Below are 57,671 nucleotides of genomic sequence, written 5' to 3'. Positions count from 1 at the left end.
CAGCTGCTGCTGCGGATGCTAAAACAGCAGGCCAGCCAGGAAAATACCTTCTTGCTTTACAAAATACAACCCAACAGCCTCTGTTACAGAACCTGAAAAACAGAGCTACCAGAGAAAAGCTATTTAAAGCTTCATGGACAAGAGCTGAAAAAGGGGATGCTAACGATACAAGAGAAACCATTGAAAAACTGGCTAAAACCAGGCTGAAGAAAGCTCAGATTCTTGGGAAAAAGAATTTTGCAGAATGGAAGCTTCAGGATCAGATGGCAAAAACACCTGAAGCAGCTACTAAGCTGATGAACCAGGTTGCTACGCCAGCCGTAGAAACAGCAAGACGTGAAGCTAAAGATATCCAGGATCTTATTGATCAGCAAAAAGGAGGGTTCAAGCTGGAACCTTGGGACTGGAATTTTTATGCTGAGCAGGTAAGAAAAGCAAAATTTGATCTTGATGAAAGCGAAATTAAACCTTATTTCGAAATCACAACTGTTTTAGAAAAAGGGGTTTTCTTCGCAGCTGAAAAATTCTACGGATTAACTTTCAAAAAAAGAACTGATCTTCCTGTTTATCATCCTGACGTGGTAACTTATGAGGTTTTCGACCATGATGGAAAATCTATCGCCATCTACTACCTGGATTTCTATACAAGAGATTCTAAAAATGGAGGTGCATGGATGAGTAACTTCGTAGAACAGTCTTATCTGATGGGAACGAAACCGGTAATCGTAAACTGTTACAATTATCAGAAACCTGCTCCTGGAAAGCCTTCATTAATCAGCTTTGATGATGTTTCAACAATTTTCCATGAATTTGGCCACTCTATCCACGGAATGTTTGCAAGCCAGAAATATCCTTCTCTTTCAGGAACAAACGTACCGAGAGACTTTGTAGAGTTTCCTTCTCAAATCAATGAGCATTGGGCACTGGATCCAACGGTAATAAAGAACTATGCGGTTCATTATGAAACAAAACAGCCGATTCCTCAGGCTTTAGTAGATAAAATTAAAAAAGCGGCTACCTTCAACCAGGGTTATATGACTACGGAATTAATTTCTGCAGCGGCCTTGGATATGGATTGGCATACGGTAACCAATGAAAGCCAGCTCATCCCTGTTTTAGATTTTGAAAAACAATCTTTAACCAACCACGGATTCACTTTAGCCACAGTTCCGCCAAGATACCATACGCCTTATTTTGCCCACATCTGGGGTGGTGGATATTCAGCAGGATATTATGCTTACCTATGGTCTGAAACATTAGATAATGATGCATGGGAATGGATCAGCAACAACGGTGGATTAACCAGAGAAAACGGTGACCGTTTCAGGAAATATATTCTTTCTGTAGGAAATTCTGTAGACCTTAACCAGGCATTCAGAGATTTCACAGGACACGATCCGGATATCAAACCTTTATTAAGAAACAGAGGGTTTATTAAATAAGATAATTGAAGCATTCTTTTAAGAGTGCTTCTTTTTTTGATTGAAATTGTATTCCTTATTTTTGTGGCTTAAAATTTAAGAAAGATGAATTGTCCCTGCTGTTCAGGAAAATCCTACGAAGAATGCTGCAAGCCTTACCATACCGGAGAAAAACATGCTCCTACTGCAGAAGCATTAATGCGCTCCCGGTTTTCTGCCTTTGCTATCCCAAATGGTGACTACTTAATGGAAACTACGCTTCCGGGAAAACGAAAATACCACAACAAACAGGACTTACAGGAATGGGGAGAAATTAATGAATGGACAAAACTTGAAATTATACAGACTCCTGCTGTAAACCATGTAGAATTTAAAGCATATTATACAGATCAGGATGGTCATCCGCAAATCCATCATGAGTTTTCTGTTTTCCAGAAAATGCATGAACGCTGGTATTATGTTTCAGGTGAATTTTTAGATTAAAAATATGAAGAAGAATCCTATTTACACATTGCTGCTTACATTTTGCAGTTTTGGAACCTTGTTAACGGATTCAGATTTGTATGGCAAAGATTGAAGGTAAATAGTTCCTGACATTGATTGATATTACGGAGTTTAACGCAGAATAAGCACAACTTCACTATTTTTACTTACAAAAAGTACCCCACAGAGCTTTCTGTGGGGTACTTTTTTATCTAAGCGTGGGAAAAATCCAACTTAAAAAAATGTCCGAAAAATCGGACATTTATATTATTTCTTAGTGAGCGTCAGTCCCATCAATTCCATGAGCGTGACCGTGTGATAATTCTTCTTCTGTTGCAGGACGAGTGTTTAATACTTCTACCTGGAAATCTAACACTTTACCAGCCATTGGGTGGTTAAGGTCTGCTACTACAGCTTCAGGAGTTACTTCTACTACAAAAGCCTGGAAATTATTCCCCTGGTTATCTGATAAAGGCAAAATTGCTCCAATTGGAGGAGTTCCTGATTCTTTGAACATTTCAATTGGTAATTGAGCAATAGCATCAGGCTGTCTTTCTCCATAAGCTTCTTCAGGCTGAATTACAAAAGCAGCTTTGTCACCAGCTTTCAAACCTAGGATATTTTCTTCAAATTTTGGAATCATCATTCCAACACCGTACAAAAATGTAAGTGGATTTTCTGCTGTTGTTTCTTCTACCAAAACTTTGCTTCCATCTGCTTCGATTGTGTGAAGTATATACTTTACAGCTACAACGTGATTGTTTTCGATTGTCATATTTTCTTTTTTTGTCGTGAATTTCTCTCACGATTAATCATACAAATATACTCTTTTTGAAATGATTCTATGAGTTGGGAAGCCGGGAGAAGGAAGAAGGTAGCTATGAGGGGCATAAGAGCACCGTCTCTATTTTTGAATCCTTCTTCTAAAATGTCTTCATGAATACAAAAAATGACAGAAGTATCAAGCCAGCAATAACCTTGAGCTTCACTCTTCCTGCTTTTTACTTCTTCTTTCCTGCTTCGTCTCTTTTTTTCTGTCTTAAAACATACAGATATAAACTTTCAACCTTCGCCCTTGCCCAATCTGTTTTTCTTAAAAACTTCAATGATGAATTGATACTGGGATTATCTGTAAAACATCTGATGTTAATTTGTTTTCCCAATTCTTCAAACCCCTGATAATATTCTACCAACTCTTCAAGAATAGCATCAAGTCTTTTTCCGTGTAAAGGATCTTTTGATTTTTCTTCCATAACGCAGTAAAATTAAGACATTTTATCAGACATGGCCATTAAAAATTGTTTCCCCACTTAATCTTTAGTATTTTTGATGTAGCAATTGCCTACCCGTAAAATTATCCACCACTAACCAGTATGAGCAAAAACAACGAAGCAAACAGGAAAAAAATAAAAAGAAAATTGATCAGAAAAAACGTAAAATACAAAATGCAGAAGCTGAAAGAAAAGCACGTTTAAAACAGATTGTAGAGGATTTCAAAGCAAAAGAAGACAATCATCAACTGTAAAATCATTCCCAGCCAATACCCTGGCTTTTTAAAAGAACATTAGTTGTGAAACTGAAAAATTATTGGAGTTCTTTCTGATTATATATTCCTTGATACGTTTAAGGAAAACCGTATTTTTAGAAATACAGCCGCATTTATCTTTGGGTATTTCCTTTAAACAATGATAACCTTTTTATGAAAATTTTACACACCGCCGACTGGCATTTAGGAAAAAAACTGGACCGCTTTTCACGACTGGAAGAGCAGGTTTCAGCAATGGAAGAAATTATCACGATTGCTGATGAGGAAAAGGCAGATCTTGTTCTTATTGCCGGTGATCTCTTTGATAATTTTAACCCTGCTGTAGAAGCCGTTGAGCTTTTTTATAAAACCTTAAAACGTTTATCTTTAAACGGAAAACGCCCTGTAATTGCTATTTCCGGGAATCATGATTCTCCTAATCTAATCAATGCACCGGATCCTTTAGCCAGAGAATGCGGAATTATTTTAATAGGACACCCAAAAGCAGAAATTATTCCTTTTGCAACAGATCACTTTAAAATTTTAAATTCAAAAGAAGGCTTTATAGAAATGAAGATCAGCAGTGTTGATTTTCCTGTAAGACTATTGCATACTCCTTATGCCAATGAAATCCGTCTGAAGGAATATTTAGGCGAGAATAAAGAGGAAGAGATCAATAATGTCCTTTCCAGAACGTGGAAAGAACTTGCAGACCTGTTCTGTGATGAAAACGGAGTCAACCTGCTGACTGCTCATTTGTATATGAATAAAAGAGGTGCTGAGATCCTGGAAGAACCTGAAGGAGAAAAACCCATCAAAATCGGAAATGCTGATCTTATTTATTCTGATAGTATTCCGGAACAGATTCAGTATACGGCTTTGGGTCACTTACATGGCTTTCAGAATATCGGAACAAAGGATAAGCCGGTTATTTATTCCTCTTCTCCCCTATGCTATAGCTTTAGTGAGGCTGGGCAGAAAAAATATGTTTCGATTATTGAAGCTGAACCTGGTAAACCCGTTTCTTATGAAAAAAAGGCATTGAAGAGCGGAAGGGCTTTAGTAAGAAAAACCTTTACATCCGTAGAAGAAACCATTCAGTGGCTGAAGGACAATCCCAATACATTTATTGAACTGACATTAGAAAGTGAAACTTTTTTAACGGCTGATGAGCGCAGATTGATCTATCAGTCTCATACAGGAATTGTCTATTTGATCCCTAAATTTAAAACCAGCGGATCTGGTGAAGAAATAAGTCATGAAATTAATTTAAACCAGGATATAGAAACGCTGTTCAAGGATTATTTTAAATCTAAAAACGGAGGCCAGGAAGCTAATGAAGAACTGATGAAATTGTTTAACGAAATTTTAAATACCTAAGCTATGATCCCTATTCAGTTAACCGTTGAAGGTTTATATTCTTACCGGGAACGTCAGACCATAGATTTCAGAAATCTTACGGAGGCGGGCTTATTTGGTATTTTTGGAGCGGTGGGTTCCGGAAAATCCTCAGTGCTTGAAGCCATTTCGTTTGCTTTATACGGCGAAACGGAACGGCTTAATATGCGTGACAAAAGAGCCTATAACATGATGAATTTAAAATCAAACACTTCCTATATTGAATTTGATTTTATTAATTATGAAAATAAACTGTTCCGGGCTACCAGAGATTTCAGACGGAATTCTAAAAAATTTGAAGATGTAAAACCTTATTCCGTAGTGTTCTATGAGAATATTGACGGGAAATGGATTCCTTTGGATCATTCTAATGCAGAACAGATTATTGGTTTAAGTTATTCCAATTTTAAAAGAACGATCATTATCCCTCAGGGGCAGTTTAAAGAGTTTCTTGAATTAGGGGCTGCGGACAGAACCAACATGATGAAGGAGATCTTCAGCCTTCAGCGTTATGACCTGCAAAATAATGTTTCAGTTTTAAATGCCAGAAACAGATCTGAACTGGATCAGCTTGAGGGACAGTTGAAAGGTTTTGAGGAGATTAATGAAGAAAAAATTCAGTTACAGAAAAACCTTTTGGAAGAGGAACAGAAAAAGCTTGCCCAGGCTAATGAAAAGTTTGAAAAGGTTTCCCAGGTTTATCAACAGTTGAAAAATTTAAAAACAGATTTTGAAAGTTTAAAACAAAACCGGGAAAAATTCAATACCCTTTCTGAACAAAAGCCACAGATGGATGCTTTAGAAGCTCAATCTGAATTATATGAACGTACTTTCAGGACTTTTAATCCATTAATTACTGAAAAAAAAAGGCTTTCCAAAAGTGTCGTTGAAAAAGGGAATGAGAAAGAAAGGCAGATCAAAGCTGTACAGGAAACGGAAACTGTTTTTAATCATATAAAGGAGCAGCTTGCTGTTTTGGAACCCAAGTTTAAGGCATTGGATCAGTCCAGGATACAGGAAAACGATCTAAATTTTATTGTACAGATCCTGAAGTTTTACAAGGAGATTGAAACGCTTAACGAAAGAACTCAAAAAGGTTCAGAAAAGGTAGCAGAAGTAGAAGCTCAAAGGGAAATCATTCAAAAGAAGATTACTGAACTTTCTAAAAATATTGAGGTTTTAAAAAGTCAAAAGCTTGACGCTTCTTTACTATCCGATGTGGGAAATTGGTTTATTCAACAGAAGAACTTCAAAAAATCACAGCAGGAACAACTTGAAAAAACTCAAAAGCATCAGAAACAGATTGAATTGATTGCTGAAGAGTTACAACCTTTTGCTCTCCAGGAAAACTTTAAAGCTGATTTCACAAATAAAAAAGAAGCTCTCGAAGCTCAAAAAAAAGAACTTTCCCAAAAGCTGGACCATCTGAAAATTCAGAAAGAACTTTCCCGTTTTGCCAGTGAACTCCATGATGGTGAAGCCTGTCCGCTTTGTGGATCTCAGGAACATCCGCATATTGTGGAATTTCATGACGTAAATACAGAACTGCAGGATATTCAGGAGAAAATTAAAGCAATTGAACAGGAAGCCCACCAGCTTCAGCAACAGGAAACTGCTGTTGAGAAAATTCTGGACAGAAAGAAAATCTTTGAAGAACAGCTGATCTCTGAACAGAAGGTCCTTCAACAAATTCAAAAGGATTTGGACAGCCACGTTCAACAATTTACATGGAAACAATTCTTTCCGGATCAGGAGGAGGATTTTGAGAAAAAAAGATCGGATTCTTTTGCTGTGGAGAAAAAGATTGAAGAAACGGACAAAATGATCAGCCTGGAACGTGAAAACCTGGACAAGGAAAGTAAGGTGCTGGACAAATATAAAAATGCTTTGGAAATGTTCAAGCTGGAAGAGGCTACAAAGCAGAAAGAGATCAATATCAGCCGTTCCAACCTTAAAATTCTGATGTGGGAGCCTTATGCACAAAAGTCCGTAGAGGAAATTGAAGAGGCTTATCAGAAATTAGCACAATCCAATGCAGAAACGGAGCAACTGTATCAAAAAGCTTCTCAACAGGAAAAAGATCTTGCTCCTAAGCTTGCAGAACAGAAAGCAATTGTAAGTCAGACAGAAAAACAGATTGCAGTACTTGAAAAAGAAATTTCAGAAAACCAGCAGACTATTGATAAGGCTTTAAAAGAGCATAATTTTACGGTCTTTAATGAAGTCGAAAATATCCTGCTACAGGAAATCAATATACAGGAAATCCGGGCTAAAATCCAGCAATTCAGAATTAATTTTGAAACCCTGAAGAAAGTAATTGAAGGACTGGAATTAAAACTTAAAAATCTTTCCTTTGATGATGAACAGTTTTCAATGGCTGAAAAACAGTTTGAAGAAGCTCATACTGAATTAAAGCAAATCAACGATGCCGTTGTCACCATGAATGCCGAAAGAGAAAGGTTAGAAAAAGAATACAGGAAAAAAGAAGACCTTCTGAAGGAGTTAACCAAGCTTCAGAAACGTTCCGAAAACCTGAAATTAATGATGAATCTGTTTAAAGGTGCCGGTTTCGTACAATATGTTTCTTCTATTTATCTGAGGCAGCTATGCGATCATGCCAATATCCGCTTCCATAAAATGACCAGAAACCAATTGAGCTTACAATTGAATGAAAATAATGATTTTGAAATCATTGATTATCTTAACGAAGGCAGAAGCAGAAGTGTGAAAACCTTGTCGGGCGGGCAGGCATTCCAGGTATCTTTAAGTCTGGCTTTGGCCCTGGCAGAAAGTGTACAGTCCAATGCTCAGGCGGATAAAAACTTCTTCTTTATTGATGAGGGCTTCGGGACCCAGGATACGGAATCTGTAAATATTGTATTTGAAACACTGACTAACCTGATGAAGGAAAACAGAATTGTAGGAATTATTTCCCATGTAGAAGAGCTTAAAGAAAAGATTCCTACGGCACTTAACATTATTAAAGATGAGGAAAGAGGAAGCTTAATTCAGATCATTTAACTTTAATTTTAAAATCACAAAAGTCACAAAAGTATTTAAACACTTTAGGTATCTTAAGTTACAATCTTTGCGCATAATAAGTACACTTAAGCTTTATGAAAATTTTGATTTTCAACTTATATGAACTTTTTAAGCTGCTCTATTATTAACTTTCTTAAGAGAACTAAAATATTTTAAGATAAAACTTTTGTGACTTTTGCGGTTCAATAATATCCGTAATTACAGGTTTTGAACCAATGGCTTTACTTCTTTCCCGAATAATTCAATGGATTTCATCATGATATCATTAGCCGGATCACCAATATCCATATGCCCGATGAATCTTGTAATTCCAAAAATCTCTTTCATATAAGCAATTTTATCTGCCACCTCAGCCGGGCTCCCGATAAACAAAGCTCCGTCTTTACTTCTTCCGCCATCATACTGCATTTTGGTATAAGGTGCCCAACCTCTGGAAGAACCTACCCTGTCCATCTGAGATTTATAGTTATGGAAATATCCGTCTACCACATTCTTATCATCACTTACAAAAGTATGGGAATGAATGGCAATCTGCATTTCAGACATATCATGCCCAGCTTTCTGATATTCCTGCTTGTAAAATTCGATCAGGTTTTTAAACTGAATCGGCATTCCGCCAATAATAGCTACCACCAAAGGCATTCCTAATTGTGCCGCACTTAAAACAGATTGCGGAGTTCCGCCTACTGCTCTCCAGATGGGAAGTCTGCCTCCATTTTTTGCTCTTGGATACACTGTCTGATTCTTCATCGGTGCCCGAAGTTTTCCGGACCAGGTTACATTTTCTTCAGAATTGATTTTTAATAATAAATCCAGTTTTTCATCAAACAGTTCTTCATAATCATTTAAAGAATAGCCATATAACGGAAATGATTCAATGAAGCTTCCCCGTCCTACGAATATTTCAGCTCTTCCGTTTGAAATTAAATCTAATGTCGCAAAATCTTCATACACTTTTACCGGTTCTGATGAACTTAAAACAGTTACTCCACTGGCTAATTTTATATTTTTTGTAATGCTTGCCGCAGCTGCCAATACTATTTCCGGTGAGGAAACAGCATAATCCGGACGGTGATGCTCTCCCATTGCAAAAACATCAATTCCTACCTCATCCATGAATTTAATCTGTTCCAGTATTTCACGAATCTTGGTTCCTGCATCTCTATATTTTCCGGTTGACTGGTCAAAAGTCAAATCACCGAACATTCCTATTCCTAATTCCATATTGTTGATTTTAGTTACACAAAAATACAGTTATAAAATGGCAGGTGCATTGATGTTTGATAAGATCGATAATATGCTTTAAAGAGAGATGAATTTTTAATAATATTGGAAAACACGCAAGGGCGCAAAAGAAAGTTTAATGTGGTACTGTTTTTAAGGCGCAAAAAGTCAGCATAACTTCTGCTGAAAATCTTTGATTTTCCTGCGCCTTAAAACTGCATGCCTTTTATTGCCTTTGCGCTCTTGTGTTTTCCACAAGAACTAATCAACAAAAAATCCAACCGCAATGGTTGGATTTTGATATTATTTCTTCAGATACTGATCAAAGTAATCTGTGATTTTCTGCATCAGGTGAACTCTGTCTTTTCCGATTACATTATGCGGATGTCCCGGATAAGCAAAGTAATCTAACTGAACTCCATTATCCACTGCCGATTTGATAAATTTAATAGAATGCTGCCACACCACCACATCATCCTGTGCTCCGTGGATCATCAATAGCTTTCCTTTCAGGTTTTGCACTTTATCCAAAAGATTAGCCGCTGCATACCCTTGTGGGTTTTCCTGCGGAGTATCCATATATCTTTCTCCGTACATAATTTCATACATACTCCAGTCTATTACCGGTCCTCCTGCAACTCCCACTTTGAATACATCCGGTTTGCGAAGCATGAAACTTGTTGTCATAAATCCACCAAAGCTCCATCCGTGGATTCCCATTCGGTCAGCATCTACATAAGGAAGAGATTTCAGATAATCCACTCCCTTCATCTGGTCGTTCATTTCCGTTGTTCCAAGATTTCTGAAAACAGCCTGTTCAAACTTCATTCCACGGTTGGCAGAACCTCTTCCGTCCATTGTGAAGATGATGTACCCATTCTGGGCCATATATTCATACCAAAGGTTTCCTGAGGCCGGGAAACTGTTTGTGATCAGCTGTAAGTGTGGTCCGTTGTACAGATAAACTATGGTTGGATATTTTTTGTTTGGATCAAAATTTGTTGGTAAGATGATCTTTCCATATAAAGGAGTTCCGTCATCAGCCTTTAATTCTACATTTTTAATTTCCGGTCTCTGATAATTCTTTAAAGGGTTTTCAGAATTAAAAAGAGGGGTTGCTTTTAAACTTGAAGTATTAATAATATTTCCTGCTCTAGGAATGTTTGCATTACTGTAAGCATCATAGATATAGTTTCCGTCACTGCTCAGAACCCCGGTGTGCATGCCTTCTGCAGTATCTAGTCTCTGCATTTTATAGTTCGTCCAGTTGATCTTATATAAATGTCTTTCCAAAGGAGTTTCTTTGGTAGAAGTAAAGTAGATTTCTTTTTTCTTGTCATTAAATCCTAAAATTTCAGTTACCAGCCAGTCTCCCTTGGTGATCTGAGCTATCAATCCTTTTTCAAGATTATAGTGGAACAAGTGATTATATCCAGTTCTCTGGCTTTGCCAGATGAAATCCGTATTTGAATTCGGGAAGAAAGTAAGCGGATGCTGAGGCTCTACATATTTACTGTCTGTTTCTTCAAATAAGGTCTTTACCAATGTTCCGGTAGCAGCATCATATTGGTTCATCTTCATATGATTCTGTCCTCTGTTCAATACTGCTACAAAAATATATTTTGAATCCGGGCTCCATGTAACTGCTGTAAGATACTGGTCTTTTTCACCATCAATCTTCAGGAAAGTTGTTTCCTGTGTTTTCATGTTAAAAACACCCAGTGTTACCTGATGAGACGTTTGCCCTGCCATTGGATATTTGATGTTATGGTTAACAGCAGGAGTTACAGACCAATCGATGACCGGATAGTCTGCCACCATGGTCTGATCCATTTTATAGAATGCCACACTTTCAGAATTAGGTGCGGGGAAAATACCGGTATCAATTCCGAATTCATTTCTGTGAACGGCCTGCCCGCTGATGATATTCTCATTAGCTTCATTGGTTACCGCTATGGTTTTCCCATTTCTATTTACAAATAAATTATTCTTTGCTGTAAAGGCAAAAGTTTGTCCGTCACCAAACATTTTTACGTTAGCAGCATCCTGATCTATAACTGTTGAATTCTTTACTTTCCAGTCGCTTCCTGATTTTTCAATCCAGAACATTTTCCCGTTTGTATTGAAATAGCCATCAGATTTTCCTGTAAACTTAATAGGGGGAACAGATTTCAGCTTGCTATCTGCGAAATGTCTGTTCAACTGTGTCAGAGATATCAAAGTATCCTGTTTATTTGTTTTTAAATCTGTAGCCAGATATCCTCCTTTTACAGCCTGTATATAGGATTTACCGTCCGCAGACCATGAAAAATGCGATATATTTTTCACAGCCAGGTTAGTTCTCATTCCATTTACAGCCTCCGCCATCGTAAACTTCTGTGTCTGGGCAAATACTGAACTACCCAAAACAAGCATCAATAAAGAAAATTTATGTAATTTCATTGTATAAAATTGAATCCATCAAAAATAAGAAATAAAAACCAACCGTTAAGAAACGTTAAAATAAAACATTCATAAAATGGAATTAATTCATCTATAAGAAATATTTCTTAACTTAATGGTAGAATTTTGTAGGTCTGGTTGGAGAAATGTAAGGGCACAAAATTTATTTAAGGAATACGTTTTTAAGACGTAAAGATTTTAATTGAAGGTAAAGGTAATTCTATAATTCAATGTAAACAATTTCATTTCTTATCCTATATCAATGACTCGTATATGCTCTCTGTTCTAAATTTGCATCATTAATAATAACAAAAAATACAAAATTACAATGGCAACAAAATGGACCTTAGACCCAACGCATAGTGAAATTACTTTCAAAGTAAAACACATGATGATTTCTAACGTAAAAGGAAGCTTCAGAACTTTCACTGCTGAAATTGAATCTGAAGATGAGTTCTTTGCAAACGCTAAAACTACTGCTACCATCCAGACAGATTCTGTGTTCACTAATAATACTGACAGAGATAATCACTTGAAATCTGCAGAATTCTTCAATGCTGAAGCTCATCCAACTATTACTTTTGAATCTCAGAACCTGAACAATGAAGTGGTTGGAAACCTTACCATCAACGGAATTACAAAACCTGTAACATTAGATGTAGACTTCGGTGGAATTAACGTTGACCCATGGGGAAATACAAAAGCAGGTTTCTCTTTTGAAGGGAAAATCAGCAGAAAAGATTTCGGATTGAACTGGAACGCAGCTCTTGAAGCAGGCGGTGTAATGGTAAGTGATGATGTAAAAATCGCTGGTGAATTACAGTTTGTAAAACAAGCTTAATTTATAACATACTTTTTAAAAGGTTCAGGGATTTTACTAAAAAACCTTGAACCTTTTATTTTTTATCAATATGCAAGTATTATGAACCTCAACGATCTTCAAAATATAAGTGAAAATTTCAATACCACACAGCGAATGCCGGTTTTATTCCTTGGACATGGTTCGCCGATGAATGCTATTGAAGAAAATCAATTTGTACAGGGATTCCGAAAAATCGCAAGTGAAATTCCAAGGCCTAATGCAATTCTATGTATTTCTGCGCATTGGTATACCCAGGGAACTTTGGTTACTGCGATGGAAATGCCCAAAACAATCCACGATTTTTATGGATTTCCTAAGGAATTGTTTGAAGTACAATATCCCGCTCCCGGCAGTCCCGAACTTGCCAGGGAAACTGCTGAACTTTTACTTCCGGTAGAAGTGGAGGAAGATCATAACTGGGGATTGGACCATGGTACGTGGTCTGTCATCAGGCATTTGTATCCTGATGCAGATATTCCCGTTATTCAATTAAGTATTGATTATACGAAACCTCCACAATATCATTATGACCTTGCCAAAAGACTGAATAAACTTCGTGAGAAAGGGATTCTGATCATAGGCAGCGGAAATATTGTTCATAACCTACGTATGATCGACTGGAAAAACATCAATACTGTTGGTGCTGGCTGGGACTGGGCAATCGAAGCCCGTGAAAAAACTAATAACTGGCTTCTGGATGGTAATTTCCAGAATATTATTGATTATCAGAAACAGGGTACCTCTCTGCAATATGCAGTTCCTACTCCGGACCACTACCTTCCTTTAATTTATACTTTAGGATTAAAAGACAAGGCTGAAGAATTAACACTGTTTAATGATGAGCTTATAGGAGGTTCGCTGAGTATGACTAGTGTAAGAATCGGATAATATTATAATAAAAAAGGAAACACCTCAGCTGGGATGTTTCCTTTTATTTTATAGTCGTATTATTTATTGTACTGCTTTTAGAACATTAATGTTTCCATAACCATAACTTGAATTGGCTGTAGGATAATACGTGGCTGACTGCCTCATTTTATTAAGCACCTGATCTCTGGTCCATGATGGATTTTTAGCCCAGACCAAAGCAGCAATTCCGGCCGTGGCAGCTGTTGCTACAGAAGATCCTCCTACATAATCTGCCTGTCCGTTATAATAACTTAAAACCGGAACTGTATTTCCTGACGCTCTTTCCATCTGAAAAGTAAAATCAATCTGGCTTCCGGAGTGGCAAACATCACATTTCTGGTTGGAAGTACCTTCCTTCACTCCTGTTATAGCCTGAGTTTCAGACATTGAAGCAGGGAAAATAACACCTACAAAATTGGTAAAGCTGGTAGAGGTGCCGCCTGCACAGAAAATCAGTTTTCCCCGGGCATAAGCATATTTCACTCCATCTTCAATTTTTCCTACTGAAAAAATATGTCCCATAGACATAGAAATGATCTTTACACTGGTATTATTCCCTAATTCTGTAAAAGCAGTCTTCACTCCGTTTTGTTCGCTGGAAGTTTCCAAAACAACATTTTCTGCAGCACGGTAAGCAATGAGATTAGCATTATAAGCTACTCCTACCGGAAGCCCGGCATTATTTCTAGGGGCAGCCATTACAGAAGCCATTTTAGTACCATGCCCGCACTGATCTGCAGAGCCGTCAGCATTATAAACTCCAAATTTACTGATCGTTCTTCCTGAGGATGCTCCATTATTAAAACTTGATCCCAATAAAGTCTGATCCGGGGAAACTCCGGTATCAATGAGGCCAATGGTTACTCCCGCTCCTGTACTGTAGCTCCAGGCATCAGGAATATTATGTTTGGTAAATGCCCATGGAATTTTTGCACTTGGTGTTGTGGATGTATAATCTACCGCACTTAAAGTAGCTGTGGAGAAGCCGCATCCTGAAGAGCCACTGCCAGAAGATTTTGCTGTGGTATTGTATTTAGCTTCATTTTCAAAATAATGATAATCTGCAGGTTCTACATAGCGGATGGTTTTCATCTGACGAAGAGCCGTTATCGTTTCTTCCTTTTCGATGGTAACATCCATTTGGTTTAGATACTTGTCGGAATTTAATAAAAATCTTGCAGATCCTTTTCCTTCAGATTTTGCAATAACATTTAAAATCTCCTCCTCCATATTTTTGTTATCAGGAGATTTGCTTCTGTCAAAATCATCTTTTGAGGAGCCAAATCCAATAGATACCATTCTGTTGCCACGGAAAACAGCGCTCCAAAGAAAATAATCAGATTCATTCTTCCAATTGAAAGTTCCTTCATTTTTTATGGCCTGATTGATCCTTTCATTGATCTATTTTTCTGTTAACGGATTTTTCTGGGACATTTCAATGTTTGAATTCTCATTACGAAGTTCTTCCTGTGTACAGGAATTTAAGGCAAAAAATAATGCCAGGAAAAATACAGTTTTTTTCATATGTTATAATTTTGGTTGGAGCCACAATATAACACTTTCAGGAGAATTAAAAGTTTAAAAAAATGAATTTAGCATTATATGAATATTAATAGGCTTCTATCAGCTAACCTCATATTAATCTCTTCTCAAAACATACACTGCTGTCCACACCAACATACTGCCCATAATTAGGAATTCTTTGAAACCCGCTTTTTTCATAAACGGAAATAGCATTCGTAAGGTCTTTAGAGGTCTCAAGGACTGCTTTTTTATATCCCAATTCCTTTGCCCAGTTTTCAAGTTCTCCTACAATGGAAGAGCCTAATCCTCTTTTTCTGAACTCAGGATTGGTAAACATTCTTTTAATTTCAACGGTATCTTCAGATAGTTCTTTGAAAGCCCCACATGCTGCCGGAACTTCATCAATGTAAGCAACAATACAGTTTTTAATGGTATCAATTTTGTTAAACTGAGCAAAGAAATCATCGTTATCTCCATTATGGTGAGCTAAAGTAGCATCAAGAGATCTCACAAGGTTTTTAAAATCTGAAGAATGAGAATCGGTTCTATGTATAGTCATAATAATGATATTAAAATATTTTGTAACAAAAAGGCCTCCTTCCGGAAGCCTTCATTTTATAAGATCAGTTTACAATAAACTTTCTTTCTTTGATAAGCTCTGCAATGGCAAGCATATCCTGTCCGATCAATCTGTCGTCTTCCAGTTTCGCAACCTTAGAACGAAGAATGGTAAAGTTTTCTTCAATGATCTTAGAACATTTTGCTGGTCTTCTGAACTCAAGTCCCTGAGCTGCAAACATTAATTCAACAGATAAGATATTAACCAGATTTCCAAGAACCTGATTAAACTTTCTTCCTGAAATACTTCCCATAGAAACATGATCTTCCTGTCCTAAACTTGTAGGAATAGAATCTGCAGAAGCCGGGAAGCATAATGTTTTATTCTCTGTTACTAACGCGGCAGAAGTATACTGAGGAATCATAAATCCGGAATTCAATCCTGAACTTTCCGTTAATAATCTTGGAAGTCCATATTTTCCTTCTAATAACAAGTAGCTTCTTCTGTCTGAAATATTTCCTAATTCAGCAGCTGCAAGGGTTGCATAATCTAATGGTAAGGCCATAAGCTGCCCGTGGAAGTTTCCTCCGGAGATAGATTCTTCTGCGCTTAATACAATTGGGTTATCTGTCACAGAATTCAATTCTGTTTCTGCCATATTTTTAAGATGCTCAAATGCATTTCTACTTGCACCGTGAACCTGTGGAACGCATCTCATGGAATAAGGATCCTGAACTCTCTCACAGTCTTCGTGAGCTTTCATATTCTCTGATCCTTTAAGGAACTTAAGCATTCTTGCCGCTACTTTTTTACTGCCTTCGAAAGGTCTGATCTCATGAAGTTCTTTTTTGAACGGACTTGCGGAGCCTCTGTATGCTTCAATACTCATTGCAGCTGTCATATCTGCAAGATCTAACAGATATTCAAATTTCTCTAACCCTTTGATAGCATGAGCCAGAATAAACTGTGTTCCGTTAATTAATCCTAACCCTTCTTTTGGCCCAAGGACTAATGGTTCAAGATTATGTTTTTCCAATACTTCCATAGTATCAGAAACCTTATCACCTTCCCAAACCTGTCCAAGCCCTAGCAAAGGCAATACAAGATGAGCAAGAGGCGCCAGATCACCGGATGCTCCCACAGAACCCTGCTCTGGAACTACCGGAATAATATCCTTTTCCAGCATCAGGATCATTCTCTCAATAACCTCTAGAGAAACTCCTGAAAATCCTTTTGATAAAGCATGAACTTTAGCAATCATCATGATTTTGGAAAGTTCTTTTTCTATAGGCTTTCCTACTCCCACTGCATGGGAAATAATCAGGTTATACTGTAACTGAGCGGTTTCATCGGCTGATATTTTAGTATCGCACAGTGGCCCGAACCCTGTATTGATTCCATATACACATCTGTCGGATTCTACAATTTGCTGTACGTTTTTCTGGGATTTTAAAATTTGGTCTTTGGCCGCCTTATTCAGTTTGGCTTTATTAGGTTTTTTACATATTTCCAGAACATCATGGAAAGTAAAAACATCTACTCCGTATATCATTTCTAAAAAATTTCCTTAAAATTACGCATTTAACAATAATTGGAGAAACTAATTTTCACGGTTCCATCTTTTTATCAGAAGAAGTGAATTAATTTGCTATTTTTACCGCCAATATTAAAAACTATAATCCATGAGACTGAAAACTTTACTGCTTACATTATGTGTTGCAGGAACAGCCACTTTTGCTCAAAAAGTGAAATATTCTAAGGAAGAAAAGAAAGAAATGAACCGTTATTTCTTTAATGAAGGGTTCAATAGTGCAACAGACAAAAAAGTTTCCACCATTATTTTAAAGGACAATACCGAACATCAAGGCTATAGTAAATCATGGGAAAGGGAAAGAGGACAGATTCTTTCCATTACCATTGAAGATGTTGATTCAGGAAAGCCTATGAAATTTGCAGCAGCAGATATTGCTGAGATGTACTTGTATGCAACAGAGACAGAAAAAGCTATGAAAGCAGGAAAGTTTATTTCAAACATGAGAAATTACAGCACTAAAAAATACAGAAAATCAATAACAGACGATGCAATCCCCTATGAAAACCAGATTGTTTCTTTAAAAAATAAGAAAGAGCCCAAAGCTTTTTTAATGCAGGTCATTAATCCTGAATTTAATGAATTTATAACTGTTTACCATGACCCATACGCTTCAGAAACCATGAGTACTGGTTTTACTGGCGCTCCTGCATTTGGTGGTGGTGTTATCAAATCATATTATGTAAGGAAAGGAGATAAGGTTATTTGGCTGCACAAAGATGATTTTGAGGACAATTATGACTTTCTGTTTGGAGATAATGCTGATTTCATGAAAAAGTATCCAAAAAATTCTGTAGAATGGAATTATCTCAGCTTTTTAATATATCAATATACTGATATGAGCCAAAGATAAAATATTCAATCCAATATCAGAACCTGTAGAATCATCTGCAGGTTTTTTGTTTTTAAATGGAAAGATTCCTTAATTTTGTTATATGAATCCTTCTTTAGAACTACAGCTCAAAACTTTACCTTCCGAACCTGGTGTTTATCGTTATTATGATAAAAACGAGCAGCTATTGTATGTGGGGAAAGCTAAAAATTTAAAGAAAAGGGTTCTTTCCTACTTCAATAAAAATCTTTCCGGTTACAGGATCAAGATCATGGTCAGTAAAATCCAGCGTCTGGAAACTACCATTGTGAACAGTGAATATGATGCTCTTTTACTGGAAAACAACCTGATTAAAGAACATCAGCCGTTTTATAATGTCATGCTGAAGGATGACAAAACCTACCCCTGGATCTGTATTAAAAATGAAGATTTTCCCAGAATCTTCCTAACCAGAAATGTTATTAAAGATGGCTCGGAATATTATGGGCCTTATGCAAAGGTACGTCCTGCAAAGATTTTGTTGGATACCATCAAACATATTTATAAACTCAGAACCTGCAACCTGAATCTTTCGCCTGCTAAAATTGCAGACGGAAAATATAAAGTATGCCTGGAATATCATATTAAAAACTGTGAAGGTCCTTGTGAAGATCTTGAAAGTAAAGAAGAATATGACGAGAAGATAGATGCCATCCGTGGGATTATTAAAGGAGATTTCCGGAAAGCAAAGGATTATCTGGTGAATCAGATGATGAAGCATGCCTCTAATCTTCAGTTTGAAGAGGCTCAGATCATTAAGGAAAGACTGGATATCCTGGAAGATTACCAGGCTAAAAATACCGTGGTGAATCCCAATATTGATGATGTAGACGTTTTCGGTATGACCAGTGATGAGACGGCAGCCTATGTTAACTTCTTTAAAATAAGGAACGGAAATATCATTCAGAGTTTTACTACAGAGATTAAAAAGATTCTTGAAGAGACTGATGAAGATATTATGGAAGAGGCGTTAATTGAAATCAGACAGAAGTTTGGTTCTGATTCGAAAGAAGTATTATTACCTTTCCATTTGTCTGTAGAAATTCCAAACGTTAAGCTTATTGTTCCTAAAGTTGGAGATAAAAAAAGAATCGTGGAGCTTTCAGAGAAAAATGCGAAAGAATACCGTCTGGAAAAACTAAAGCAGGTACAGATTGTAGATCCTGAAAGGCATACCAACAGAATTATGGCTGAAATGCAGAAACTTCTCAGAATGCCTGTAGAGCCACGTCATATTGAAGGATTTGACAACTCGAACATTCAGGGAACCAATCCTGTTTCTGCCTGTGTTGTTTTTAAAGATGGGAAGCCCAGCAAAGCAGACTATAGAATTTTCCATCCTAAAACAGTAGAAGGACCCAACGACTTTGCAACGATGGAAGAAGTCATTTATCGCCGGTATAAAAGAATGCTGGATGAAGGGGAAAGTCTGCCGCAGCTGATCCTTATTGATGGCGGAAAAGGGCAATTGTCTTCTGCAGTTAAAAGTCTTAGGTTATTGGGATTATACGGAAAAATTACGATTGTAGGAATCGCTAAAAGACTGGAGGAGATTTTCTTCCCGGAAGATCCTATTCCCTTATATCTTGATAAAAAATCTGAAACTTTGAAGATCCTGCAAAGAGTAAGGGATGAAGCTCACCGATTTGGGGTTAAACATCACAGAACAAGAAGAAAAAATTCCACTATAAAATCTGAATTGGAAGAGATTCCAGGTGTGGGAGAAAAAACCATCGAATTACTGTTGTCTAAACTTAAGTCTGTAAAAAGAATCAAAGAAGCCAATCAGGAAACATTAGAAGAAATTTTAGGTAAAAGCAAGGCAAAGATTATTTGGGAATTTTTCAATAATAACGCATAATCCCATTTAAACATCCAATTTATTTTTCACAAATAAATGAACTTTTCTTATAAAATTTTAATTTTAAACTTATTCTCTCAAAAAGAGACAAATTATACAAAAACAACCACAAAAACCGAATTAAAACTAATAAAAATTAAGTATATTTAAAATATTTAATAAATAATAGCATTATATATATTTTTTTCATAAATTAGTCTTGTTAATCAAAAATAATAATACCATGAAAAAACACTCATTCTGCAAATGATAATGCATTACCATGTGTACTTATTAATATTCTGCACTATTTTATCTTTTTCCCAATATTTTATAAATGATACTCTAGGTTAGTAGGACTGATTACACAAAAAGAAAAACACATCAATATATTTCCAAAAAAATAAGCTCTTTTTCAAGAGCTTATTTTAGTTTTATTTTAAGTAAACAGAGTTATTTTTGCGTGAAAATCTCCTTAGAGGATCTTCCGTCTGCCTGTTGAATATCAATTACAATATTTCCATTTTCAAAATAACCAATCGTAGTAGTATTATCAGAAAGCTTCACGAGGAATACATCTTTTTTTGAAGTTGTTTTAAAGATAGCAAACGGTACAGAACTTCCGGATTTTGCAAGGATAAACTGATTGGCATCAATTTGTATCTTCTGTACATCAATTTTCCCGTTAGAATAATTTCCTGTGGATGAACCCGTAGCCGGAACACTCACAGCTGTTTCCGAAACAGAACTCTGAGCAGTATTGCCGGCAATTGTCGTAGAAGTCATTGAAGCATGATTCTTTGCAGGCTGCATGGCAACAGGATTAGAGTTACCAACATTTATTAAGGCCATTTTTAAAGCATCTGCAAGACCTTCTTCAAATTCTTTAATGCTAGAACTTCCATTAGATTCAAGAAGGACCTTATTATTACAGTCTTTTACAACTAGCATTAATTTATTTTTAAACATACTTTTTACATTCAGTACGTCGGCTTTTACGACATTACAAGAATTATCCCTAGCTTCAGATGGCCATTGATCGATATTTGCCGGCAAAACTTCATACTTTTTATTTTTTAGCGCTTTTGCCAATGTTTCTTCCAATCCATAACTATTTCCTTTGAAGCTTTCAAACTTCTCAGGAATCAATACATATTTATAATCTGAAACTTTCTGTCCGAAAATTGCTGTTGAGCAAATTGCCAACATTAATATTGATAATTTTTTCATATCCTTCATTTTAATCATTTCTGAATGCTCCCATATCCAGTTTAAGGGAAAAGAAATTAGAGTAGAAATTAGAGCCGCCAATACCTGAATTTGTAATTGCATAATCCAGGGTAAGTCCTCTATACCTGATTCCAATCCCTGCACTTGGCTGGAAAGAAACTTTTCTTTTTAAATCTTCTATATCTGTAATAGACTGGAACCTGTTGATCCCTAATCTCACAAAAATCATTTTCTGATAGCCTAATTCAGCACCGGCATAGGGACTGATACTTGCAAAATCAGTTGAAATCAAAGAGGCTGTCTTTGCAAAATCTACATTGATTCCAGCTTCCGGCAATACATAAACACTGCTGTTGATTTCAAATAACTTACTTGCTCCCACATTAAGCTTAGGCATTGTAAGTTCCATTTTATCTTTTGGTGCCGGGTTGAATTCTTCGCCATTCACCACTGTTGATAACTCTTTCTGGTTAATACTCCAAAAGTTAACAGTAGTGGTAATATCTCTTACCATTCCTCCGAATTTCCATCCGTTCTCACCTTTATAAATAGCACCTACATCAAAACCAAACCCATAACCATTTGCAAATTTACCTACATTTCTATACACAATCTTAGCATTCACCCCCACATCAAGATTCGGATTTCCTCCGGGACGGAATGCATAGGATAGGATGGCTGCATAATCAGACTGTGAGAATTTTGTAATTTTATCATAATCAATATTCCCTTCAGAATCAATCATCTGGGTAGTATTCAAGATATTATCTACCCCAAGTCTTACTACAGAAACACCAAAAACGCCTTCTTCCATTACTCTGGCATAAGCTAAATAATCATATTTTGCTATAGATTCAAAATATTCTGCGTGCATTGCAGCTCCCTGCCAGTCTTTTTCAATAGCCATTAAACCAGCCGGGTTCCACATTGGAGAATACACATCATCCTGATTGGATATTACAGCACCTCCCATCGCCAGTCCTCGGGCTCCGGCTCCAATATTTAAGAATTCATTGGAATATTTCCTGATAATCTGAGATTGAGACAGCCCATAGAGCAGTGAAAATGCAAGTAAAAAATATTTTTTCATCATATAAAATTGATGCTAGTTAAAGTTTTTAGTTTTCCTGGCCTTAATTAATCCATTGGCAATGATTGCCAGTATCATAACTCCTGAAGCAATATAAAATATAGGGCTCATATGTTCTGATTCCCCAAAGATAAAAAAAGCTAGTATAATTCCGTAAACAGGTTCCAAATTAACTGTTAAAATTAGAGTAAAAGGAGATATATACTTCATTAAACTTACTGATTCCAGCATCGGAAAAGCAGTAAAAACACTGGCTAATAAGCATATTAACGCTATATCACGGTAGTTTATTTCATTCATTTGAAAAATTTGACCGGAAAACAAATAAAATAACATTAAAATAAACCAACCACAGAATATTTCATAAAATATAATGTTCCCGGAACTTGTTTTTCCAAACATTTTGCCATTAAAAACAGAAAATATAGTCCCAAAGACAGCACAAAGAACGCCATATATAATGCCTTCCTTATATTGAAACTCTGTTTTAAAGATTAATAAAATGCACGCTACAATGACAACTCCCATCACTACTTCTGAGATATCGATCTTTCTTTTAAAGATAATGGGTTCCAAAATTGAAGCAAAGAGCGTAGATAATGAAAGACAGCTCAATGCAATGGAAACATTAGAGACTTTGATAGAATAAAAAAAACAGTACCAGTGAAGTGCCATGGTAAAACCTATTGCAGCCAGCTGAAAAAATATTTTTTTAGAAACTCTGATGCTTTCTTTTTTATATATCCTGATGAATATAAACAGAAAGATTGCCGCAAACAGCATTCTGTAAAATACAAGGATCTGAGCATTGGCATGAATCAGTTTTCCTAAAATTGCAGTGAATCCCCATAAAAATACTATTAAATGCAACCTGAAAAGCGCTAATTTATGCATATCCTACCTTCTCTAAAATTTTAACATGCAAATTTACAAATACTCATCCCAAATATTAGTAAAAAGATAAAATAATCCGAAAAAATAATGATCATTTAAATTAAGGATGCTTTCATGAATCTTATTCCTATTCATCTTTTATCAATTATTATTCATTATAACAAAAAAACCCTGAAAATTGGTTAAACTTTCAGGGCCTTCAAATAATAAACTATTAAAAAAATAAACTAGGAACAGAGTATTTATCAGAGGTTTTCACCCCCTGTTACTCTAATGTAAAGTTAGAAAAAATATAAATTATTTAAAAATATTTTTTAGTTAAAAATTTCACAATTTACTAGTAACCAAACTATTAAACATCTGTTTTACTTCTCATTCATATTCCTCATAAAAATAGTATCTTTAAGCGTAAAAAATTGAAAATTCTATGGACATCGAATTCAACAAACGAGAAGATCAGAACAGATTAAAATTATCAGAGATAAATCGCTTGCTTGCCGAAATCAAAAAAGGAGGCGGTGAAAAGAGACTTCAAAAGCTCCGTGAGGAAGGAAAAATGACTGCAAGAGAAAGGATAGATTATCTTCTTGATAAAGATTCTGATTCCATAGAAATAGGAGCATTTGCGGGCTATGAAATGTATGAAGAACATGGAGGCTGCCCTAGTGGAGGCGTTGTGGTTGTTATGGGATATGTTTCCGGAAGACAATGTATTGTGGTAGCTAATGATGCTTCTGTAAAAGCAGGAGCATGGTTTCCAATTACAGGAAAGAAAAATCTGAGAGCACAGGAAATTTCTATGGAAAATAAGCTTCCTATCATTTATCTGGTAGATTCCGCAGGAGTTTATCTTCCAATGCAGGATGAGATTTTTCCTGATAAAGAACATTTTGGAAGGATTTTCAGAAATAATGCTAAAATGAGCTCAATGGGAATCATTCAGATTTCTGCTGTTATGGGCAGTTGTGTTGCCGGAGGAGCTTATCTTCCTATCATGAGTGATGAAGCGATGATTGTGGATAAAACAGGTTCTATTTTCCTTGCAGGAAGCTATCTTGTAAAAGCTGCAATTGGTGAAAGCATTGATAACGAAACATTGGGAGGAGCAACTACCCATTGCTCTATTTCAGGAGTTACAGATTATAAAGCTAAGGATGATAAAGATGCCTTAGACAGAATTAAAAACATAATGAAGTCTATCGGAAGTACTGAAAAAGCGGGCTTCGACAGAATAGACAGCTTTCCGCCAAAAGAAAACCCTGATAATATCTTCGGAATCATGCCTGTTTCCAGAGCAGAACAGTATGATACTTACGAAATCATTAAATGTATTGTGGATAACTCCGAGTATGAAGAATATAAGCCAGACTACGGAAAAAGTATCATTTGTGCCACTGCAAGAGTGGACGGCTGGTCTGTAGGAATTGTTGCCAACCAAAGGAAATTAGTGAAGAGCGGTAAAGGAGAGATGCAGTTTGGAGGAGTAATCTATTCCGATTCTGCGGATAAAGCAACCCGATTTATTGCCAACTGTAACCAAAGAAAGATCCCGTTGATCTTCCTACAGGATGTTACCGGATTCATGGTAGGCTCCAAATCAGAACATGGTGGAATCATTAAAGATGGGGCTAAAATGGTAAATGCAGTTTCTAATTCTGTAGTTCCTAAATTTACCATTATTACCGGGAATTCTTATGGAGCAGGAAATTATGCTATGTGTGGAAAAGCTTATGATCCTAGGCTTATTGTAGCTTGGCCCTGGGCTGATCTTGCAGTAATGGGCGGAGCCCAAGCTGCTAAAGTTTTAGCGCAAATTCAGGAATCTACATTGAAAAAACAAGGTAAAGAAATTTCTGAAGAAGAACACAACCAGATATTGGATAGTATTTCAAAGAAATATCAGAAACAGACCGAATCCACCTATGCTGCCGCAAGATTATGGACTGATGCCATTATTAACCCAACCGATACAAGAAAATGGATTTCCATGGGAATAGAGGCAGCTAACCACGCACCTATTACAGAGAAATTTAACTTAGGAGTTATCCAGGTTTGATAATTGTTTGATTAAAAATATAAAAAGATGTGGAATTAGTTTCCACATCTTTTGTTTTATACTCCTGGAGTTTCGAGAATTTAAGAAAAGAAAACTCCTGTTCTGAATCTTTCCTTATTCAGCTTTTTATTAACTGCCAACCCCCAAAGAATAAACTCTTTTAAGAATAAAATATCTTTAGGCTGAGTACCCGGTTGATACTTTTCAATGATGTGATCAAGAGGATAAATCCTGTTAAGAGATTTTGCATAAGATTCATCTGAGGATTCATCCGTAATTTCTAAAAAACCATCGTCCTCCAAAAACCAATCTGTAATCTGGCTAAATGGTCCATCAACATTCTTTTTCTCCAGTTTTTCCACTTTCGGGAAATAGGAGGTGAATAAAGTTCTGATTGCATTATCAATTAATAAATGAGCAACCGCTTCTGCTCCTTCCTGCTCTCCTTCATAAACAAGTTCCACTTTTCCGGTGATGGCTGGAATTATCCCCACAAAATCGCTCAATCTTACAGAAGTTGATTTGTCACCTGTTAGTAAAGATCTGCGTTCCGCTGTACTCAATAGGTTTTCGAAAGCTGTAATACTCATACGTGCGCTTACTCCGCTTTTTGAATCTACATATTCACTTTCACGAGCCTCAAAACCAATCTGTTCCAAAAGATCCTTTGCTAAAGAAGGAACATATATTCCATTTTTCTGACGGCTGTCTAAACTGGATTCATAATTGGTAATTTCTCTTGCAATATTGATATTTTCAGGATAATGAGTCAAAATCTGGGATCCTATACGGTCTTTCAGTGGAGTCACAATACTTCCTCTGTTGGTATAATCTTCAGGGTTTGCGGTGAAAACAAATTGTATATCCAAAGGCATTCTCACCTTAAATCCACGGATCTGCACATCACCTTCCTGCAAAATATTAAACAATGAAACCTGAATTCTCGCCTGAAGGTCCGGCAATTCATTAATTACAAAAATACAACGGTTTGCCCGCGGGATCATTCCAAAGTGAATCACACGGTCATCTGCATAGGAAAGTTTAAGATTGGCGGCTTTAATAGGATCTACATCACCAATCAGATCGGCAACAGTCACATCAGGAGTAGCCAGCTTTTCAAAAAACCTTTCATCACGGTGAAGCCATTCTATTGGCGTATTATCACCTTCAGACTCAATTAACTCCTTAGCATACCGTGAAATCGGATGAAATGGATCATCATTAATTTCGCTTCCTCCAATAAAAGGAATCCACTCATCCAGCAAAGAGGTCATCATCCTTGCCAGCCTGGTTTTTGCCTGGCCTCTCAGCCCTAATAAATTAATGTTATGCCGGCTTAGAATAGCATGTTCTAATTGAGGAATAACCGTATTTTCATATCCGAAAATCCCCTCAAATACAGACTCTTTATTACGAATTTTATTTTTTAAGTTATCTCTTAATTCGTCTTTTATATTTTTTGATATATATCCTGATGCTCTTAATGAACCTAGTGTTTCTATATTGGGTTTGTCAGCCATTTTATTTAAATTCTGATTTTATAAACTTTGAAATATATTTTATGAATAATAATTTTTTAACGGATTTTTTTCTTACGATTGGTCTCATAATCCTCAAAAATCATATGTCCTAATCCATTGAGTCCCGTATAAAAGGCTTTCCCTTGATTAGCTTCAGTAAATTCACTCACGAAACGTTGCAGATAAGGATCCTGTGCAATCATAAAAGTAGTGATCGGAATATGCAGCCTTCTTGCCTGAGATGCCATATTATAACATTTCTGGACAACATACTCATCCAAACCGTAAGAATTCATATAATAAGTACCATCAGCCTGACGAACACAACTTGGTTTTCCGTCGGTAATCATGAAAATCTGTTTATTGGTATTTCTCTTTCTTCGTAAAATATCCATTGCCAATTGAAGCCCAGCAACTGTATTGGTATGATAAGGACCAACCTGCAGGTAAGGCAGTTCCTGAATTTTAACAGGCCATGCATCGTCTCCAAAAACAATGATATCCAGAGTATCTTTCGGATAACGGGTGGTAATCAGTTCCGCAAGTGCCATTGCCACTTTTTTGGCCGGAGTAATGCGGTCTTCACCATACAATATCATACTATGGCTAATGTCAATCATCAGTACAGTACTCATCTGTGACTGATGAATGCTGTCTTCTACAATTAAGTCATCTTCAGTAAGATGAAAATCTCCGATTCCGTTATTGATTTGAGCATTCTTAAGACTTTCCGTAATAGAAATCTTTTCTACCGGATCTCCAAAGTTATAATTACGGAATTCTCCTGTAGCATCCTCTCCCGTTCCGCTTTTATTTGTTTTATGATTACCGTTACCACTTTTCCCAAGGTTTCCGAATATTTGATTAAGTGCCTGCTTACGGATATTCTGTTCCATTTTTGCACTCAGACGCATTCCATTTCCTCCATTAGGATCCACTTCTTCACGGATATAACCTTTCTTTTTAAGATCCTCAATAAAATCCTCAATAGTATATTCGGGAGTAGTAAGCTGATATTCTTCATCCAGCATCCGAAGCCAATCAATTGCTTCATCAAAATCACCTGAAGTGTGGGTTAACAAATCAGTAAAGATTTCCAGTAAACGATCAAATACGGATAGTTCTGGGGCTTTGTAAGTTTCAAATCTGAACCCTCTCACAATATGCTCTTTCATATAATAAAGTTACAACATAAATAAAAGGGCTTTAAGAGATTTATTCTATTTTAATTTTTATAAATAGAAATAATCTTAACTAAATTATTGGAAATTATTTTCAGGAGCTGTCTCCCGCTATCCACTCATACTCCTCACGCCCATGCTTACCGTGCCTGACCCTGCTCCTTTTCCAGTTCATGTTGCGGGGTAACCGCTCCTATCGGGGCTAGGAAGAATGCATGAATGATAAGTAATAGCAATAAGTAATCTATAATTGCTGATATTCAGAAGTAAGAATCGGAGATAATGGTATACAGGGTAAATGGATCTGGTAAAGAGCTTTCTTTGATATTGGGGTTGGTTTGGGTATTATACTCTTGGGTATGGCACAAAAAAAAATCCTTTATCACAATGATAAAGGATTTTTAAAAATAAAATAAAAACTGGCGGCGGCCTACTCTCCCGCGTTAGCAGTACCATCGGCGCTGGTGGGCTTAACTTCTGTGTTCGGAATGGGAACAGGTGAGCCCCACCGCTAAAACCACCCTAAAGAAGGTATATATTGTAAAATGTCGGTTGTAATATGTACAAGGTATTTATATCATACTTATTACATTCTATATTTTACAAGTTTTAAGCGATAAAAACTTTCACAAAGACAAAACCTTTACTGCGCATAAAGTACTTGTCATATTTATTATATTATAATTTTAGATTTAGCAACCATAGGCTATAAATCTACGGGTAATTAGTACTACTCGGCTATGACATTACTGTCTTTACACCTGTAGCCTATCAACGTCGTCATCTACAACGACCCTTAAAAGATGTCTCATCTTGAGGCGAGTTTCGCACTTATATGCTTTCAGTGCTTATCTCTTCCAAACGTAGCTACTCAGCGGTGCACCTGGCGGTACAACTGATACACCAGAGGTTTGTTCAATTCGGTCCTCTCGTACTAGAATCAAGCCCTCTCAAACATCTAACGCCCGCAATAGATAGAGACCGAACTGTCTCACGACGTTCTGAACCCAGCTCGCGTGCCACTTTAATGGGCGAACAGCCCAACCCTTGGGACCTTCTCCAGCCCCAGGATGTGACGAGCCGACATCGAGGTGCCGAACCTCCCCGTCGATGTGAGCTCTTGGGGGAGACTAGCCTGTTATCCCCGGAGTACCTTTTATCCTATGAGCGATGGCCCTTCCATACGGAACCACCGGATCACTATGTCCTGCTTTCGCACCTGATCGACTTGTAGGTCTCACAGTCAAGCACCCTTATGCCATTACACTCTACGCACGGTTACCAAGCGTGCTGAGGGTACCTTTGAAAGCCTCCGTTACTCTTTTGGAGGCGACCACCCCAGTCAAACTACCCACCACGCAATGTCCTTCTGAAAGAAGTTAGGCTCCAAGTAAGTAAAGGGTGGTATTTCAACGACGGCTCCACAAACACTAGCGTGCCTGCTTCAAAGCCTCCCACCTATCCTACACATTACTTACTCAAAGTCAATACGAAGTTATAGTAAAGGTTCACAGGGTCTTTTCGTCCCATTGCGGGTAATCGGCATCTTCACCGATACTACAATTTCACCGAGCTCGTGGCTGAGACAGTGCCCAGATCGTTACACCATTCGTGCAGGTCGGAACTTACCCGACAAGGAATTTCGCTACCTTAGGACCGTTATAGTTACGGCCGCCGTTTACTGGGGCTTCAGTTAATGCCTTCGGTTTAACCCTAAGCACCTTCCTTAACCTTCCAGCACCGGGCAGGTGTCAGACCCTATACAGCATCTTTCGATTTAGCAGAGTCCTGTGTTTTTGATAAACAGTCGCCTGGGCCTCTTCACTGCGGCCACCATTGCTGATGGCGTCTCTTCTTCCGAAGTTACGAGACTATTTTGCCTAGTTCCTTAGCCACGACTCACTCGAGCACCTTAGGATTCTCTCCTCGACCACCTGTGTCGGTTTTGGTACGGGTTGCTTCACTTCGGCTTTTCTTGGATCAGATTACTCTACAGCAGCTTCGCCCGAAGGCTAGGCCTTGACTATTCCGTCAGTCTCCAGCAGATACATCCAACCGTCCCCTTTTATTGTGAGCAAGTCAGGGAATATTAACCCTGTGTCCATCCACTACCCCTTTCGGGTTCGCGTTAGGTCCCGACTAACCCTCAGCTGATTAGCATGGCTGAGGAAGCCTTGGTCTTTCGGTGAGCAGGTTTCTCGCCTGCTTTATCGTTACTTATGCCTACATTTTCTTTTCTATCCGCTCCACAATACCTCACAGTACTGCTTCGGCGCAAATAGAATGCTCTCCTACCAGATGTACAATGTACAAATCCATAGCTTCGGTAATATGTTTATGCCCGATTATTATCCATGCCGGACCGCTCGACTAGTGAGCTGTTACGCACTCTTTAAATGAATGGCTGCTTCCAAGCCAACATCCTAGCTGTCAATGCAGTCCAACCGCGTTGCTTCAACTTAACATATATTTGGGGACCTTAGCTGTTGGTCTGGGTTCTTTCCCTCTCGGACATGGACCTTAGCACCCATGCCCTCACTGCCGCACAACATTTATTAGCATTCGGAGTTTGTCAGGAATTGGTAGGCGGTGAAACCCCCGCATCCAATCAGTAGCTCTACCTCTAATAAACTTTTTTGCGACGCTGCACCTAAATGCATTTCGGAGAGTACGAGCTATCTCCCAGTTTGATTGGCCTTTCACCCCTACCCACAGGTCATCCGAAGACTTTTCAACGTCAACCGGTTCGGTCCTCCACTCTGTGTTACCAGAGCTTCAACCTGCCCATGGGTAGATCACAAGGTTTCGCGTCTAATCCTACTAACTCAGCGCCCTATTCAGACTCGCTTTCGCTCCGGCTCCGGTACTTAATACCTTAACCTCGCTAGTAAAATTAACTCGTAGGCTCATTATGCAAAAGGCACGCCGTCACAGCTTTACGCTGCTCCGACCGCTTGTAGGCGTACGGTTTCAGGTTCTATTTCACCCTTCTATTCGAAGTGCTTTTCACCTTTCCTTCACAGTACTTGTTCACTATCGGTCTTTCAGGAGTATTTAGCCTTGGAGGATGGTCCCCCCATATTCAGACAGGATTTCACGTGTCCCGCCCTACTCATTTATCACTCAAATATGCCTTTCATATACGGGGCTATCACCCTCTATGGCTGTTCTTTCCAGAACATTCTATTAAACATATAAAAGCTTTTGGGCTAATCCGCTTTCGCTCGCCACTACTTACGGAATCTCTTCGATTTCTTTTCCTCCGGGTACTTAGATGTTTCAGTTCTCCGGGTTTGCTCCTCTTACGAGGTAATACATCTTCAATGTATTGGGTTGCCCCATTCGGACATCTGCGGATCTATTCGTGTGTGCCAATCCCCGCAGCTTTTCGCAGCTTACCACGTCCTTCGTCGCCTCTGAAAGCCTAGGCATCCGCCATACGCCCTTAACGATTTCTTTCCTATTTTTGGTTACTCAAGCGCTTTATGCGCTCGGTTTTCTCTTTGTGATGTCTTTACCGTTAATGTCAATGATCTTAAATCTATTTCTGATTTAATTCGCAAATATTGTTTTTGGCTCTATTTGCTTTTTTAAAACTAAACCATCTATGATGGTGGAGAATAAGGGAGTCGAACCCTTGACCTCCTGCGTGCAAGGCAGGCGCTCTAGCCAGCTGAGCTAATTCCCCCTCTAGTAGTGATGTACTTTGTATAATGTAAAATGTAGAATGTATCAGATTTAATCTCTTACATTGTACAAGCTACTTTGTACTTTTTACATCCCTTATAATTAGTAGTCTCGGGCAGGCTCGAACTGCCGACCTCTACATTATCAGTGTAGCGCTCTAACCAGCTGAGCTACGAGACTGTCTTTATGTTAGACCTTGAGAGCTAAGAATATAGAATAAAGACCTTTTCAACTTCTGTCTTTCATCTTTGTTCTTTTCTCTTGCCTCTTCCCTTTACTAATTTCTAGTGGGTGTTGTATTTTTATATATCAACCAAACAAAAAACTAAAGCTTGAACTTTAAGTAAGTTCTGTATCTTACGATACTAATTTTTTTATCGTCTAACGACGCTCTAAAATGAGATGTTCCAGCCGCACCTTCCGGTACGGCTACCTTGTTACGACTTAGCCCTAGTTACCTGTTTTACCCTAGGCAGCTCCTGTTACGGTCACCGACTTCAGGTACCCCAGACTTCCATGGCTTGACGGGCGGTGTGTACAAGGCCCGGGAACGTATTCACCGCGCCATGGCTGATGCGCGATTACTAGCGATTCCAGCTTCATAGAGTCGAGTTGCAGACTCCAATCCGAACTGAGACCGGCTTTCGAGATTTGCATCACATCACTGTGTAGCTGCCCTCTGTACCGGCCATTGTATTACGTGTGTGGCCCAAGGCGTAAGGGCCGTGATGATTTGACGTCATCCCCACCTTCCTCTCTACTTGCGTAGGCAGTCTCACTAGAGTCCCCAACTTAATGATGGCAACTAGTGACAGGGGTTGCGCTCGTTGCAGGACTTAACCTAACACCTCACGGCACGAGCTGACGACAACCATGCAGCACCTTGAAAAATGTCCGAAGAAAAGTCTATTTCTAAACCTGTCATTTCCCATTTAAGCCTTGGTAAGGTTCCTCGCGTATCATCGAATTAAACCACATAATCCACCGCTTGTGCGGGCCCCCGTCAATTCCTTTGAGTTTCAAACTTGCGTTCGTACTCCCCAGGTGGCTAACTTATCACTTTCGCTTAGTCTCTGAATCCGAAAACCCAAAAACGAGTTAGCATCGTTTACGGCGTGGACTACCAGGGTATCTAATCCTGTTCGCTCCCCACGCTTTCGTCCATCAGCGTCAGTTGTTGCTTAGTAACCTGCCTTCGCAATTGGTGTTCTAAGTAATATCTATGCATTTCACCGCTACACTACTTATTCCAGCTACTTCAACAACACTCAAGACTTGCAGTATCAATGGCAGTTTCACAGTTAAGCTGTGAGATTTCACCACTGACTTACAAATCAGCCTACGGACCCTTTAAACCCAATAAATCCGGATAACGCTTGCACCCTCCGTATTACCGCGGCTGCTGGCACGGAGTTAGCCGGTGCTTATTCGTATAGTACCTTCAGCTAGATACACGTATCTAGGTTTATCCCTATACAAAAGAAGTTTACAACCCATAGGGCCGTCGTCCTTCACGCGGGATGGCTGGATCAGGCTCTCACCCATTGTCCAATATTCCTCACTGCTGCCTCCCGTAGGAGTCTGGTCCGTGTCTCAGTACCAGTGTGGGGGATCACCCTCTCAGGCCCCCTAAAGATCGTAGACTTGGTGAGCCGTTACCTCACCAACTATCTAATCTTGCGCGTGCCCATCTCTATCCACCGGAGTTTTCAATACCAGATGATGCCATCCAGTATATTATGGGGTATTAATCTCCCTTTCGAAAGGCTATCCCCCAGATAAAGGCAGGTTGCACACGTGTTCCGCACCCGTGCGCCGCTCTCAAGTCTCCGAAGAGACTCTACCGCTCGGCTTGCATGTGTTAGGCCTCCCGCTAGCGTTCATCCTGAGCCAGGATCAAACTCTCCATTGTATGTTTGTCTGACTCACTCAAAGTTTTTTAACGCTTTAGTTTTTCCTTACTTGGTTGTTATATTGTATGTCAATGATCTTTTTATCTTCCGCTTTGTAACGAAGCAATCTCTCTGTCAGTGTCGCTCCGTATTTGCGAGTGCAAAAGTAAAACTTTATTTTGTATTGACCAAATGTTTTGAAAGAAAATTTTAAAGTTTTTCAAGTAACCTTAATCCTTCCCAAACCCTCAATCTATCTACTCCTGCGCTCCGAATTATTTCGGACTGCAAAGATACAAACTCTTTTTTAACTCGCAACTTTTATACAATAAAAATTAAAAGTTTTTTTTCGCCTGATATCTTAGTAGAATATAATGTTTATGCTTAGCTAAAAGCTCTTCTGCGCTTGTACTGATACTCTCGTTTTCAGTGGGGCAAAGATAACAACTTCTTACAACGCAAAACAAGTTTATTTAACATAAAATTCATTTGAGCATACCGATTGTGAATAAGTAACACGTTTAAACAATTGATTTATTTATACTTATATCCAATTTTATACTTATCCACAATTAGTATTTAATTAACTGGAATATGAAAATAAAAACTCAATATAATATATATAGCTGGTAGGCTTATAAAATTCGAAGATAAAATTATAGTGTTATTGGCATTAGGAAGTATGAAATATCTTTGAAGCAAATTCTGTGGAGATAGGAATCATGTAAATAAATCGATATTTGATAGATCTTGAGTTCTTTTCAAAATTAGAATACCCTTTGTGATAAGTAATGAATAATAATGAGTAAACTATAATGATGATAACCTATATACTACCCGAGCTGTGATTGCCCACTAACTTTATCATCCCCAGGGATTCAGACAGCGCTATCCAATATTATTGCCTCCTTTCCCCTCTGTTAGATCCTTACAGGATGACAATAGGCGGTCTATTAAGAATAGTAAGGATATTTAAGATCCCTGTTAAATGAATGGATTCGGAACAAAGTAAAAGAGGAAGCTGAAGAATAGAATATAGATTTATTAGAAATAAGGATAAAGCACAGTTCTGAAAAATAAAATATCAAAAGGTAAAGACTTAAAGAGGTGTGAAAAGTAAAAGGTGGATACTGGTTAACTGGTTAGTAAGAACATCAAGGGTTGCATCCATTACTCATTACTGATAGTTACCGGGGTTGGTTTTTGGTTTGGGTTTCCTTTGATATTGGGGTTGGTTTGGGTATTATACTCTTGGGTATGGCACAAAAAAAAATCCTTTATCACAATGATAAAGGATTTTTAAAAATAAAATAAAAACTGGCGGCGGCCTACTCTCCCGCGTTAGCAGTACCATCGGCGCTGGTGGGCTTAACTTCTGTGTTCGGAATGGGAACAGGTGAGCCCCACCGCTAAAACCACCCTAAAGAAGGTATATATTGTAAAATGTCGGTTGTAATATGTACAAGGTATTTATATCATACTTATTACATTCTATATTTTACAAGTTTTAAGCGATAAAAACTTTCACAAAGACAAAACCTTTACTGCGCATAAAGTACTTGTCATATTTATTATATTATAATTTTAGATTTAGCAACCATAGGCTATAAATCTACGGGTAATTAGTACTACTCGGCTATGACATTACTGTCTTTACACCTGTAGCCTATCAACGTCGTCATCTACAACGACCCTTAAAAGATGTCTCATCTTGAGGCGAGTTTCGCACTTATATGCTTTCAGTGCTTATCTCTTCCAAACGTAGCTACTCAGCGGTGCACCTGGCGGTACAACTGATACACCAGAGGTTTGTTCAATTCGGTCCTCTCGTACTAGAATCAAGCCCTCTCAAACATCTAACGCCCGCAATAGATAGAGACCGAACTGTCTCACGACGTTCTGAACCCAGCTCGCGTGCCACTTTAATGGGCGAACAGCCCAACCCTTGGGACCTTCTCCAGCCCCAGGATGTGACGAGCCGACATCGAGGTGCCGAACCTCCCCGTCGATGTGAGCTCTTGGGGGAGACTAGCCTGTTATCCCCGGAGTACCTTTTATCCTATGAGCGATGGCCCTTCCATACGGAACCACCGGATCACTATGTCCTGCTTTCGCACCTGATCGACTTGTAGGTCTCACAGTCAAGCACCCTTATGCCATTACACTCTACGCACGGTTACCAAGCGTGCTGAGGGTACCTTTGAAAGCCTCCGTTACTCTTTTGGAGGCGACCACCCCAGTCAAACTACCCACCACGCAATGTCCTTCTGAAAGAAGTTAGGCTCCAAGTAAGTAAAGGGTGGTATTTCAACGACGGCTCCACAAACACTAGCGTGCCTGCTTCAAAGCCTCCCACCTATCCTACACATTACTTACTCAAAGTCAATACGAAGTTATAGTAAAGGTTCACAGGGTCTTTTCGTCCCATTGCGGGTAATCGGCATCTTCACCGATACTACAATTTCACCGAGCTCGTGGCTGAGACAGTGCCCAGATCGTTACACCATTCGTGCAGGTCGGAACTTACCCGACAAGGAATTTCGCTACCTTAGGACCGTTATAGTTACGGCCGCCGTTTACTGGGGCTTCAGTTAATGCCTTCGGTTTAACCCTAAGCACCTTCCTTAACCTTCCAGCACCGGGCAGGTGTCAGACCCTATACAGCATCTTTCGATTTAGCAGAGTCCTGTGTTTTTGATAAACAGTCGCCTGGGCCTCTTCACTGCGGCCACCATTGCTGATGGCGTCTCTTCTTCCGAAGTTACGAGACTATTTTGCCTAGTTCCTTAGCCACGACTCACTCGAGCACCTTAGGATTCTCTCCTCGACCACCTGTGTCGGTTTTGGTACGGGTTGCTTCACTTCGGCTTTTCTTGGATCAGATTACTCTACAGCAGCTTCGCCCGAAGGCTAGGCCTTGACTATTCCGTCAGTCTCCAGCAGATACATCCAACCGTCCCCTTTTATTGTGAGCAAGTCAGGGAATATTAACCCTGTGTCCATCCACTACCCCTTTCGGGTTCGCGTTAGGTCCCGACTAACCCTCAGCTGATTAGCATGGCTGAGGAAGCCTTGGTCTTTCGGTGAGCAGGTTTCTCGCCTGCTTTATCGTTACTTATGCCTACATTTTCTTTTCTATCCGCTCCACAATACCTCACAGTACTGCTTCGGCGCAAATAGAATGCTCTCCTACCAGATGTACAATGTACAAATCCATAGCTTCGGTAATATGTTTATGCCCGATTATTATCCATGCCGGACCGCTCGACTAGTGAGCTGTTACGCACTCTTTAAATGAATGGCTGCTTCCAAGCCAACATCCTAGCTGTCAATGCAGTCCAACCGCGTTGCTTCAACTTAACATATATTTGGGGACCTTAGCTGTTGGTCTGGGTTCTTTCCCTCTCGGACATGGACCTTAGCACCCATGCCCTCACTGCCGCACAACATTTATTAGCATTCGGAGTTTGTCAGGAATTGGTAGGCGGTGAAACCCCCGCATCCAATCAGTAGCTCTACCTCTAATAAACTTTTTTGCGACGCTGCACCTAAATGCATTTCGGAGAGTACGAGCTATCTCCCAGTTTGATTGGCCTTTCACCCCTACCCACAGGTCATCCGAAGACTTTTCAACGTCAACCGGTTCGGTCCTCCACTCTGTGTTACCAGAGCTTCAACCTGCCCATGGGTAGATCACAAGGTTTCGCGTCTAATCCTACTAACTCAGCGCCCTATTCAGACTCGCTTTCGCTCCGGCTCCGGTACTTAATACCTTAACCTCGCTAGTAAAATTAACTCGTAGGCTCATTATGCAAAAGGCACGCCGTCACAGCTTTACGCTGCTCCGACCGCTTGTAGGCGTACGGTTTCAGGTTCTATTTCACCCTTCTATTCGAAGTGCTTTTCACCTTTCCTTCACAGTACTTGTTCACTATCGGTCTTTCAGGAGTATTTAGCCTTGGAGGATGGTCCCCCCATATTCAGACAGGATTTCACGTGTCCCGCCCTACTCATTTATCACTCAAATATGCCTTTCATATACGGGGCTATCACCCTCTATGGCTGTTCTTTCCAGAACATTCTATTAAACATATAAAAGCTTTTGGGCTAATCCGCTTTCGCTCGCCACTACTTACGGAATCTCTTCGATTTCTTTTCCTCCGGGTACTTAGATGTTTCAGTTCTCCGGGTTTGCTCCTCCTAAGAGGTGACATGTCTTCAACATGCCGGGTTGCCCCATTCGGACATCTGCGGATCTATTCGTGTGTGCCAATCCCCGCAGCTTTTCGCAGCTTACCACGTCCTTCGTCGCCTCTGAAAGCCTAGGCATCCGCCATACGCCCTTAACGATTTCTTTCCTATTTTTGGTTACTCAAGCGCTTTATGCGCTCGGTTTTCTCTTTGTGATGTCTTTACCGTTAATGTCAATGATCTTAAATCTATTTCTGATTTAATTCGCAAATATTGTTTTTGGCTCTATTTGCTTTTTTAAAACTAAACCATCTATGATGGTGGAGAATAAGGGAGTCGAACCCTTGACCTCCTGCGTGCAAGGCAGGCGCTCTAGCCAGCTGAGCTAATTCCCCCTCTAGTAGTGATGTTCTTTGTATAATGTAAAATGTATAATGTTTCAGATTTAATCTCTTACATTGTACAAGCTACTTTGTACTTTTTACATCCCTTATAATTAGTAGTCTCGGGCAGGCTCGAACTGCCGACCTCTACATTATCAGTGTAGCGCTCTAACCAGCTGAGCTACGAGACTGTCTTTATGTTAGACCTTGAGAGCTAAGAATATAGAATAAAGACCTTTTCAACTTCTGTCTTTCATCTTTGTTCTTTTCTCCTGCCTCTTCCCTTTACTAATTTCTAGTGGGTGTTGTATTTTTATATATCAACCAAACAAAAAACTAAAGCTTGAACTTTAAGTAAGTTCTGTATCTTACGATACTAATTTTTTTATCGTCTAACGACGCTCTAAAATGAGATGTTCCAGCCGCACCTTCCGGTACGGCTACCTTGTTACGACTTAGCCCTAGTTACCTGTTTTACCCTAGGCAGCTCCTGTTACGGTCACCGACTTCAGGTACCCCAGACTTCCATGGCTTGACGGGCGGTGTGTACAAGGCCCGGGAACGTATTCACCGCGCCATGGCTGATGCGCGATTACTAGCGATTCCAGCTTCATAGAGTCGAGTTGCAGACTCCAATCCGAACTGAGACCGGCTTTCGAGATTTGCATCACATCACTGTGTAGCTGCCCTCTGTACCGGCCATTGTATTACGTGTGTGGCCCAAGGCGTAAGGGCCGTGATGATTTGACGTCATCCCCACCTTCCTCTCTACTTGCGTAGGCAGTCTCACTAGAGTCCCCAACTTAATGATGGCAACTAGTGACAGGGGTTGCGCTCGTTGCAGGACTTAACCTAACACCTCACGGCACGAGCTGACGACAACCATGCAGCACCTTGAAAAATGTCCGAAGAAAAGTCTATTTCTAAACCTGTCATTTCCCATTTAAGCCTTGGTAAGGTTCCTCGCGTATCATCGAATTAAACCACATAATCCACCGCTTGTGCGGGCCCCCGTCAATTCCTTTGAGTTTCAAACTTGCGTTCGTACTCCCCAGGTGGCTAACTTATCACTTTCGCTTAGTCTCTGAATCCGAAAACCCAAAAACGAGTTAGCATCGTTTACGGCGTGGACTACCAGGGTATCTAATCCTGTTCGCTCCCCACGCTTTCGTCCATCAGCGTCAGTTGTTGCTTAGTAACCTGCCTTCGCAATTGGTGTTCTAAGTAATATCTATGCATTTCACCGCTACACTACTTATTCCAGCTACTTCAACAACACTCAAGACTTGCAGTATCAATGGCAGTTTCACAGTTAAGCTGTGAGATTTCACCACTGACTTACAAATCAGCCTACGGACCCTTTAAACCCAATAAATCCGGATAACGCTTGCACCCTCCGTATTACCGCGGCTGCTGGCACGGAGTTAGCCGGTGCTTATTCGTATAGTACCTTCAGCTAGATACACGTATCTAGGTTTATCCCTATACAAAAGAAGTTTACAACCCATAGGGCCGTCGTCCTTCACGCGGGATGGCTGGATCAGGCTCTCACCCATTGTCCAATATTCCTCACTGCTGCCTCCCGTAGGAGTCTGGTCCGTGTCTCAGTACCAGTGTGGGGGATCACCCTCTCAGGCCCCCTAAAGATCGTAGACTTGGTGAGCCGTTACCTCACCAACTATCTAATCTTGCGCGTGCCCATCTCTATCCACCGGAGTTTTCAATATCAAGTGATGCCACTCAATATATTATGGGGTATTAATCTTCCTTTCGAAAGGCTATCCCCCAGATAAAGGCAGGTTGCACACGTGTTCCGCACCCGTGCGCCGCTCTCAAGTCTCCGAAGAGACTCTACCGCTCGGCTTGCATGTGTTAGGCCTCCCGCTAGCGTTCATCCTGAGCCAGGATCAAACTCTCCATTGTATGTTTGTCTGACTCACTCAAAGTTTTTTAACGCTTTAGTTTTTCCTTACTTGGTTGTTATATTGTATGTCAATGATCTTTTTATCTTCCGCTTTGTAACGAAGCAATCTCTCTGTCAGTGTCGCTCCGTATTTGCGAGTGCAAAAGTAAAACTTTATTTTGTATTGACCAAATGTTTTGAAAGAAAATTTTAAAGTTTTTCAAGTAACCTTAATCCTTCCCAAACCCTCAATCTATCTACTCCTGCGCTCCGAATTATTTCGGACTGCAAAGATACAAACTCTTTTTTAACTCGCAACTTTTATACAATAAAAATTAAAAGTTTTTTTTCGCCTGATATCTTAGTAGAATATTATGTTTATGCTTAGCTAAAAGCTCTTCTGCGCTTGTACTGATACTCTCGTTTTCAGTGGGGCAAAGATAACAACTTCTTACAACGCAAAACAAGTTTATTTAACATAAAATTCATACTGACTACGCTTTTTACCCCTAATACGCTGATACCATGGACGAAAAATTTTTAAACATTTGTTTGGAGAAAGGGGATTGAATTATATGTGAAGGTAATGGGTAATGGAATGTATACATTATATATAACAGGTCTTGGGTTATTTCAGGATTTGGTGTTGGTATGGCTTTTAGAGGATTACAGTATGGAAGGCAATTGTAAAATCGGAAGTGAATATTTTTATTTCCCACAGATGGCACAGATTTTCACAGGGGATTAGGGATTGTGGTGTTGGATTGTTAGAAAACACCCTCGTCAGAAGAATGATAAAAGCCTCTTCTTATAGACAATGGTTAAGTTAAGGCTTATCTATTAATCATTGCTCATTACCTATCATTCACACTTCCTCCCTAGCCCCGATAGCAGCGGTTACCCCACAACAGAAATTGGAAAGCTACAGGATTTAAGCATTGGAATGCCAAAGGGTGAGGAGTATGAGCGGATAGCGGGATAAAGCTCCTGAAAAAATTTGAGTATTGAAGGAAAAATATTAAAACGTCATCATCCAGAAAGATATTCCTAAAACAGGATTAGAAAAATCGTTTGATTAAGAACTTATAAGTCAAGTAACCTATGAGGCAGCCAACTGTATCAGCAACAATATCCAATGTTTCCATCGATCTTCCGAGTCCCATTTCTTCCTGCAGAATTTCTGTAAGGAAGGCATATATAAGAATGATCTGAAAAAAGTAAGAAAATTTAATCTTGGGAAATGCAGCGATGAAAGAAAACCCTAAGGCGGCAAAAATACTTACATGCAATACTTTATCAATACCGCTGAACATGAACCAGTATTCATGATTCTCTTCTCCGGGTTTGAGAAGCATATAAGTAAGAAATGCCCAATAAATGGGCAATATCTTACTAAATATTTTTGAAATTTTATCCAATGATAGCTTTATAATCTTCTGCAGAAAGCAATTCTGACTGATCTGCTCCATCAGCAACTTCTAATTTGATGATCCATCCGTTTCCATAAGGATCTGTATTTAACAGCTCCGGCTGGTCTTCCAATTCTGAGTTGAATTCGATAACCTTTCCTGAAATAGGCAAGAATAAGTCTGAAACAGTTTTTACTGCTTCTACACTTCCGAAAACGTCTCCGCCATTAAGATCATCATCTACCGTATCTACATCTACATAAACGATGTCTCCAAGTTCTCCCTGCGCAAAGTCTGTAATACCGATTGTAGCTACATTACCCTCAATCTTGATCCATTCGTGATCTTTAGTGTACTTTAATTCTGATGGTGTGTTCATTTTTAAATTTTTATTTTCTACAAATGTATTCAAAATTCTAAAAGGTTCAAAGCGTTAATAAGCATCTCCATTAAATTTTGATTGTAAATAAAAAAATCGCTGCAAAAGCAGCGATTGAGATCAAATACTTACTTTTTTATAATCTTATTTGGATAGTTCTTTCCGTTTGAATCTATGAGGGTTACCATATAAATCCCGGCAGGATACTGAGATAAGTTAACCTGAACAGTATTCATAGATGAGAGATCTTTTGTTACAATCCTCTTGCCATCTAATGAATATACTTCTAAGGTTTTGAAATTTTTACCATTAAAGTCAATATTCAGTATATCTTTGGTAGGGTTTGGATATAACTTAATATTCTTATTGATAACAAATTCTTGAGCAGAAAGAGCATCGTTAAACACAATTTCTCCGTAATATGGATGATTTTCTAATTTCATGCCAACCTGCTTAAGATATAGTGTTTCATTAGGTGTTTCCGTTATCTTAGGATTAAGCATATCATCAAAAGTAAGGGAGCATGCAGGAATATCCATTGGCAAAGGAGCTTGTGCTTTTGCAGTGAATTCTACCCCAGTTGTAGCAGCAACACTAAACCCAGGTTTCATAACAACAGAATATTTTCCAGATATAGCAACACTTTTATACCCAGTCAGCTTCTCTGTCTTACCATCTAAAATTACCGTTTTGGTATCATATGTCGTAGCATTAAAATCATATCCAAAGTTAGGTGATCTATATAAAAACATATTTAAACCACTATATGCTACGTTCTTAAACTCTTCTCTTCCATTAACAACACTTCCCGCACTAAAATAATAATTATCCAGCTTTTGGGGGCGGTGATAGGCTGCCGGATAAAATATATTATCACTATATCTTATATAAGGATGCGCCAAATAGTCTACTTCTCTTATGCTAAACTTCCTAAGTCTTAAACTATTTCCATAATAATCATCAACACTAATTACATACCGGCTATCAAATGCTCCAACATCTTTCCATTTAAGTGGAAAACTTTTATCTTTTTTCCAGTTTCCACTACTATCCTTAATAAAATTTTGATAAAAGTAATTTCCATATTCACTGCTCACATTAGGTTTCCAGTCTCCATCAGTTAATTTAATAATTTCATTATCTTTCATTATAAAAATAGTTTCGTAAAAAGATGCGTATTTAAACTCTGTTGGCATCGTGATGTGAGAAGAACTGGCTGAATTATTAGATAAGTTAACCTGGATCAGTTCAAAAGATTGAGCACCATTAGTATTTTATAAACTATATTATATACATTATCTGATTTTTTAAATATAAATAGTGCATCTTGAGTACCATTACTACCGGGGTTTGATAAAAAAGGATATCAATAAAGTATATTTTAATTTTTTCATTTAATCAGTTCTTGTTGGATTTTAATTCAGTAACTTCTTTCACTAATTTATCATTACTCTCCTGAAGTTTCTTAAGCTGTTTATTCTGTTCTATAGTATAAAGTGTCAGCTCTTCTATTTTCTGCAATAGCTTAATCTGGAATTCTCCTACATTCACCCCTTCTCTTTCCATTTCTTTTGCAGAAGCAATTTCAGGAAGATGTTTCTTTTCTTTGATGTGCTTTTCAACGACTTCTAACTTTGGTAAGTTATAGTTTTCATCAAATACGAAATCTGCGGTTGGTGTTAAGGTTACTTTAATTTCTTTTGCTTCAAATTTGCCTTGGAGTGAAGCATTATCCCCTTTTACCAATAAAGAAGTTCCTAATCTTGTTCCCCCCGTAAAGTCATTGTTATAATTCAGGGCTAAAACATTTCCGTCATCATGAACCATTGCTCTTCCTCCAGAACCTCTGAGTGGATACTCAAACCATAAGTCTGCAGCTCCATTAAATGTAAATTTACCCACATCCCCTACTCTGAATGTGCCCTTCACATCTAAATTATATGAGGGATTTTCAATTCCTATCCCAACGTTTTGATTATTCTGATTTCCACTAATACGAGAACTGAATGCTGGCATAGCACTACAGATGATCCACCATTGTGTTCCTGTAGATTTATACTGATCAAACTCTGCCTGGCTTGTTACAAAAGAACTGTACGTTGTAAAATCGGAGCCATCAAATGGCTGGTCAAAGTAGTTCCCTTTAACCACTGCTTGCGGCTGCCAGGAAGGATTAATTTGGGTATTAGCGTTATACTCTAATGAATTAACACCATCCCATGGAATAACCATAACAGCGAAATTCAGACCTGGATTTTTGGCAGCAATTACTGCATATCCAGCTGCTCTGGCATTAATCATTTGTTTTTCTGTAAGCGTCTGTCCAAACATTAGCGTAACAGCTAAAGTTAAGGAAAATAGTAATGTTTTTCTCATCTTTAAATTGATAATATATTAGGGCTATATACCCGAGAATTATGTATTTATACTACTTTTTTTATTTCACCCTATTTTTAAGTTATTCAATTCACTACAAGGCTTTGCAGTACTGCAGTACAATAAAAAAGTTGTATAAATCATTTTAAGTTTTAATAGTTATTATTTGATTTTTTTAAAGCTTCAATTTCTTCAGCTTGCTTTTTCACCTGCTTATTCAGTTCAATTGTGTACAGTGTCAGTTCTTCTATTTTTTGCAATAGTTTAATCTGGAATTCTCCTACATTCACTCCTTCTTTTTCCATTTCTTTTGCGGAAGCAATTTCAGGAAGATGTTTCTTTTCTTTGATGTGTTTTTCAACGGCTTCTAACTTTGGTAAGTCATAGTCTTCATCAAATACGAAATCTGCGGTTGGTGTTAAGGTTACTTTAATTTCTTTAGCTTCAAATTTACCTTGGAGTGAAGCATTTCCATTTGGGGTAAATCTTGCTACTTCGTTTTGATTGAATCTTATCGCCATTGCTTCTATAGGATAGCTACCACTCCTTACAATTCCTAAATCTGCAGTATCATTATACCAAGTAAAACGCAACATTGAATTCATTGAATTGGCAGCATTTAATGACTCTAAAAACTTAATTGTTTTCGGTTCTCCTCCAAAAACAATATCAAGCTTAGCTTGAGGATTAATTGTTCCAACACCAATATTTCCATCTTCTTTTATAGTGAACATCGATTGTCCTATATAATTACCTTTAAAGACTACCCATGATTGAGTGCCTACATTTCCAGAAAACCAATTATTAGTTCCATCCAACATTCGAGATTGGATACCTTGAGTAAATCCTCCTGTATCTATATTTCTCTCTAAAATAAGAGTGGGGGAATAATTCTTAATTTTCAGATCAGTAAATTCTTGTTGCGCTGATAACATGGATGACATCAGTATAAAAGCGAATAATTTTTTTTTCATATTCTGTTTAAATTTTCGGCGAAGATACCAATTAATCCAATAAATTGTGGATTATTAAATAAAATTAAAGCCCCTTTCGTTTTAGAAAGAGGCTTTATTATAAAGTTTATCTTATTCCTAGAATCCGCCGCCGGAATCTCCAAACGTAAAAGTTGCAGAAATACCTGCTCTGATCGTAGACAGCGGGAAAGCTGTTGAGATCTTATACTTTGAAGTCATCTGTTCGTAGAAGAGTCTCAGGTTTAAGTTCTCAGAGACATTATAGTCTGCCGAAAGCTTAATGTTAAGAAGTCTTTGCCCTCCCGTAATCTGTGAATCGTTCAGCAGAATATTCATGATGGAAGTTTTACTGTCTCTTAGTGAAATATCTCCTCTGATATTCAGATCGCTTCCTTTTCCTCTGGTTCCTCTTCCTCTGATATTGGCGGTACCAAGTCTGAAATTACGAACAATATATCCGAGTCTTACTACATATTCTGTATTGGAGTCTTCAGTAAGAGTATGATTTACCAGTCCTAATACCATCATTCGGTTTTTGTTGTACTGTAACCCGAACTGCATATTGTTCCTCATGGTAACATCTATCCCAAGAAGTGGTGAGAAAGATTCTACATATCCTACCTGAGCAAATGTATAAGGATTAATCTTATCTCCATCATTTAACTTAATATTACCAGCATTATCTACTGTCTGATAATATCCGTCCGGATTACTATGATAATCAATATTACTCTGAATTCCCGTTGCTGTATAGGTAGCTGTATAAGCATGCAAAATATCAAACTTTGTAAACTGCCCGCTAATCATTGGAATGTTCTTTAATCCTGAATAGGTTATTCTCCAGTTTGGCAATGGCATTCCTGCTTTTTTAGGATTCCCTATCGGAGAAACAGATTTACCTTCAAGAGCTGCTCTGAATGCCGGAATCAATACATACGCGTTGGCTATACTATAATGTTTGGCAAATCCGTCATTTCCTATTTCTGCATTAGGTCCACCCAGCTGCTGTGAAAGTTTCATTGCGTTTTCTCTGATTGCCTGGTATACTGCAGTTCCATCTTTAAAGGATGAATTAAGCAACATGGTAGAGTTTGAATAGGTGATCATATCTGTTGCAAATGTAAAGTTAGGATCAGGAACTCCGGCACCATTCACATAATTAAATCCGGTGTGTGAGAAGTTACTGTTGAAGTTATGCAGTACATTAAGATCTATTCTGAGATCATTCATCGGCATTACCTGTAAATTTGCCCGCAATTCTTTTGTTGACATTCTTACATAAGCATCAGTCATATAATTAGAGTCACTTACCCAGCCATTTTCCATAACGGTTCTTCTGATATCTGCCTGAGACCCTAACAGGAATCCGATGGTAGGCCCCCCTAATGTCTGACCATATCCATACCAATTTGGTGCAGACAATAGACCGGGAAGTACAGTACCGTTATTTTCAGTATAGCTCACATCCAACTGCTTGAAAGAAGTCAGGAAGAATGCTGCACTTTGAAGTGGAGTAAGCTTATTTTTGAATTTATATTTCTTATATCTGTATCTGTTCTTTTCCCATTGTTTTGTATATACATTGTTTAGGGAATCCATTTCCTGCTTACGTTTCTGCAGCTTGGCACTAATATTTTTAAAATAATTAAACTGTCCGAAGAATTTAGGAATATCAGCTGTTGCCGTAGCCTGGATAACATTAGTATTCTGACCTATGGAGCCTAAACTTTCCGCTCTGTTGGTTTCGGGGTTCACCATACCATATAATGCGGTACTTCTTGCATTCCAGTTATATGTAAATCCGTATCCTACTTCCGCATCAATAAAGTCCAGATAAGGCAAATACTGGAATGGCAGCTTGTAATTCAGCTGTACCCTGTGATTATACAATACCGGTCTACCTGCTCTGAATACATTTCCGAAGATGGATTTATTGTTCATTGAACTTACATCAATATTATCATTAAGTGTTCTGGTTGCAGAATTAATCTCCAGTTTTAATGATTTTGTAAAGTTGAACCCTAAACCATACTGCCATCCGAAATAGAAGTTTCTGTTTCTGATTGCATTTATATCTCCGCTGGTATTTCCTCCTAAAACAGCTTCAATATTTCTAAACTCAAGTTCATTATAGTTTCTGTCAATCTCTGTTCTGAAAGATAACCTTGTCGGAATAGGGTTGATATTAAATTCTTTTACCCATCTCAGATATTTAGTAGATTTTGCAGTATCACTAATCATTTTATTGAAAGGTTTTATCACCCATGGCTTAAATGTATAGTTATAATCAATATATCCTCTCAGATACTGTCTGTAATTTCTCTTGGTATAAATATCCCTGAAATAATCATCATTATACACCGCCGTTACTGAAACGTTTTCGATATCATAAAACTTAGGCTTTTTATTCTGATTCACTCTTTCTTTACGCATATTAACCACTCCGATACTTCTTTGCTGCGTATATGTTCTAGCCACTTTTTTCAGCTGTTCCCTATTTGGAGCTTTGCTGAATTCAACATCGGTATCCAAAGGATTATACTTCGGATCTTCGATGGTTTGTGAGTAAGAATAGTTTAATGGAATTTTAACCCCGGTCTTTTCCGGTAAAAGTTTATCCACATTAATAGCTGTATTGATACTGAATGCTGATTGAGTTGACTGATTTCTTTCTGCCGGTTTAGAATCAATATTTCCAAATCCTACTGAGGTATATGATGCATTGGTATTAACGGTTGCGAAATCTCCTAAGTTGAAATTTAAACTTGCATTTCCTGCATATCCACCATCATTTTCAATTTCGGAAAGACGGATTTCGTTAACCCATAATATTCTGTTTATATTTAAACCTGTTTCGTCCCTAGGTATTCCATTCCTAATACCAATCATAATGGTTGTCACATTCCCTAAGCTTGGGCGTCCTTTAATATAAATTCTTTTCTGGTTATCACCTCCTCCAAAAGCAGGATCAAGGAATCTCTGCATAATTTTATCAGCATACATTTTATCTCTTCTGATCTTAGCATCCACAAAATTCTGAATATCAAGGTTCACTTCATTTTCCATTGGCCAGATTTCCATTGGAGCTGTTGCCGAAGTTGAAGTAAGCCTTAAAGACGCTTCATATTCATAATAGTTATCTGTAGCATCATTTCCGAAACGAATAAAGAATTTAGTTGCTTTATCCAATCCTATTACTCTACCTAATGGCTCATGAGCATGCACAAAAAGTTTTAACTTTTTATATCTTCTCATATCCAGACTTGTATTTTTGAATACCCCCTGTGCTTTACCTGGTCTCAACTCATTAGCTTTCAAATACAATGAAGCTTCATTCTGTCTTTGTGCACCTGCATTTCCACTTAAAACCTGTCTGTCAATTCCAGGAGGCAATACATAAGGTGGCTGGTTAAGAGCATTTTCTTCTATATTTACACTTCCTACTTCCAGTTTTTCAATCTCTGAATCTGCTGCTGCCCCTTCATCCGCTACCGGCTCTAATTCTTTATTTGAATAAGGTGCAAGAGTTTTAGGATACTTTCTCCAGTCTGATCTTACAAGATCCATTGTCCCGAATCTCAAAGTAGAAGTGTTTTCGAATCCTGTAAGCATTAATCTTGCAAATCTTACATTATTAAGAACTGTTTCACTATGGGCTCCCTGTGTTTTATCAAACTTGGCAACCGGAATTCTGAACAGGTACCATTTCACATCAGCAGACTGTCCGTTCTGGAAAACAGCTTTCACTGTTTTAACATCAACAATATTATTCTCAGCCCCTAATGAAAGACTGGCCTGATCTAATTTTATCGGGTACTCATTATAGCTTTCAATCTGATCCAGGTTATAGTCTCTGTTGATATCTTCAGCATCCGGAGTTTGTGAAGCCACACTCAGTGAATTTGCTTCTGAGTTTCCATCAGGGTTTCTGAAGTATTTGTAACGCTCAACCAATGAAGCAGCCTGATTACCCGTGAATTTATCTGACATATAGAACACAAAGTCATCCACAGCAGGGTCAACAATATTGGTTACGGGGTTTACAAAAGTATTCCCGAATCTCATTGCTTCCTGGTCTGAACTCAAACCGTCATATCCCACATCCTGTGCTTTTCTTCCATCTCCTTCTGTAGAGAATGCATATAGAATAGGTGGCTGCTTTGGCTGTACTCCCCAATTTGAAGTTGTTGTAGCTGATGCTGTTCCTGGTGAAGGAAGACCGTTTTCATACAACATTTTCCCATCTTTAAGGATATCTTCAGATACGTTCCCTAGGTGCAATAATAATTTTGGATTATCCCCAAGTTTATTACCGTCAGCATAAGGATCCATCATCCAAAATTCAACATATTCAATGTTCGAGCTTACAAAATTGGGTACACTGATTGGTCTCATAATACCACCCCATCTGCTGACCGCCGGTTCTGTTCCCGGATTTACGTTATAAGGTCCTTTTTCTTTTGGATAAAAAGAGATATCTAAAGTATTGGTAAAGGTTTGATCTCCCGCCACAAAATCCCTGCTATTATAAATTTCGGAAAGCATTACCCTTCTTGATGCGTGATTGGATACAGACTCCGGGGTAATTCCTCCGGGAGCTTTACCTCCAACTCCCCAGAATCTCGGGTCAATAAAATACCATGACAATAATCCTCTTCCATAACCGCTTGTAATATCATCACTTGTTGGAGGAATATTGAAAGGTGGTTCTGTATTTTTTTCAGGTCTTGATGCCAGGCTCCAGGCTGCAGGCTCTTTTAAAGATATTTTAGAGGTTGTCTGCTCAAAATCGTCAATATAAGACTGGTTATTAGTTGCATTATTCAATCCCGGAAGAAGATACGCAGCCTCCATTTTGAAGTTAATATTGGACGGGGCTTCAGTCTTTATCAATGGAAGCTTATCTGTAAATCTTGTAAGATAAGGTGCCTGATTATTATACATCATATTGATCCCCGCCATTGTGTTGTTAACAGCTTCCTGCCCAAAGTTTACCTTTTGGGTAAGCGGAGATTCTGAATAATTGATAACTGTTCCTCCTAAAATAAAATGTTCGTTGAATCTTCTTTCTAAATTCAGTCCCAGGAATCTTTTTCTTTGGGTATTGAATGTAAGCTGGTTCTCTAATGAAATATTAATAGCCTGACCGGATTGTTTTACGTTTTCATTAATAATCGTAACCGTACCAAGCATATAGTCTACGGTATAATCTACTCCTTCGGAAAGCTGTACTCCGTTTGCCGAAACTTTTACGGATCCCTGAGGTACATTAACAGCTCCAAGGGAAATCCCCTGACCCTGAACACCTTTGTAACGGCCTTCAATGGTGTAACGTTGAGGAACCGTGGTTTGCCCGGATGCAGGTTTGATCTGATCATACAGATCATGGAAAACATATTGAGGATCATTTGCGCCTAATACCTGTTGCATATAGTCTCCAAAAGGCTGCACTTTGGTAAAGATAATCCTACCGGTTTCAGGTTTTACCGTAATTCCCGGTACAAAATCGAAAACTCCGTCTCCTTTAGTTCCATCCTTATTATTTTGGATATCACCATTCATGTTAAGACGGTCCCAGTTCAGCAATTTTAAAAGATTTAAATCTTTAACGTTTGTATCCGGAAGATAGTTTACCTTACCTCCGGTTTTCTGGTCTCTATAGTATACATTAAGTATAAATCCATCAGGAGAAACCTGGCCTGCATCTAAAGAATAAATGTTCTTCATCATTAGTTTCCACATGGGAGAAGATACATCTACACTGTTATTTACTTTCAGTACTTTAGTAATCAAAACCGGGCTCTCTTCTGAAAATTCCCCTACTTTGTATACTTTATTGCTTCCATTTACCGTGTATGAATAGGATACTGCCAAAAGCTGCTGATCATTAAGTTTTTGGTTCAATGAAATATATCCCAATTGAGGCTGAAATGTAAATTCGTTGGCATTCAGCTTTCTTGCTTTGCTATTAAAGATAAAATGCTCACCATTTATGTAAGGAGGTGATCCTGCAAATGACTGTCCCTGATAAACTCCATTATAGTCTTTACCGGCTTCTCTTACCCCGGCTGCTTTTGAAATATCATCATACAAATTATTCACGGAGTTATCCGGCAATGTACCTCCATTTTCGCCAAGGTCTCTAATTCCAATAATCCCCTTCTGATAAGCCAAATTGCTATTTCCCTGGTCTAATACCCAAACTTCAAGCCTGGTAATATTGATGGTGGAATTGATCTGTGGATAATTAATTAAAGCATTATCATATTTATCAAGGAAATAATGTCCCAAAAAGTAGTGCTGGTTCTCTTCATAGTCCGTTACATTAACTTTAAAGTTATTCATTACCCCACCACCCTGTACAACAATATTTCTGGCTTCACCCTGTTGCTGTGAAAGAACAACGGTTCCAAAAGTTTTCCCTAGCTGGAATTCTGTTTTTACCCCGAACAATGATTGTGAACCACGGATTAAGCTTGTTGAAAGCGGCATATTTACGTTACCGAATTCTACTCTTTTAATGATTTTATCTTCTCCGCCTTCAGTAGGTTTATCTACATTTCCCAGACCTTTACTCTGAAGATCCTTCCAGCTTCCTTTTGCCTGCCACACAAGGTTCATTCTGTTTTCAAAGGCAAAACCGCTCTGGGTGTCATAATTGGCTTTTAGCTGAAGGTTCTCTCCTACTTTCCCCAATAATCCAAGCTGAATTCTCTGGTCTATATCAAAAGTAAAGCTGGTCCTGTTCTGTGGTAGGATCAGCGGGTTATCAATTTTCTGGTAAAGTCCTGCAAAGTCAATGGATGCATATCCGGAAGGGATGATCTCAATTTTATTTCCCCCGAACAGGGTTTCAAATAGTTTGTTATTGATCATTACTGAAGGGATGAGTCCCTTCTTTCTGGCATCACTTTTGTCTTTTCTGAAAAGGAGATTATATTTTTCCGATTTCTCCTTATAATATGCTCTGGTCTGGAGGGCAAGTACATATTCTTTATACTCTTCCGGAGACATGGCAGTTGGAGGGCCGGTAATTGTATTTCCGATTTTGGGATATACGTAATACATCCCGGTTTTTATATCGAAATAGGCCTCATACCTCGTGGGGTCTGCTATTTCGTATTGCTTTCGTATGATCGTTGTGTCTTTCGCCTGTTGTGCAAAGGCACTTACAGACATAAACAGGAACGATAGGAACAAAAATATTTTAAAATGCTTATTATTCGCCACCAAATGTTAAATGTTTTTTAAAATTTGTTTAACCAATTCTTCAACCGAGAGATCTGGATTTTGTTTTAAGATCCTATCCGCCATCTTCTCACTTGTTCGCTTAGGAATCCCTAAAACTTCTAATGCAGATAACGATTCTTCCTTGATTTTATTATTTACCAGCGACGAAATATTCTCCGCTGGACCACTGAATTTCTGCACTTTATCTTTAAGATCAACAATAATTCTTTCTGCTGTTTTAGCTCCGATTCCTTTGGCTTTCTGAATCAGCGCACTGTTTCCTGAAAGGATTGCAGAAGCAATCTCATCAAGGCTTAATGTGGATAAAAGAATAAGGGCTGAAACAGCACCTACTCCATTAACGCTTATTAACAGATTGAACATCTCTTTTTCTGAACGAGTGTTAAAACCGAACAGAAGATGCGCATCTTCACGGATGATCTGCTGGATAAATAAAACAGTTTGTTGATTTAAAGTAAGTGTTTGTGAGGTCATTAAGCTGATCCCCACATAGTAGCCAACGCCTTGTACATTGATTACTGCATAGGTAGGTGTAAGTTCTTGAACAGTACCTTGTAAAGAAAATATCATTATTAATTTTTGAAACTCCCCAAATATAAAAATTTAACCTCCAAATACAGCATTAAAGGTTAAAATAAATTGTATTTAACAACTATGGATATTTGATGGCTTCTGATAAATCTATCGGATTATTGTTTTTTTTCAGGAAAGATTGTGTATTCTTTGTCATTTCCCTAAAATCAGGTTCTATGTCATTTCCCTTTTCATCCTTAAATTTTGCTTTCACATTTCCCGATCTCATTTCCCGGAACGGATCATTATAATAATTTATCCATATCTTTTTAAGATTGGTTCTTGAAATTTCCATTGCCTTAGCATCCATATGTTCAGTTCCTATCTTGTAAAAGTCTTTTTTCAATCCTGAAAAGGAGAACTCATAAGAGTTACCGGTATCTTTCATTTCCACGACAAGTCCTGGTAAGCCTTTAAAAATATAAGGTCCTTCCTGAACGGGAATATCCTGAGTAAACCATGCCTCCCATTCTCTTCCTTTGTACTTCAGCATTGCTTTCTGACAATTATAACCGTATTTTTTGGCAATATCTTTTTCAATTTTCCAATCGAGTTTTATAGGTTCTGTAATTTTGTATACATCCGTTAATACATGGTAATACTTTATTCCTCTATTTTGTTTATCCTTGACTACGAAAAAATCAGGATCTCCCACCGCGAAACCTCTAAATCCTGTGCTTCTTAAAGAATCTACTTCATATTGTTTTTCCGATAAAAATTTTGACTCTCCATTTTGAATCAGCAGAACCATTTTTTTTGTTATTTTTTCGGCACTTAATGAGTCACTTTTATAGTTCAGGGTGTAATTTATTCTCATCTCCTGTGAGTACAGATTTTGAACCAATGAGAGTAACGCAAACGTTATCAATAATTTAAAATTCATTATCTATTATTTTCTATAATTCCTTCTATATGATAATATAAATCTTGTTTTTCAAATTCAGAAGGATACATAAACCCATTGATAAAAACAGAGGGTGTAGAAACAATTTCATTATGAAAAAAACACTCATTTGAAATTGTGACATTTTCACGATCTTCTTTCTGGTCATACTCTTCCGGAATTTTCCACGGATCAAGATTTTTATTTTCAAACCAAAAGTTTAATGCCTTCAAAAACTCTTGCTCTCCTTTTTGTAAAAAAATATAATGTAGAACATACAGGAAGGTATTTTTATCTTCCAAAGATTGTTTTTTAAAAAATATATTTATCCTTATCTCATCTTCAAAAGCAAATAATATTCTATCAATTATTTCACAGATATCTTTGCACATTTTACAGTAGAGACTTGTAAATATTGTTAATTCTAAAGAACTCTCCTTATTGCCCAAAACAATTAACGGTTCAGGTAACACTTTCTTTTCCTGCTTATATAAGGTATTCACAAAAACATCATAGTTTCTGACAGTTCTGGTTTTTATGACAAGCTGGTTTTTAACTTTTTCATTTTCTTTTAAATAATTTCTAATCCATAACCATAAAATAAAAATAAGCAAATAGAAAAGACCATATATAAACAGATTAACCAAGGGAACTAAATTCATATCAGAGGAATAAAATATAGGTTTGCAAAAGAAGAAGAGTAATTATTCCAATACACACGGGACAAACTTTCTTTATTCTGAAAAACTGATAAAAAAGAGAATATCCTACGATAGGAACAATAATAATTAGTAAGATTTTCTGCATAGTAATAAAAGTAATCGTATCCAGATATAAAACACTGATGATATTGGTAAAGAAATAAACAAGGCTGTAATCCCCAAAACCGGAAATAAAACTTCTGTTCTTTTCTTCTTCCGAAAATGAACAGTCTGTATAAGTTCCGGAACATACTTTATTCATTACAGGGCTTTCAATTCCAAACACTTTTCTTAATGAAAGTACAGACAACAGAAAACCACACAGTGATAAAAAAAGATAAATAAAACGGAATATATTCATCTGATAATAGCTGTATATTAGTAAAGCTACTATAATAATGCTTACAAAAAGCATCCTGTACCCTCGCTTTTTTTTCTTTACTGGAAAAGTCACAGGTTCATCAAGCAGAACAACAATATTATTCCATTTCAAAAGAAAATCTTTTTCGGACATTTTATGCTTTCCGCTAATGAGATATCCTCCACTTATTTTCTCAACAAATGTAAACTCCTGCTTATGATCTGTAAATTCTATAAATGTCATAAAATCTTCAGGAAGTTCATTGATCTCAGAATTATCTATTTCAATTGCGTAATTAGAAATTTTATTAACATTCAAAGCACTTACTATTGACAGTAAGCTTGGAAATGCAGGATGAGAATTGACCTGATATGAAAATTCTTTTTTGTCTAAGTAAATATCTTTTTTCTCAAGATACTTTAAGATATTGGATATACTTTCAACCATATTTCTACAGTTTATTGAAAGTCTACTGCACTTTTATCCCACAAATTACTGTTGAGATTAAAAAACAGGGTATTGACTTCACGATGAAATTTTTTGTTCTGAGGGTCTTCTTCATCCGGATTGTTCAGATTAACAAACCTTATAACCCCACCTTCAGATTTTCTGTAAATATCTACAACATTAAACTTTTCTGAACGATATGTATACAAAGCTCCGTTTCCTAAATCAACATCCGGCATTCTATCATAGCTTTTTTTAACATCCTCTAATGAAATCCCTTCATAATAAAAGCCTAACAAATTATTATAAATACTCATGTTAGTATACATAAACAGAAACTGTTCATTGAATGGCTTCTTAAATTTTGAATTAAGAATACGGCTTACTTCTTTTGTAGTAAAGAAAATGTATTTTTTATTTACTGTATTGTAATGATAGTCTGCATAAGTAGTAAATGGTATAGCTTCATGAGCAAACTTTAAGGTATGGGTATTATTTCCGTCTTCATTTTTTATTGCAGGAGTATGTTTCAGATAATAATAATTTTTACAGCTTTGCATTATAAAGCCAAAAAAGAATAATATCCAACATCCAATTAATTTTTTACTCATGGTTTCTTAATTTAGTTCTGCATTATGTGGATCATAATTACATTTCATAACGTAGCCATTCTCGGTTTTGAAAGGAACCTGAACCACTGTACAGCATAATCTGAATTCACAGATATTACAGGGGGCAATATGCTCCTTTTTGATATTCCAGACTTTTGCCAGCTCGGGAATAGTTTTTCTTGTTATTTCTTCGAATGAATTCGTGATATTACCATAACTTAATGTATCGGTTATATTAAATTTAATATTCCCGTATTCATCTACAAATACCGTTTTATATAATGATAAATTGTAATTTCTTGCAATATTGTAAGCTGTCATGTTAATATCAACAGTATTAATACTAAATTTAGGTAAAAATATCTTATCATCTCCTGCTGTTATAAAAACACTGGTCACTTCATTATTAACAGTTACCTTTGCTTTGGGTGAGTTAAAAAGGTATACGGTCTTTAGCCTGTTATTCTTATATAATTTTTTATCAACTTTCTGATAAGGCATTGAAAACGAAATATTCGTTACTCTGGAATAATCCAATGAGTACAGAATATGATTTATTTCTTCCATACAATCAGGATCATTAATATGGACATGTAGTCTTTTCACTCCAAGTTCATTAACATTCTTAACCACCTGGTTCCAATTATCTTTAATCAGATTTGAATGAGTTATTGTGACAAACTGTATAGCAGAAGTATCCTCATTGATACTTTGGGCTGATAATTCCGGAAAAAACTCTTTATCAGAATAAAAAATAAATTCATTCTTTTCTAAGAAATCCAGGTATGTTAATACCATTTCATCTGTTTCAAATTCTTTAAGAACAGAGTTTAGCTTTTTATTTTTTATATAGTCTAAAAAATCGATCATCGTATTGGGTACAAATTCAATATCTTCTCTCTGAAGATCATATATTGCGCCTCTTTCATGGCCTTTAACAGGGATACAGCATGAAAATACATGGATATATTTCTCTTTATTATTCTGTAGATATGTTAATTCCATCTTTATATATTCTTAAACAATAGATTTCTGACTGGTGAATATTGGTATGAGCTAGTCTGAAGGGGCGGTCTCTTTTTATTTTAGAGACATCCATAGGAGTTATATGTGAAAAAATAGCAGGAAGCAGTTCTTTCTTTTTCTCATATCCAAGTTCTTTTAATAATGTTTTTTTCATGTATTCATTTCTTTTAAGCAGATGGCCACTTCATAATGAAGATTATAATTACATGGCAACGATGTCATTCTGAATTGCCCTGAAGGATTTACCTCCAGGAAATAATATTGCCCGTCTTTTCCTTTTATAATATCCAATGAGCCCGTATCAAGCCCTAAAGCTTTCATTAGCTCACAGATCTTTGCGTCAATTTCCTGAGGTAGAGCGTAAGGAATCATTCTGTTGGGTTTACTATAATTATAGTGTCTGTAATCTACACCTGTCTGGGCATCCCGCTGTGAAAAAATAGCCATAGGATAATTTACTCCGTTTAAATGAAAGATCCTAAGCTCATATTCCTTCTCTATCTTCTCCTGAAATAGACTTGGAAAAAAATTTTTGTACCGGGCCATTGTCTTATGGTTAACTTCTTTTGTTAGAAAGAAAAATATTTTATCTTTAACATTAACCACAGTTCCGTCTTTTATGGATTTTGTAATGTATGATTCATTTGGATTTAATGATCCTGTGGTATTAGTAATGGTGGTCTTCGGAATATTAAGTCCAAGTTTCTGAGATGCTATGAGAGCACTGATTTTATTTATTTTTTTGATATTTAAATAATGGTTGAGCCATTTTTTTTCTTTCAAAAAATCAAAAAAAAGATCTAAAGTAGTAGTATATTCCAACTTTAAGTACTCTAACATCTCAATATTGGTTTCGCCCTGAAAATTAGGTTTAAATTTATCGAAGAATCCAAATTTTCTGAACCAAACACATTTTACATCAGATAAATCTGTCTTTTCAAAATAGATACTCTCTACAAACA

The 57,671-nt window shown here is 37.7% G+C and carries 38 protein-coding genes, 4 tRNA genes and 6 rRNA genes (2 of these 48 running past the window's edge); 10 read left to right on the top strand and 38 right to left on the bottom strand.

What is annotated here, in order from left to right; translation table 11 throughout:
- Together EG339_RS08930 and EG339_RS08925 are read left to right on the top strand one after the other, a co-directional pair.
- Positions 1-1,442, top strand: the 3' portion of a protein-coding gene (locus EG339_RS08930) for a M3 family metallopeptidase (protein WP_123869879.1). 700 nt of this gene lie to the left of the window's left edge; the window shows 1,442 of its 2,142 coding nt (coding positions 701-2,142); its start codon lies off the left edge, out of view; the stop codon is at positions 1,440-1,442.
- A gap of 84 nt (positions 1,443-1,526) precedes the next feature.
- The gene (locus EG339_RS08925; RefSeq protein ID WP_123869878.1) at positions 1,527-1,904 is read left to right on the top strand and encodes a YchJ family protein; all 378 of its coding nucleotides are present in this window, start codon (positions 1,527-1,529) and stop codon (positions 1,902-1,904) included.
- Between the two features lie 274 nt (positions 1,905-2,178).
- On the opposite strand, the gene EG339_RS08920 is transcribed toward EG339_RS08925, so the two are convergent.
- On the bottom strand, positions 2,179-2,679 hold the full coding sequence (locus EG339_RS08920; protein ID WP_068940056.1) for an FKBP-type peptidyl-prolyl cis-trans isomerase: 501 nt from the start codon (positions 2,677-2,679) through the stop codon (positions 2,179-2,181).
- 226 nt (positions 2,680-2,905) lie between these two features.
- Positions 2,906-3,157, bottom strand: a complete 252-nt coding sequence (locus EG339_RS08915) for a VF530 family protein (RefSeq protein ID WP_123869877.1) — start codon at positions 3,155-3,157, stop codon at positions 2,906-2,908.
- 446 nt (positions 3,158-3,603) lie between these two features.
- Between EG339_RS08915 and EG339_RS08910 the strand changes: the two genes are divergently transcribed.
- Positions 3,604-4,809, top strand: coding sequence for a metallophosphoesterase family protein (locus tag EG339_RS08910; protein WP_123869876.1), 1,206 nt, complete (start codon positions 3,604-3,606; stop codon positions 4,807-4,809).
- A gap of 3 nt (positions 4,810-4,812) precedes the next feature.
- Positions 4,813-7,848: an AAA family ATPase gene (locus EG339_RS08905; protein ID WP_123869875.1), complete on the top strand. Its 3,036-nt coding sequence runs from the start codon at positions 4,813-4,815 to the stop codon at positions 7,846-7,848.
- Positions 7,849-8,067: 219 nt separating this feature from the next.
- On the opposite strand, the gene EG339_RS08900 is transcribed toward EG339_RS08905, so the two are convergent.
- On the bottom strand, positions 8,068-9,093 hold the full coding sequence (locus EG339_RS08900) for an LLM class flavin-dependent oxidoreductase (protein WP_123869874.1): 1,026 nt from the start codon (positions 9,091-9,093) through the stop codon (positions 8,068-8,070).
- A 303-nt stretch (positions 9,094-9,396) separates the two neighbouring features.
- Complete coding sequence (locus EG339_RS08895) at positions 9,397-11,535, bottom strand: S9 family peptidase (protein WP_123869873.1); 2,139 nt, start codon at positions 11,533-11,535, stop codon at positions 9,397-9,399.
- A gap of 328 nt (positions 11,536-11,863) precedes the next feature.
- Here EG339_RS08895 and EG339_RS08890 point away from each other — a divergent pair, with 328 nt between their 5' ends.
- Together EG339_RS08890 and ygiD are read left to right on the top strand one after the other, a co-directional pair.
- Positions 11,864-12,376, top strand: coding sequence for a YceI family protein (locus EG339_RS08890; RefSeq protein ID WP_123869872.1), 513 nt, complete (start codon positions 11,864-11,866; stop codon positions 12,374-12,376).
- A gap of 81 nt (positions 12,377-12,457) precedes the next feature.
- The gene (ygiD, locus tag EG339_RS08885) at positions 12,458-13,285 is read left to right on the top strand and encodes a 4,5-DOPA-extradiol-dioxygenase (RefSeq protein ID WP_123869871.1); all 828 of its coding nucleotides are present in this window, start codon (positions 12,458-12,460) and stop codon (positions 13,283-13,285) included.
- Positions 13,286-13,348: 63 nt separating this feature from the next.
- Here ygiD and EG339_RS08880 read toward each other — a convergent pair whose 3' ends face one another.
- The 5 genes from EG339_RS08880 to hutH all read right to left on the bottom strand — a co-directional run bounded on the left by EG339_RS08880 (position 13,349) and on the right by hutH (position 16,941).
- Positions 13,349-14,536 (bottom strand): S8 family peptidase, encoded by a 1,188-nt coding sequence (locus EG339_RS08880; protein ID WP_228459731.1) that lies wholly within the window; start codon positions 14,534-14,536, stop codon positions 13,349-13,351.
- Positions 14,518-14,676 (bottom strand): hypothetical protein, encoded by a 159-nt coding sequence (locus EG339_RS24495; RefSeq protein ID WP_228459730.1) that lies wholly within the window; start codon positions 14,674-14,676, stop codon positions 14,518-14,520. The genes EG339_RS08880 and EG339_RS24495 overlap by 19 nt, the downstream gene beginning before the upstream one ends.
- A gap of 31 nt (positions 14,677-14,707) precedes the next feature.
- Entirely contained in the window at positions 14,708-14,830 is a 123-nt protein-coding gene (locus EG339_RS24630) for a hypothetical protein (protein ID WP_262706911.1), read from the bottom strand.
- Positions 14,831-14,939: 109 nt separating this feature from the next.
- Positions 14,940-15,389 carry a GNAT family N-acetyltransferase gene (locus EG339_RS08875; RefSeq protein ID WP_123869870.1) on the bottom strand — a complete coding sequence of 150 codons (450 nt, stop codon included), beginning with the start codon at positions 15,387-15,389 and terminating at the stop codon, positions 14,940-14,942.
- Positions 15,390-15,453: 64 nt separating this feature from the next.
- Positions 15,454-16,941 (bottom strand): histidine ammonia-lyase, encoded by a 1,488-nt coding sequence (gene hutH, locus EG339_RS08870; protein ID WP_123869869.1) that lies wholly within the window; start codon positions 16,939-16,941, stop codon positions 15,454-15,456.
- Between the two features lie 130 nt (positions 16,942-17,071).
- Between hutH and EG339_RS08865 the strand changes: the two genes are divergently transcribed.
- Both EG339_RS08865 and uvrC read left to right on the top strand, forming a co-directional pair.
- On the top strand, positions 17,072-17,833 hold the full coding sequence (locus tag EG339_RS08865; protein ID WP_123869868.1) for a hypothetical protein: 762 nt from the start codon (positions 17,072-17,074) through the stop codon (positions 17,831-17,833).
- An 82-nt stretch (positions 17,834-17,915) separates the two neighbouring features.
- A complete protein-coding gene (gene uvrC / locus EG339_RS08860) occupies positions 17,916-19,712 on the top strand; it encodes an excinuclease ABC subunit UvrC (protein WP_123869867.1) in 1,797 nt (598 codons plus the stop codon).
- A gap of 432 nt (positions 19,713-20,144) precedes the next feature.
- Here uvrC and EG339_RS08855 read toward each other — a convergent pair whose 3' ends face one another.
- From EG339_RS08855 to EG339_RS08845, 3 genes are read right to left on the bottom strand one after another with little or no spacing between them, the layout of a single operon-like run.
- On the bottom strand, positions 20,145-20,921 hold the full coding sequence (locus EG339_RS08855) for a hypothetical protein (RefSeq protein WP_228458857.1): 777 nt from the start codon (positions 20,919-20,921) through the stop codon (positions 20,145-20,147).
- Between the two features lie 10 nt (positions 20,922-20,931).
- A complete protein-coding gene (locus tag EG339_RS08850; protein ID WP_066698163.1) occupies positions 20,932-22,014 on the bottom strand; it encodes a putative type IX sorting system protein PorV2 in 1,083 nt (360 codons plus the stop codon).
- Between the two features lie 12 nt (positions 22,015-22,026).
- Positions 22,027-22,905, bottom strand: coding sequence for a DMT family transporter (locus EG339_RS08845; RefSeq protein WP_123869865.1), 879 nt, complete (start codon positions 22,903-22,905; stop codon positions 22,027-22,029).
- Between the two features lie 427 nt (positions 22,906-23,332).
- Here EG339_RS08845 and EG339_RS08840 point away from each other — a divergent pair, with 427 nt between their 5' ends.
- The gene (locus EG339_RS08840; RefSeq protein WP_123869864.1) at positions 23,333-24,961 is read left to right on the top strand and encodes an acyl-CoA carboxylase subunit beta; all 1,629 of its coding nucleotides are present in this window, start codon (positions 23,333-23,335) and stop codon (positions 24,959-24,961) included.
- An 80-nt stretch (positions 24,962-25,041) separates the two neighbouring features.
- Here the strand turns inward: EG339_RS08840 and EG339_RS08835 are convergent, their stop codons facing one another.
- From EG339_RS08835 to EG339_RS08780, 12 genes are all read right to left on the bottom strand, one after another.
- Positions 25,042-26,481, bottom strand: a complete 1,440-nt coding sequence (locus tag EG339_RS08835) for an AAA family ATPase (RefSeq protein ID WP_123869863.1) — start codon at positions 26,479-26,481, stop codon at positions 25,042-25,044.
- A gap of 56 nt (positions 26,482-26,537) precedes the next feature.
- Positions 26,538-27,656, bottom strand: a complete 1,119-nt coding sequence (locus EG339_RS08830) for a vWA domain-containing protein (RefSeq protein WP_123869862.1) — start codon at positions 27,654-27,656, stop codon at positions 26,538-26,540.
- A gap of 423 nt (positions 27,657-28,079) precedes the next feature.
- Positions 28,080-28,187, bottom strand: a 5S ribosomal RNA gene (rrf, locus tag EG339_RS08825).
- A 179-nt stretch (positions 28,188-28,366) separates the two neighbouring features.
- Positions 28,367-31,121, bottom strand: a 23S ribosomal RNA gene (locus tag EG339_RS08820).
- 152 nt (positions 31,122-31,273) lie between these two features.
- Positions 31,274-31,350 (bottom strand) — tRNA-Ala (locus EG339_RS08815).
- Between the two features lie 105 nt (positions 31,351-31,455).
- Positions 31,456-31,529 (bottom strand) — tRNA-Ile (locus tag EG339_RS08810).
- A gap of 215 nt (positions 31,530-31,744) precedes the next feature.
- A 16S ribosomal RNA gene (locus tag EG339_RS08805) occupies positions 31,745-33,261 on the bottom strand.
- Between the two features lie 1,295 nt (positions 33,262-34,556).
- Positions 34,557-34,664, bottom strand: a 5S ribosomal RNA gene (gene rrf, locus EG339_RS08800).
- A gap of 179 nt (positions 34,665-34,843) precedes the next feature.
- Positions 34,844-37,598: ribosomal RNA gene (locus tag EG339_RS08795) — 23S ribosomal RNA — on the bottom strand.
- Between the two features lie 152 nt (positions 37,599-37,750).
- A tRNA-Ala gene (locus tag EG339_RS08790) sits at positions 37,751-37,827 on the bottom strand.
- 105 nt (positions 37,828-37,932) lie between these two features.
- Positions 37,933-38,006: transfer RNA gene (locus EG339_RS08785), tRNA-Ile, on the bottom strand.
- Positions 38,007-38,221: 215 nt separating this feature from the next.
- A 16S ribosomal RNA gene (locus tag EG339_RS08780) occupies positions 38,222-39,738 on the bottom strand.
- Together the 16S, 23S and 5S rRNA genes with 4 tRNA genes alongside form the textbook arrangement of a ribosomal RNA operon.
- Before the next feature lie 578 nt (positions 39,739-40,316).
- Here EG339_RS08780 and EG339_RS24220 point away from each other — a divergent pair.
- Positions 40,317-40,466 carry a hypothetical protein gene (locus EG339_RS24220; RefSeq protein WP_164466414.1) on the top strand — a complete coding sequence of 50 codons (150 nt, stop codon included), beginning with the start codon at positions 40,317-40,319 and terminating at the stop codon, positions 40,464-40,466.
- A 310-nt stretch (positions 40,467-40,776) separates the two neighbouring features.
- Here EG339_RS24220 and EG339_RS08775 read toward each other — a convergent pair whose 3' ends face one another.
- The 14 genes from EG339_RS08775 to gwsG all read right to left on the bottom strand — a co-directional run.
- The gene (locus EG339_RS08775) at positions 40,777-41,073 is read right to left on the bottom strand and encodes a VanZ family protein (protein ID WP_228459729.1); all 297 of its coding nucleotides are present in this window, start codon (positions 41,071-41,073) and stop codon (positions 40,777-40,779) included.
- A gap of 55 nt (positions 41,074-41,128) precedes the next feature.
- Positions 41,129-41,506, bottom strand: coding sequence for a glycine cleavage system protein GcvH (gcvH, locus tag EG339_RS08770; RefSeq protein WP_066692756.1), 378 nt, complete (start codon positions 41,504-41,506; stop codon positions 41,129-41,131).
- A 128-nt stretch (positions 41,507-41,634) separates the two neighbouring features.
- Positions 41,635-42,654, bottom strand: a complete 1,020-nt coding sequence (locus tag EG339_RS08765) for a T9SS type A sorting domain-containing protein (RefSeq protein WP_164466425.1) — start codon at positions 42,652-42,654, stop codon at positions 41,635-41,637.
- A gap of 250 nt (positions 42,655-42,904) precedes the next feature.
- On the bottom strand, positions 42,905-43,882 hold the full coding sequence (locus EG339_RS08760) for a hypothetical protein (RefSeq protein ID WP_123869859.1): 978 nt from the start codon (positions 43,880-43,882) through the stop codon (positions 42,905-42,907).
- Between the two features lie 152 nt (positions 43,883-44,034).
- Positions 44,035-44,856, bottom strand: coding sequence for a hypothetical protein (locus EG339_RS24490; RefSeq protein WP_228459728.1), 822 nt, complete (start codon positions 44,854-44,856; stop codon positions 44,035-44,037).
- 117 nt (positions 44,857-44,973) lie between these two features.
- Complete coding sequence (gene sov, locus EG339_RS08750) at positions 44,974-52,035, bottom strand: T9SS outer membrane translocon Sov/SprA (RefSeq protein ID WP_123872642.1); 7,062 nt, start codon at positions 52,033-52,035, stop codon at positions 44,974-44,976.
- A 57-nt stretch (positions 52,036-52,092) separates the two neighbouring features.
- Complete coding sequence (ruvA, locus tag EG339_RS08745) at positions 52,093-52,677, bottom strand: Holliday junction branch migration protein RuvA (protein WP_123869858.1); 585 nt, start codon at positions 52,675-52,677, stop codon at positions 52,093-52,095.
- Positions 52,678-52,759: 82 nt separating this feature from the next.
- A complete protein-coding gene (locus EG339_RS08740) occupies positions 52,760-53,563 on the bottom strand; it encodes a GLPGLI family protein (RefSeq protein WP_123869857.1) in 804 nt (267 codons plus the stop codon).
- Positions 53,563-54,225, bottom strand: coding sequence for a hypothetical protein (locus EG339_RS08735; protein ID WP_123869856.1), 663 nt, complete (start codon positions 54,223-54,225; stop codon positions 53,563-53,565). Before EG339_RS08735 ends, EG339_RS08740 begins: the two co-directional genes overlap by 1 nt.
- Before the next feature lies 1 nt (position 54,226).
- Entirely contained in the window at positions 54,227-55,072 is an 846-nt protein-coding gene (locus EG339_RS08730; protein WP_123869855.1) for a vitamin K epoxide reductase family protein, read from the bottom strand.
- An 11-nt stretch (positions 55,073-55,083) separates the two neighbouring features.
- Positions 55,084-55,683, bottom strand: a complete 600-nt coding sequence (locus tag EG339_RS08725) for a hypothetical protein (protein WP_123869854.1) — start codon at positions 55,681-55,683, stop codon at positions 55,084-55,086.
- A gap of 6 nt (positions 55,684-55,689) precedes the next feature.
- Positions 55,690-56,688 (bottom strand): hypothetical protein, encoded by a 999-nt coding sequence (locus EG339_RS08720; protein ID WP_123869853.1) that lies wholly within the window; start codon positions 56,686-56,688, stop codon positions 55,690-55,692.
- Positions 56,663-56,863: a hypothetical protein gene (locus EG339_RS08715; protein WP_066692788.1), complete on the bottom strand. Its 201-nt coding sequence runs from the start codon at positions 56,861-56,863 to the stop codon at positions 56,663-56,665. The genes EG339_RS08720 and EG339_RS08715 overlap by 26 nt, the downstream gene beginning before the upstream one ends.
- Positions 56,860-57,671, bottom strand: partial view of a grasp-with-spasm system ATP-grasp peptide maturase gene (gene gwsG / locus EG339_RS08710; RefSeq protein WP_123869852.1) — the 3' portion only. The gene runs 154 nt beyond the window's last position; 812 of the gene's 966 nt are visible here — the last part of the coding sequence; its start codon lies off the right edge, out of view; it ends in the stop codon at positions 56,860-56,862. Before gwsG ends, EG339_RS08715 begins: the two co-directional genes overlap by 4 nt.

It is taken from the genome of Chryseobacterium bernardetii, assembly GCF_003815975.1.
GTDB lineage: Bacteria > Bacteroidota > Bacteroidia > Flavobacteriales > Weeksellaceae > Chryseobacterium > Chryseobacterium bernardetii.
Note: the sequence above shows the minus strand (reverse complement) of the source record. Positions and strands in the feature narration are given on the sequence as shown.

Coding starts and splice junctions, on each gene's coding strand:
- EG339_RS24495 (WP_228459730.1), bottom strand. CDS start 14,676: ATGAAGGAACTTTCAATTGGAAGAATGAATCTGATTATTTTCTTTGGA.
- hutH (WP_123869869.1), bottom strand. CDS start 16,941: ATGATATACGGAGTAGATGTTTTTACTTTCCATGATGTTCTGGAAATA.
- EG339_RS08915 (WP_123869877.1), bottom strand. CDS start 3,157: ATGGAAGAAAAATCAAAAGATCCTTTACACGGAAAAAGACTTGATGCT.
- EG339_RS08910 (WP_123869876.1), top strand. CDS start 3,604: ATGAAAATTTTACACACCGCCGACTGGCATTTAGGAAAAAAACTGGAC.
- EG339_RS08720 (WP_123869853.1), bottom strand. CDS start 56,688: ATGGAATTAACATATCTACAGAATAATAAAGAGAAATATATCCATGTA.
- uvrC (WP_123869867.1), top strand. CDS start 17,916: ATGAATCCTTCTTTAGAACTACAGCTCAAAACTTTACCTTCCGAACCT.
- EG339_RS24630 (WP_262706911.1), bottom strand. CDS start 14,830: ATGAAAAAAACTGTATTTTTCCTGGCATTATTTTTTGCCTTAAATTCC.
- EG339_RS08735 (WP_123869856.1), bottom strand. CDS start 54,225: ATGAATTTAGTTCCCTTGGTTAATCTGTTTATATATGGTCTTTTCTAT.
- EG339_RS08740 (WP_123869857.1), bottom strand. CDS start 53,563: ATGAATTTTAAATTATTGATAACGTTTGCGTTACTCTCATTGGTTCAA.
- ruvA (WP_123869858.1), bottom strand. CDS start 52,677: ATGATATTTTCTTTACAAGGTACTGTTCAAGAACTTACACCTACCTAT.
- EG339_RS08725 (WP_123869854.1), bottom strand. CDS start 55,683: ATGAGTAAAAAATTAATTGGATGTTGGATATTATTCTTTTTTGGCTTT.
- gcvH (WP_066692756.1), bottom strand. CDS start 41,506: ATGAACACACCATCAGAATTAAAGTACACTAAAGATCACGAATGGATC.
- EG339_RS08845 (WP_123869865.1), bottom strand. CDS start 22,905: ATGCATAAATTAGCGCTTTTCAGGTTGCATTTAATAGTATTTTTATGG.
- EG339_RS24220 (WP_164466414.1), top strand. CDS start 40,317: ATGTATACATTATATATAACAGGTCTTGGGTTATTTCAGGATTTGGTG.
- EG339_RS08925 (WP_123869878.1), top strand. CDS start 1,527: ATGAATTGTCCCTGCTGTTCAGGAAAATCCTACGAAGAATGCTGCAAG.
- EG339_RS08880 (WP_228459731.1), bottom strand. CDS start 14,536: ATGGAGGAGGAGATTTTAAATGTTATTGCAAAATCTGAAGGAAAAGGA.
- EG339_RS08775 (WP_228459729.1), bottom strand. CDS start 41,073: ATGCTTCTCAAACCCGGAGAAGAGAATCATGAATACTGGTTCATGTTC.
- EG339_RS08905 (WP_123869875.1), top strand. CDS start 4,813: ATGATCCCTATTCAGTTAACCGTTGAAGGTTTATATTCTTACCGGGAA.
- EG339_RS08920 (WP_068940056.1), bottom strand. CDS start 2,679: ATGACAATCGAAAACAATCACGTTGTAGCTGTAAAGTATATACTTCAC.
- sov (WP_123872642.1), bottom strand. CDS start 52,035: ATGTCTGTAAGTGCCTTTGCACAACAGGCGAAAGACACAACGATCATA.
- EG339_RS08900 (WP_123869874.1), bottom strand. CDS start 9,093: ATGGAATTAGGAATAGGAATGTTCGGTGATTTGACTTTTGACCAGTCA.
- EG339_RS08765 (WP_164466425.1), bottom strand. CDS start 42,654: ATGAAAGATAATGAAATTATTAAATTAACTGATGGAGACTGGAAACCT.
- EG339_RS08855 (WP_228458857.1), bottom strand. CDS start 20,921: ATGAAAAAATTATCAATATTAATGTTGGCAATTTGCTCAACAGCAATT.
- EG339_RS08830 (WP_123869862.1), bottom strand. CDS start 27,656: ATGAAAGAGCATATTGTGAGAGGGTTCAGATTTGAAACTTACAAAGCC.
- EG339_RS08895 (WP_123869873.1), bottom strand. CDS start 11,535: ATGAAATTACATAAATTTTCTTTATTGATGCTTGTTTTGGGTAGTTCA.
- EG339_RS24490 (WP_228459728.1), bottom strand. CDS start 44,856: ATGAAAAAAAAATTATTCGCTTTTATACTGATGTCATCCATGTTATCA.
- EG339_RS08890 (WP_123869872.1), top strand. CDS start 11,864: ATGGCAACAAAATGGACCTTAGACCCAACGCATAGTGAAATTACTTTC.
- EG339_RS08840 (WP_123869864.1), top strand. CDS start 23,333: ATGGACATCGAATTCAACAAACGAGAAGATCAGAACAGATTAAAATTA.
- EG339_RS08730 (WP_123869855.1), bottom strand. CDS start 55,072: ATGGTTGAAAGTATATCCAATATCTTAAAGTATCTTGAGAAAAAAGAT.
- EG339_RS08850 (WP_066698163.1), bottom strand. CDS start 22,014: ATGATGAAAAAATATTTTTTACTTGCATTTTCACTGCTCTATGGGCTG.
- EG339_RS08875 (WP_123869870.1), bottom strand. CDS start 15,389: ATGACTATACATAGAACCGATTCTCATTCTTCAGATTTTAAAAACCTT.
- ygiD (WP_123869871.1), top strand. CDS start 12,458: ATGAACCTCAACGATCTTCAAAATATAAGTGAAAATTTCAATACCACA.
- EG339_RS08865 (WP_123869868.1), top strand. CDS start 17,072: ATGAGACTGAAAACTTTACTGCTTACATTATGTGTTGCAGGAACAGCC.
- EG339_RS08715 (WP_066692788.1), bottom strand. CDS start 56,863: ATGAAAAAAACATTATTAAAAGAACTTGGATATGAGAAAAAGAAAGAA.
- EG339_RS08760 (WP_123869859.1), bottom strand. CDS start 43,882: ATGAGAAAAACATTACTATTTTCCTTAACTTTAGCTGTTACGCTAATG.
- EG339_RS08835 (WP_123869863.1), bottom strand. CDS start 26,481: ATGGCTGACAAACCCAATATAGAAACACTAGGTTCATTAAGAGCATCA.